The following is a 56299-nucleotide window of genomic DNA, read 5'->3' on the forward strand; positions in this document are numbered from 1 at the left end:
TGTCCCGCGCGCTGCGCGCTATCCCGGCTACGACGTGCTGCGCAAACGCCACACGCCGTCGTGGGACGAAACGACCCGTCGTGTGGTCGACGCGCGGCTGGCGGTCCGGCGCGAGCCGGCGTTTATCGACGAGGCCGCATGGCGCACGCTGGACGCGCTCTGCGGGCGCGTCGTCCCCCAGCCTGCAGACCGACCGCCCGTGCCGGTCGCGGCGCTGGTCGACGCGCGCCTGCAACGCGATCAGGGCGACGGCTATCGCGATGCGCGGCTGCCGCCGCCCCGCGTCGCGTGGCAGCGTGGTCTTGCGGCACTCGATGCTGAAGCGCAGGCGCGTTACAACGTGCTGTTTCATCAGCTCGACTGCGGCGAGCAGGACGCCCTCATTACGAAAATGCAGAAAGGCGAGCTGACCGATGCCGCCTGGCGCGATATGCCGCCGCAACTGTTCTTCGCGGATCGGGTTCTGCACGACATTTGCGGCGCGTACTACTCGCATCCGGCCTCGTGGAGTGAGATCGGTTTCGGCGGCCCTGCGAGTCCGCGCGGCTATGTGCGGCTGGTGCCGGGCAGACGCGACCCCTGGGAAGCGGTCGAAGCCACGCCGGGTGATGAAGAGAACGCCCGCAAGGAGAACGAACGTGTTCGATGACGCCTTGCATACGCCTCGCGGCAAGGATGGCCGGGCACCTGATGTGCACCGCGTCGGTGGGTGGCTGCCGATGCGCGAATATCCGCAGAACGAGGCCGTCGACTTTGTCATCGTCGGTACGGGTGCGGGCGGCGGCACGCTAGCGTGCCGGCTGGCTCAAAAGGGCTTTTCGGTTGTGGCCTTTGACGCCGGCGCCTGGTGGCGGCCGCTCGAAGAGTTTGCCTCGGACGAGACGCATCAGGAGAAAGTCTATTGGACCGATGAGCGCATCGTCGACGGTGAAACGCCGCTGCGCCTTGGCAACAATAACAGCGGCAAGGCGGTCGGCGGCAGCACCGTCCACTTTGCGATGGTGTCGCTGCGCTTTCGGCCCGAATGGTTCAAGGCGCGTACGACGCTCGGCTACGGCGCGGATTGGCCGTTGGACTGGCGCGAGATGTGGCACTACTACGCACAGGTCGAAGAGGCGTTAAAAATCTCGGGCCCTGTAAATTATCCATGGGGTCCAAAGCGTCCACGGTACCCCTATCGCGCCCACGAATTGAACGCCGCGGCGCTGGTGCTGGCGCGCGGGGCCGAGGCGTTGGGTATCGACTGGACACCGACGCCCCTCGCCACGGTGTCGGCGCCGCGTGGCGAATCACATCAGTGCGTTTATCGCGGGTTTTGCGTGACGGGCTGCTCAACGAATGCGAAGCAGAGCGCGCTGGTGACCTGGATTCCATGGGCGGTGCAGGCGGGTGCCGAGATCCGCGATCTGGCCATGGTCGGCCGTGTCGAAACGGACGACGCTGGACACGCGAGCGGCGTGCACTACGTGCGCGATGGCGTGTGGCAGTTCCAGCAGGCGCGTAACGTGGTGGTCGCGGGCTACGCGATCGAGACGCCGCGCCTGCTCCTGATGTCCGCCAACGCGGCGTTTCCGGACGGCCTTGCGAACAGCTCGGGACTGGTCGGCAAGAACCTGATGGTGCAGACCAACCAGGCGGCATGGGGCGTGATGGACGAAGAGATCCGCTGGTACAAGGGGCCGCCCTCGCTCGCCCTGACCGAGCACTGGAACTACACCGACACGGGCAAGGACTTCTTCGGCGGATATTGTTACATGAGCCAGGGGGCGCTTCCGGCTGCATGGGCGTCGACGCAGAACGGTCGCGGCCTGTGGGGCGATGCGCTGCTTCATGAGATGGAAAAATACAACCATCAGGTGGGGCTGAAAATTGTAGGCGAGACCCTGCCGCAGGAGCGAAACCGCGTCACCCTTGCTGACGAGAAAGACCAGTATGGCCTGCCGATCGCCCGCGTCACCTATTCGCTATGCGACAACGACACGCGCCTCGTGAGACATGCGCTCGACTTCATGGGGCGGCACCTGCAAGCCGCGGGCGCGCGCGAAATCTGGAATCAGGAGAACGATACCTGTCATCTGAACGGCACCGCGCGGATGGGCGATGATCCGCGCACGAGTGTGGTCAATGGGGACTGCCGCAGCTGGGACATCCCCAATCTGTGGATCTGCGATGGTTCGGTGTTTCCGACCGTAGGCGGCGTCAATCCTTCGCTGACGATTCAGGCGATTGCCTGCCGGACCGCAGATCGTATCGAAGCGCTCGCCGCGCGCGGGGAGCTGTCATGCGCCTCGCGCTGATCCCGAGGGGCTGCAGGCTCTCCCTCCTGGCGGTGCCTTTCGTGTCGCCGCTGGCGCACGCCGACGCGCCGCTCGGATATCTCCGGCATTCTGCCGGACCTGCGGCGACGCCGACGATGCATCTCGGCTGGGGCCTGACTGCAATGTGCGTCGCGGTTGTCGCCATCATTGCTGCCCTGCTGGCGTGCGCGCTTGTGCGGCGTCGTCCCGCGGCCGAGCCGCGCGCGCTGGGCAAGGAGGAGGGTGGAATGGGATGGATCTACATCGGCGTCGGCGTGTCGACGCTGGCATTGCTGGTGTCGCTCTTCTACACGCTTGTCACGTTGCAGGCAGTCGCACAGCCATTGACAGCACCGGGCATGACGATCACGGTCACCGCGTACGACTGGTGGTGGAAGATCGACTATGGAGACGACTCCGATCCGGCGCATCACGTCGTGACAGCCAACGAAATTCACATCCCGGTGGGTGTGCCGGTCAGGATCGGACTCAGGAGCGCGGACGTGATCCACGCGTTCTGGGTACCGCGTCTTGCCGGCAAGACCCAGGCCATTCCGGGGCAGGTCAACACGCAATGGATCCAGGCGGATGTGCCGGGCGTCTACCGTGGTCAGTGCACGCAGTTCTGCGGCGCACAGCATGCGCACATGGCGTTCGACGTCGTTGCGCAGCAGCAGGCGGATTTCGATGCATGGCGCGACGCGCAGGTCCGTCAGGCGCCGGCCCCGATCGACGGCCAGGTGCGAACCGGCCAGAAGATCTTCATGGATCGCTGCGCCGGTTGCCATACGATACGGGGTAGCGACGCCGCCGGTGTGCAGGCGCCGGACCTCACCCATGTGGGCTCGCGTGGGCAGCTCGCTGCGGGCACGTTGACGAATACCCCGGAGCACCTGCTCGACTGGGTCCTGCACGCACAACAGATCAAGCCGGATTCGCTGATGCCCAGCATTGCGCTGAGCGTCCAGGATGCCACTGCGCTATCGGCCTATCTCGCGACGCTGCACTAGCGCAACGCTACCCGACAAGGAAGAACATGGCCGACATCGCACCCAATCCGCCCGACCTCCGGCTCGCCCGCCGGCCGGAAATCGGCCGTCTTCCGCAAGGTTCGGAGCGCGAGCAGCGTCTGCGTGAACTATGGGAAAGCGAACCCGGCTGGCGCGGGTGGCTCTCGACCGTGGACCATAAGCGGATCGGCATGCGCTACATCGTGAGCGCGTTCATCTTTCTAATCGCAGGTGGAATTGAGGCGCTCGTGATGCGCGTCCAGCTTGCGCGGCCGAACTCACATCTGCTGTCGCCGGAGCAGTACAACCAGCTGTTCACGATGCACGGCATAACGATGATTTTCCTGTACGCGTTGCCGGTGCTGTCGGGATTTTCGAACTATCTGTGGCCACTCGTGCTCGGCGCGCGCGACATGGCATTTCCACGCCTTAACGCACTTTCATTCTGGGTCTTCCTCTTTGCGGGCCTCTTTCTGTATGCGAGTTTTCCGCTCGGTCAGGCACCTGATGCCGGCTGGTTCAACTATGTGCCGCTCTCAAGTCTCGAATACAACACCGGGCCGAACGTTGACGTCTACGCGCTCGGCATGGTGCTGCTCGGTGTCTCGACAACGGTTGGATCCGTCAACTTCGTCGTCACGCTGCTGCGCATGCGCGCTCCTGGAATGTCGATCGACCGGCTGCCAATTCTCGTGTGGGGCACGCTGACTGCGTCGGCGGCCAATCTGGTTGCAATCCCATCGGTCAGTCTTGCGTTCCTCATGTTGTGGCTCGACCGGCAGCTCGGCACGCACTTCTTCGATGTCGCTAACGGCGGCAGACCGATGTTGTGGCAGCACATGTTCTGGATTTTCGCCCATCCGTGGGTGTACGTCGTCGTGTTGCCGGCGATGGGCATCGTGTCCGATGCGCTGCCGACTTTTTGCCGCCGGCCGCTCGTGGGCTATACGCCCGTCGCGATCTCCACTGTCGCAACGATGATGATCGGCTTCGTCGTCTGGATCCATCACATGTTCGCGACAGGGATTGCGCCGCTCGCGCTGGCGTTCTTTGGCGCCGCCAGCACGCTCATCTCGATCCCGAGCGCGGTTGCCACCTTCGCGTGGATTGCAACGATCTGGCTTGGACGTCCGGTCTACCGCGTACCGTTCCTGTTTTTCGCGGGCTTCGTGCTGATGTTCGTGATTGGCGGGGTTTCCGGTGTGATGACAGCTGCGGTGCCATTTGACTGGCAACTCACCGACACCTATTTCGTCGTTGCGCACCTGCACTACGTGCTGCTCGGCATCAACGTATTTCCCGTGCTGGGTGGCATCTACTACTGGTTTCCGAAGTTCACCGGGCGGATGACCAGTGAGAGGCTGGGCAAGCTCTCGTTCTGGGTCACCTTTATCGGCTTTAATGTCGGCTTTTTCCCGATGCACATTTCGGGTCTGCTGGGCATGCCGCGCCGGATCTATACGTACCCGGCGAACATGGGATGGGATGCGACCAACATGATCACAACGATCGGCTCGTTCGTGTTCGCCCTTGGCATTCTGATCTTTCTGATCGACGTGGCAGTGAGCCTGCGGCGCGGCGAGCCAGCGGGCGACAATCCGTGGGACGGCGCGTCGCTCGAATGGTCGGTGCCGTCGCCGCCGCCGCCCTACAATTTCGCCGTGGTGCCCGTCGTGGCGAGCCGTAATCCGCTGTGGGAAGACCGGATCGGGGAGGGCGCTCACTCACAGCTCGATGAAGGGTTCGTGCTTGACCATGGACGTGAGGCGCTGGGCACGACATCGCTCGATGCGAGACCCGACATCATTCTCAAGATGCCGTCAGACTCCTACGCCCCGTTCCTGCTCGGGTTGTTCAGTGCGCTGCTGTTCGTGGCAATGTTGCTGCACGCCTGGATCTTCGCGGGATTCATGGTGACGGCATGCGGCGCGGCGATGCTGCTCTGGCTATGGCCCGAACGGCTGCTGATACAGCGGGAACCGCAGCCCGTGCAGGATGCGGGAGGCCGCCATGAGTGAGCTGATCGATAGTGACCTGATCCTGCCGGTGGGTAGCGCGGGCAAGTTGTCGAGCGGCTGGTGGGGCATGATGGCCACGGTCGCCACGGAGGCGTCGCTATTCGGCTATCTGATCTTCTCGTATCTGTACCTTGGCTCGCAGACCGAGCTGCACTGGCCGCCCGAAGGACTGCCGAAGATCGGCATCGGCGCACTCAACACTGGCGTTCTGCTCTCGAGTAGCGTGTTCGTGTGGCTGTGCGAGCGCCTCGTGCGCCGACGCAGGATCCGCTGGGCGGTTGCGTCGATGGCGTTTGCGATCGTGCTGGGGATCGTTTTCGTCGGCATCCAGATGAAGGAGTGGCACGACCACCCCTACGGCATCGCGACGCACCAGTACGGATCGCTGTACTTCACGATCACCGGCTTTCACGTAATTCACGTGCTTGTCGGGCTCGTCGTGTTAGCGGCTCTGCTGACCTGGACGGCCCTGGGCTACTTCGACGAAAAGCGTTGCGCCGCGCTGAGAATCGGCGGCCTGTACTGGCATTTTGTCGACGTCGTGTGGCTCTTTATCTTCACGACGCTATACGTCACGCCTTTTCTTTTCTAGGAGGGCGAAGATGTTCGCCGCAGTGAGTTATCAAAAAGCGCCCGGGGGGACAGCCCCGGCGGCAGCGCATCCAGTTTCCGGCGACAAGCCCGCACGCCAGGGTCCCCGGCGACGGCGCGGCGGGGCGCTGATGATGCTGTTCGGCATGTTGGGGGCGGCGGCAGCGTGGGTGTTGCAGACGGAAATCGGTGAAACGCTGGCTGCCCAGGCATGTTTCCCGCATCGGAGTGCGCTGGCGGCGCCCCAGTGGTCGTGGCTGATGCCGGTGCTGGACGTGACAAGTGTCGTCGCACTGCTGATCGGCGTCGCGGCCGTGTGGGTCGCGTGGCGAGGCTGGCGAATGACGCGCGCCGCACGTCCGGATCCCGCTCCGCCTGCATCCGACGCAGCGGTTGGACGAACACGTTTTCTCGCGATGGCCGGGCTTATTCTCAGCCTGCTCTTTCTCGTCGGGCTGGTCGCGACCGGTTTGGCGGTCCTTCTCGTCTCACCGTGCAGCGCGTGGCGGTGACCGACATGGACCTGATCTCGCCGCGCGCCGTTTGCGCCACCTTCGCCGTCTTGATCGGGGCGACCGTGTTGGGCATGTCTGGCCACACCTTTGCGCAGATGGGTGCGCCTGATGCCGGGAACGTGGTTGGGTCGACGGACCCGACGCTGATTTCACGCGGCGAATATCTGGCGAAGCTCGGTGACTGCGCCGGCTGCCATACCGTGCCGAAGCAGGGCGCGCCATTTGCCGGTGGCCTCGCGATGGGCTCGCCCTTCGGCACAATCTATTCGACCAACATCTCGCCGGACCCACAAACCGGGATAGGCCACTACAGCTATGCGGACTTTGAGCACGCGTTGCGTGACGGCGTGGCACCCGGCGGCAAGCGGCTCTACCCGGCCATGCCGTATGCGTCGTTCACGAAGATCAGCGACGCAGATATGCGTGCGCTGTACGCGTACTTCATGCATGGCGTGCAGCCGGTCAACCATCGCCCGCCCGAAACGAAACTGCCGTTCCCGTTCAGCCAGCGCTGGGGCCTGTTTTTCTGGGATCTGGCATTCGTGCGGCACGGGCGCTTCACCCCGGACGACAGGCACGACGTGCAGTGGAACCGGGGCGCCTATATCGTGCAGTCGCTCGGCCACTGCGGAGCGTGCCACACGCCAAGGGGCCCCGGCTTCGAGGAGCGCGGCTACGACGAGTCGTCAAGGCTGTACCTGACGGGCGGCACCAACGATCACTGGTTCGCGCCGAACCTGACGGGCGATCCGGGTTCGGGACTTGGGCGGCTGTCGCCGCGCGACATCGCTTCGTTCCTCAGGTCCGGTCACGGCGTCGATGTGCACGTGGTGACGTTTGGCAGCATGGTGCAGGTGGTCGAAGATAGCGCGCAATATTTCAACGACGATGATCTGGACTCAATCGCGCATTATCTGAAGAGCCTGCCTGCGCGCGAAGCGTCGGGCGCTTTCACCCCGAACTCCAAGAAAGCGCAGGAGACAGCAGTATCGTTGAAGACTGGCGATGTCGAACGTCCGGGCGCCGGGCTTTATATGTCGTTCTGCGCGAAGTGTCATCAGGCCAACGGGCACGGTGACTCACAAAAATTCCCGGCACTGGCGGGCAACCCCGTAGTCCTGGCGCCTGACACGTCGTCGCTGATCCGGCTTGTGCTCGAGGGCGGCAGTAGTCCGCAGACGCAGAATGGACCGACGCATCGAAAGATGCCGGCGTTCGAGAATCAGTTCACCGACACCGAAATCGCCAGCGTGTTGAGCTTTGTGCGCACGACCTGGGGTAACGAGGCAGCACCGGTTGCGACGCGCGAGGTCTCGGTGATGCGCGGCAAGCTCAAGAAGAAATGAATCTAGGATGATATTCGCGGCAGTCGAATAGCTACCCGCACAGACGAGGCAGAAAATGAAATCGAGCAGAACTGGCATGAACGTCCTCATAACCGGAGCGAGCGCCGGCGTGGGCCGCGCGAGCGCACACGAATTCGCGCGTCAGGGCGCAAAAATCGCCCTCATCGCTCGCGATGAGGCAGCGCTCGACGACGTGCGCCGCGAGGTGGAGGAACTCGGGGGGCAGGCGATAGCGATCGCGCTGGACGTCTCGGACCCGACCGCAGTCGAGGCTGCCGCAACGCGCGCGGAAGCCGAGCTGGGCGCGATAGACGTCTGGGTGAACAATGCGATGACGACGGTCTTCGCGCCGCTGCAGGACATTTCGCCGGACGAGTATCGGCGCGCGACGGAGGTCACCTATCTGGGCTACGTCTGGGGCACGATGTCCGCGTTGCGCCGGATGCGGCCGCGAAACCGGGGCACGATTGTGCAGGTCGGCTCGGCACTCGCCTACCGGTCGATTCCGTTGCAATCACCGTATTGCGGCGCCAAGCACGCGATCCGCGGCTTCACGGACTCGGTGCGCAGTGAACTGATGCATGACCGCAGCCGCGTCCATCTGACGATGGTGCAGATGCCCGCGCTGAACACGCCGCAGTTCGAATGGGCGGAGTGCCTGTTGCCGCACCCGCCACAACCCGTGCCACCGATCTATCAGCCAGAAGTTGCTGCGCGTGCGGTGGTATGGGCTGCGACCCATCGCCGCCGCGAACTCTATGTCGGTTCGTCAACGATCAAGGCGATCTGGGCCAACAAGTTCGTCGCGGGCCTGCTCGACCGTTATCTTGCGCATGCCGGTTACACCGCGCAAATGCAGGACCGCACCGTGGCGAGCGACCGGCCCTCGAATCTCTGGAAGCCGGTAGCCGGTTTGCACGCGACTCACGGTCCATTCAGCGATCGTGCGAGCGCATCGAGCGCCGCGTTGTGGCTCGACCAGAATCGCAACTGGTTACTGGCCGGCGCCGCGACCGGGCTGATCGCGACGCTGCTGGCGATTCGCCGCCGATAGCTGGCCGCCGACAGGCTGGCGCGTCCCTGCTATCGCCGACACCGCGGCCCGTCGTATCCGGCGTGACGGGTCTACCGTTCACACACCCACCATGCGGAGCATATCCATGGCATCGAACATCGAGGACTATGCGCTGCTTGGCGACGGTCAGACCGCAGCACTGGTGGCGCGCAACGGCTCCATCGACTGGCTGTGCTGGCCGGGGTTTGATTCCGATACCTGCTTTGCCGCGCTGCTAGGCCATGCCAGGAACGGTCGATGGCAGATCGCACCGGTGCAGGAGCCGATCGAAGTCACGCGTCGCTATCGCGGTCTCACGCTGATTCTCGAGACGCGTTTCAGGACGGCGACCGGCACCGCCGCACTGGTTGACTTTATGCCGATGCGCGGTGAATGCCCGCAACTGATTCGTATGGTCTTCGGCGAGACCGGAAGCGTCGAGTTCGATCTGCAGTTCGGGGCGCGCTTTGATTACGGGCGCGCGGTGCCAGCGATCCGCCGGCTTGAAGATGGGGCAGGCGTTTCGATCGCGTGCGGGTCGAACAGATTGACACTGCGCACCGGCGCCCCCTTGCGCGACGAAGGCGGCAACGTCATGGGCCGCTTTGCGGTGGCTGCGGGCCACAGCGTGTCGTTCGTTCTGAACTACAGCGACAGCCCCGACATGTCACCCGCATGCAACGACGCACAGCGTCAGCTGTCGATTACGACAGCGTTCTGGGAGGCATGGTCAGCCCAGGCTGACACCCGGGGTCCATACCAGGACGCGCTCAATCGCTCACTCATCACCCTCAAGGCGCTGATCCATGAGCCGGGCGGCGGGATCGTTGCGGCGCCCACCGCTGCGTTGCCAGAACATCTGGGCGGTTCGCGCAACTGGGACTACCGTTTTTGCTGGTTGCGCGACGCGAGCCTGACGTTGCTTGCGCTGCTGCGAGGCGGCTATCCCGATGAGGCGCGACGCTGGCGCGACTGGCTCGTGCGTGCGGTCGCCGGCGCGCCATCACAGTTGCAAATTCTTTACACCATCGACGGAGCAAGGCATGTGACCGAGTGGGAATGTCCTTGGCTTGATGGCTACCAGGCAGCAAAGCCGGTTCGGTTCGGTAACGGCGCTGTCGGCCAGCTGCAGCTCGATGTTTTCGGTGAAGTGATGAACGCGCTGTACCTCTCGCGGCGGGCAGGCCTTGGACCAGACGGCGCCGCGTGGACGCTCGAAGCGGAACTCGTGGAGCACCTTGCTCAGGTCTGGCAGCAACCCGATCAGGGTATCTGGGAGAGTCGCGGCAAGCCGCAAAACTATACGGTTTCGAAGGTAATGGCCTGGGTTGCGGTGGACCGCGCCATAAGGTCAGCAGCACAGTTCCGTCAGGATGCGCCGGTACGCGAGTGGGAACAGTTGCGGGAGAGGATTCATGCGGATGTCTGTGCAAACGCCTTCAGAACGGACCTCAACTCGTTCACGCAGAAGTATGGCGGCACGGAACTCGATGCGAGTCTGTTGCTGCTGCCCCTGGTGGGCTTTTTATCGCCGCAAGACCCTCGCATGCAGGGCACGGTGGCGGCGATCGAACAGCATCTGATGACCGACGGACTGGTCTTCCGCTATCGTCCCGAGCACGCTAACGACGGACTTGGCGAAGGCGAGGGTGCCTTTCTCGCCTGCAGTTTCTGGCTGGCCGACAATCTGTTCCTGCAGGGTAAGCGCGACCAGGCTGAGGCACTCTTTGAGAGGTTGCTCGGCCTGAGGAACGACGTCGGTCTGCTATCTGAAGAATATGATGTTCATTCTCGTCGACTCGTCGGCAATTTCCCTCAGGCGTTTTCCCATATAGCGCTGGTGAACACTGGTCTGACACTCACACGTGGACACGCCCGGGCTGGCGCGAGCGGCAACATCACGAACGCGAAAGGCGAAGACTAGGCCGCAATGAAACGATGCAGATATCGCACACTTCCCGGTCACTGCTCAGCCTGGTGCAGGCACATCCCGATCACCGGCTTGGGACACGCCAGGGCTGGCCGTCTCCTTTTCGACAAGCGCGCGGGCCATGTGTCAGTACTCATCTGCGCATCCTTCGAGGCTACCGTCCTGTTGCCACAGTTCGAAAGCGCGCGCGCGGATTTTTTCTTCCAGTGTGGTTTCGCTCATTTCAGACACTCCATAGAGTTGCCATGCGCGGAACCGGTCCGCACGATCGTCGCCAGACGCGGAGAATTAGCACAATACCGGCCGGCGACGCCTCGGAAAGATTGTGGCGACTCCTGTCCCGCGGCTACATCGGGCACAAACAACGGCGCACTGCTGATGACGGGTGCACGTGACTCCCATGGCGTGAGACGCAACGAGATGCGTGCAAATTACGCTTTCATGTATATCATTCCGTGATATATAGTAACATTAAACGGATAGAGGCGCGTGCCACGAACCGCACGAACTTATGCGCGCGCCAGAGCGGTCGGTGAAGCGGCTGTGAGGTGTCCTTTCAAAGGAGCCATCATGCTCATTACATTTCAATCGAGGGCATCGCCAGATCTGGTCATGGACATACGGAAAAACGAAGGTGGCAGAACCCGATTTTGCAATCGCCAGTTGACTCCCGCGGCCGCTGGAATCCAGCCGAATCAGAAACGCTACGTTACGTATCTCACATGCCAGGCTGAGTTAGCGCAATCTGGCATGTGCATCGGTCTGACTGCCCCGAAAGATCGCAATGCGCCGGGGTGGGCGGGAATTTTTCGCGGTCTTTCGTGGGCGCGTCGAACTTTATCTATATCATTCTGTGATATAGAACGAGTACGATGTGTGTTTGTTTGAGTGCTGCGCGACCGTTGTCGTCGGCGATGCGGTGATGCGTTCGCGACAGATTAATGCGGTGCTACGAATGCCGCGCGGAAGAAACCCATGTGCCGGCCTTCAGATGTGTTCTTCTTTGCTATGACGGAACACGCGGAGGGCAGCACGCGTTGAAGGACGGCGCTTCTCTGGCTCGAGATCTTAAGGCCGAGGTGCACGTGCTCTCGATCCTCAACACTGCGGCTTGGGCACAGGCGGCCGACATTACCTCAGCACTTCCTGTCGATATTGTCGCCGAGTCGGCCAGAAGTCTGCTCGAAGAGGGACTGAATAAGCTTTCGGCACGCGGAATCCGGGCGACCGGGCACTTCGCTTTGGGCGATCCGCTGAATCAAATTCCTTTCTTTGCAAACGACCTGAAGGCTGACTTTATCGTCATTGGGCATTGTCAAACCAGCCGGCTTGCGCGATGGTGGGCCGGCAGAAATGATGGCCTGTCGCTGGACTGAGTCGGTTGTAGCGTGCTCGTGGCGATGGGGCCGGAAAGGGTGCAGATACAGCGGCCGTCTGAACACTTGACGTTCACAATGCGGCACACCCGGTCGTGTAGCGCCACTGCCCAGACACCCCGGCCACTGCTGCGGTACGGACGCAACACCCCCGCTCGTACAAAGGCGGTGCGGTCGGAGGATGGCCCTCAGGTAACGCTGCGGGTCGGTTCGTGTCGTTCCTGCAGCGCTTGCGCCGCTGAAGCTGGCGGATACATGTACGCACGGTTGAACGGATAGCCACTTTGCCCGACGTCCGGATGATGAGCGTAATGGTCAAGCGTTTCGGCCGTGTCAGCGGAACGCGACGCCAGAATCTGGTACAGGGAAGTCCACCCTTGTTCAAATCCCATCGCGGATCCGGCCAGATAGAGTCGATACGCGCGAATGACCTTTTCCGCATCGTTGCCCAGTATCCGGTGTGCCTCGTCCAGATGGGCTTCGAGCGCGTCGGCCCAGTGCCACAGCGTGCGCGCGTAATGTGGACGAAGACACTCGGCATCCACCGGCTCCAGGCTGCTACGGGTCATGACGTCCATCATGACGCTTACATGCACCAGTTGTCCCCCAGGGAAGATATATCTGTCGATGAAGTCGCCCATGCCGCCGTCGAGCTGCGGATTGTCTGTGCCGCCCGCGGTAATGCTGTGGTTCATCATGAGGCCGCCGGGTCGTAGCAGACGACGCATCTTCGCGAAGTACCAGGGCAGGTTCGGGCGGCCGACGTGCTCGCACATGCCTACTGAAGCGATTTTGTCGAAACGCTGGGACTCGTCGAGGTCGCGATAGTCCTGAAGCAGCATTTTGACGCGGCCTTGCAGCCCCTTCTGTTCGACAAGACGGTTGACATAGGCATGCTGGTTCTTTGACAGCGTGATGCCGGTCGCTGCAACATCGTAGTGTTCGGCGGCCCAGAAGAGTAGCGCGCCCCAGCCAGCGCCGACATCGAGAAAGCGTTCTCCGGGACGCAGCATCAGCTTCCTGCAGATGTGATCGAGCTTGGCTTGCTGGGCCTGGGCCAGCGACATATCAGGCGCAGAAAAATACGCGCACGAATACACGCGCAACGGGTCAAGCCACAGGGCGTAGAAATCATCGGAAACGTCGTAGTGGTGCTGGATCTGTGCGGCGTCCCTGACTCGACTGTGGTGAGTTTGCTCCCAGATTGCGAGGCGGGCCCGATTGACGCGGCGCAGAAGCCATCCGCGCGCCTCACGGGTTGGGTCACGACGAAGGAGAGCGGGTGCGGCCGCCATCAGGTCGTGCAGATCGCCTTCGATCTCAAGCCGGCCTTCCACATAATCCTCCGCCAGTCGCCCAATCGCTCCCTGTGTCAGGTGCAGAAGAGCTCGAATGTCGCGGATAGCAAACGACAATCGCGGCTGCGCAGCGCCTATCCGGACGCCATCCGGAAGACAGACCGAACAGGGCATGGGCAGCTCCGCGATGCGTTGTTGGGCGGAGTGCCGCAAAAGGCTGGATAGCATCATGATTGCTGTCTCCTTCACCAAATCCCGCACTGCCGGCTGTGCTTGACGGGCATATCCTCATCCGATTACGTTTTTATCGGATTGCGGATCGTTCCTTTTGTATCCAGTGCGCATCTTATCCCGCATGGCGTTCACGATATCTGGAACTCCCAGCAACGGCGGCCTGACCAGATCAACCCACCTTAACCGTCGAGAAAGCGCCAGGCGCACTGTGGCGGAGATGGCCATCTCGACTTGGCTGATAGCGCGCGGGGGCTTGTCTGTTAGACCATGCCGGAAATCTTCGGCTTTGCCGACAACGCCTGTCAAACGGTGCGCGAGTTCACTGCGGGCCAACTTGTATTCGGAATCGGACTTTTCCTGATAAGGGCAATTGGTCAGGCTAGGCACGTTTGCATTGTATGTCACATTGTGATGTATGCAAACGGTTGCTTCATCGGGGTTGCCATGCATGGTGATAGCGACCTCACGCTGCGGCAAGCGTGTGCTTGATGCTTGCCTTCAAGGAAACAGTGTCCAGTGCACTCAAGCAAAGCACCATCGCGACCTGGCAAAACGGCAGGACATCAGCTGACTTCAGTCATTCGATGTTGAACAAACAGTTGGTTCATCAAACGAAACTCTGTTTCGTTTTGTGCGCTGATCGACTGACGGTGAATGGAGAAGGTCATTGACGATCCGGCGTCCCGCGCTATAACCGCCCATGAGCGCATCTGCTTCACTGAGGAATGGCTGACCTTGTGATTCGCCCACACGCAGCGGAGAGAAAACAGCTACTGCGGCACCAGCTGTGCAGATCCTCACCTCCGCTACATATCCAATTTCTCCCGTAGCGGTGCGCCGGCCCTCCAATTGAAGTCTGCCTCGTCGGTCGCTTCGATGTCGAATCTCTGGTATTGATATGTGCAGTTCATGGCGTCACATTTACGACCTCCTCCGGCATCCGCAGCAAGCCGCCGTGTTCGACAGCGCTCACTTGTCGGAAGAAAAGCGCAACGACTTCCCGGGTCGCTACACTCGTGGATAACGTCCCGACCTTGACCGGCGCAAACCATCTGCACTTGGCGATTTCGCTGCTCAGCTGCGCAATCGATTGAGACGCCACGTCGGCGAAGAAGACATAGTGCAGCGTGTTGAATCCGTCGGTACGTTCTGCATGCACGGGCAGCCTCCGGAGTTTTCCGGCGATGGCGACCCGGACAACGGCCACCGCCGCGAGCGCGATGTTCGTGATCCGCTGCAGTGCCACTCAAGGGTTCTGGCCTCGTCTAGGTGCTGGCGGATTCGCTAGCGCATAACGCTGGCAATGTTCGAGGTATTTGCCTTCGTGCAACACCAGCAGTTCCACGATGCTGCGCCATAGCCACGACGCCGCGCTGGGAGACTTCGGTCGGCTCCTTTGGAGTTCAGTGAGCCAGGCTTTGCGGGTTGCGGCGTCCATTTGCGCCGCGTGCGCCTTGCCGACGACAAGCGCAAGGAAATGGGCGGCCTTGATCGCATCTGCCTCGGCTAGCCGTTCCGCGTTGGACTTCAGATCCTGAGGCATCAGCTCACGGATGACGACGGCGCAGCCGTCGAGTCGCGCCGCAATCATGCGGTTGCCAAGCATCGGCGATACCTGTCGTGCACCTTCCACCACGCGTCTTCCATTGTCACGCGGCATATGATGATGTCCGGCATGTTTCGGCGCCGCGGATGCGACAGCTTCCTTGATATCGATGAGGCAGAGCGGGCCGCCAGCGGAACACTTCCCGTCGATGTCCAGTAATACCGCATATCGGCGCCGGCCCAGCGAGCTGCACCCCTTTACCCAATAGCGGCATCGAGGACACGTATGGCCGATTCGCAGCTCGCCCTGTTGCCCAGAATCGCGTGAATCGGCACGGGCGCGCCGGGCTCGAACAATGCGTCAATCGCGTCCTTTTCGACCCCTGACAGCGGCCAGAAGCGCTTGCCGAGCGGAATGTGAGCCTGATATGGTCGATGTTCTGGCGGGCGAGCTGGTCGCAGGAGCGGTGGAGCGCTTCCTTCATGGCGATCCTGACGACGTCCGGTCGTTGGGTCCTGCTGGTTTCGTCGCTGCGCGAGTCGTCGAATGCCTGTTCGTACCCGTCGAGCAGCGCGCCCGCCATAAGGCTGGTGATCAAACCTGGCAAACCCGAACTGCGTGCCGCAGTCGCCAGTATCAGCCCCAGACGGACCAGGTCGTGGACCGGATTGCCGATCACGCTCTGATCCACATCCCGGACGTGGACGGCGACGTCGCCCGCGGCGTCCGCGACTGGGCCTAGATTGCCGAGGTGACAGTCGCCGCAAATCCAGATGGATGGCCCCTCCGGGAGCGTCCCGACCGGCCGGCTTTCCAGCCATTCGTAAAAGTGCGCAGCCGTGCCCCGTTCGTACGCATGAGGCGAACGCGCCATTTTCTGCCGGCGCAACTCGGCAAGCACGGGTTGCCGGGCGTCAGGCGCCGCGTAAGGCGTGGATCTGACCGATTTTTTTGACACCATGCCTCCTTCGCGCAGCAAGCGGCCCGTTGTTTTTGTTCGTTAAGCTCGAAACATGCCACCCTATAGTGCCCTGACTGGCGGTCCTCGTGTCAGGCCAGTCCACCGGTTGCTGATAAAGCGTCAAGTTTTTTCGGCTTTCAGGAAACCCGACGATAACCGACCGGGAGCGAGGGATGCCCTCGCTTGGGCGACCGGACATGATACGAGGCGCGACCAGCGTGTTCTGATAACGCTCACCGACCCTACGTGCCGGCCTGACCGATGCGCCCGAAATCCAGATCGCGAGACGCCCACGCCTGGTTGCGTCTTCGTCCATCTGGCGAACACGAACTCCTGGTGCCATGCCTTTATGCGTGCCCGGCGCGCTGGCATATTTATCACATAAAGCCTCCCAATGCGAGGAGGGCAACATGAATACGATCGCAATACTGTTTGGCGAAGGGAAGAATCTGAATGCGTTGCAGATGGGCATGCGCGCGCTGGTCGTCTTCGTGATTGCGCTGACACTGATCCGGATAGCGGGGCGACGCTCGTTCGGTCAACGCGCGGCTTTCGACTATGTCGTGGCCATTCTGCTGGGCGCCACTCTGAGCCGGACAATTGTCGGCGCTTCGCCATTCCTGGCTACGGTTATGGCGTCGATCGTCATAGTGGTACTTCACAGACTGGTGGCGTGGCTTTGCATGCACAGCCGTGCTTTGGAAAGGCTGGTTGTCGGGGCCGCTGTATTTGCAGCACGCGTTCGACCTGTCGGACGAAGAGGTTGTCTGGCAATGGGTGGAGTACCCGTATTGGCAGGTGCGCGCAGGGACCGCAATCAGGCGTGGCGAGCTCGCGGGTCGACCTTTGCTGGACACGAAGCTCTCGCTCATCAGCATGCCCAGCCGCTCCCAGTGGATCAGGTCACTCAGGCGCACCTGGGGATGCTTCAGGTTGATCTGCTCGCGCAGCGGTTGCCGGAAGAAATCTCGCTCAGTTACAGGCGTCTTTGGATCCATCTGCACCTCACCAGGAATTGCAGGATTCACGCATCAATATGCCAGGTCCCTGCGATTCCCACAACACCATTTCGGACTCAAAGCGCCACTGTAGAAGGCTCCGCAGATTGTTCAGGTCCGACTTCTATGGGCAGTAAGTTGTCACGTACCGTTCAGCTTCGGTGGACAAGTTCAGATCATACAAAGACTCCTTGAACCCGGATCCATGCGAACCGGGTTCGTTATGCTGTGTCCGAGTCTATCGATGCGCACGTGAGACATTGACGTCTCACCAACTTCTATCCGCCGGTGTCGTGCCGGCCTCATCCTTTATGCGCGTTACGCCGGATCCTTCGATCCGGGGAAGGTGCCCCATCTAATTATCGGTTGCATTGGACAACCAGTCGGACCTCCGGGCACGTTCCACTCGAACTTCAGGAATGCAAAAGTGTGTAATCGTTGTCCTCAAGCGGGTTTGAACCGTGCGCCATCGGGAACGACCCCGTCCTTCAGGTAACGCCACAATGCGATTACCAGGCGCCTCGCAAGGGCAACGATTGCAATGCGCCGCGCCCGACGACTGGGCGCCGGCCCCTGGGTGCGTTCGTTGAACCACCGGGCCAGTGCACTGTCCGGCTGATATCGGAGCCAGCACCACGCCGTCTCGACGAGCTGCGTGCGTACGCGCCGGTTACCTTGTTTGCTGATGCCCTGGTCGACGTGGCTCTGACCGCTGTCATACGGCTGGGGTACCAACCCCACGCAGGCACCGGGCTGGCGACGGTTGCACGTTACGTTGCAAGCGGTCGCAGTGGAACGACGCTGCTCGCCATGCTCGCGGGGTGACCAGGCGATGTCCGGAAGCAGTTGCCAAACGGTACCGTGGATCCGCCCGGGTGCGGGCCGGTTGCGAGAAGTGGCGTAAAAAACGATCCATTTCCGCGCAATGCACAAATGATGCCGGACCTTACGTGCTGTCGCTCGAGCTTGAGATCGAGCCACGTGGCCGGATGCCGCTGGCCGTCCTCGCCAGAGTGCATCAGCCCGGGCGATGTCTTTCAAGCTTGAAACGCGCCTGTCGACAGGTACCGATCGCCCCGATCACAGATGACGAACACGATCGTTGCGTTCTCAACTTCCCGGGCGATGTGCATTGCCACCGCGCACGCGCCACCCGCCGAAATCCCACAGAAAATCCCCTCGATCGCGGCAAGACGACGCGCTGCGGCTTCGGCCGTCGCCTGACCCACCGACTCGGTCCGATCGATCCGCGCGGGCTCAAAGAATGCAGGCAGATATCCGTCGGCCCATTTGCGTATGCCTGGAATCCGCGAGCCCTCGTCAGGTTGCACCCCGACGATCTGAACGGCGGTATTCTGTTCCTTCAGAAACCGGCTTACACCCATGATCGTTCCGGTCGTCCCCATGGCCGAAACGAAATGCGTAATGCGTCCCTGTGTTTCACGCCAGATCTCAGGGCCGGTGCCCTCGTAGTGTGCAACCGGGTTGTCGGGATTGGAGAACTGATCGAGAACGATGCCGCGGCCTTCCTGTTCCATCTGCGCGGCGATGTCCCGCGCGCACTCCATACCGCCTTTGGCAGGCGTCAGAATTATTTCGGCGCCATACGCTGCCATGCTGCGACACCGTTCCTCGGAGACATCCTCCGGCATGAGCAGCACCATCCGGTAGCCGCGCAGCGCGGCCACCATGGCGAGTGCGATGCCGGTGTTGCCACTGGTCGCTTCGATCAGCACGTCGCCAGGCCGTATGCGTCCGCGATGCTCGGCCCCTCTGATCATCGAGAGCGCCGCGCGATCCTTGACCGAACCCGCTGGGTTGTTGCCCTCCAGCTTGCCGAGGATGACGTTGTTGCGCGCCCGGATCGTTTCGTCGGGAAGACGAACGAGTTCGACGAGCGAGGTGTTGCCAATGACGGCCTCAATGGTTCTGTAGGTCATGTCCTATAGTATTGGCGAGGTGTGAAAACCACGGCTGTCGGATCGTCCGGCTACGAGCTTTCCCTGATGCCCTTATACATGCGCGGAAAGTGTTTCTGACGGCTCGTGAGCATCTGCGACTTCCGGGTCCATCGCGACCAGTACTGCGCAGGAAACCCTGTCCAGCAGCAATCTGTCGTTCTTGCCACTCCACCATCGCCGCACGGGGCCGCTTCGGCGATGTCCCACGACAACCAGATCGGCCTTCAACTCACGGGCAAAAAACGGGATATGGTCCAGCGGATCGCCGATCGCGAAATGAGGCGTTGCGATGACTCCGCGCGCAGCGAGTGTCTCGATGCCGTCGCGGAGTATCTCCCTCGCGGACTGCTCCAACGCATCGAACGGCACGGCCGACGCGACGTCGGCCCCCTGCGTCCACGCCAGGCTATTCAGAATGGCAAGCAGGTGCGTTTCCGCGTTGAGCTGCTCCGCTAATGAGGCGCCATGACGTAACGCCCGCCGCCCTTCACGGGTTGCGTCATAACACAACAGGATGCGCCCGAATGCAGACATATTGTCACTCGCTCCGATTCAGGAAGCCCCGCTATCCCGCAGCCGGGCGGTGGATGCGCAACCGTTCGAGCGGCCGTCGTTCAGGAGCGCGGCAGCACAACGATCGAGATCACATCACGTCGAAATCATTATATATCATCATGTGATGTATTTGTGTTTTACTCCGACTACCTGACTGGTTCGAGCAGGAGTGGTATGGGTTAGCCTTTCGAAACAATCATGTCATGATATGAAGTGAAGGAAGCTGTTCCCGGATTGCACAGATGGCGGTGCCTGTCACCGGACTGGTGGGCGCCGGTGGGAGTCAACACGTCGATCTTCAGGGCACATCCATCCCCAATCGAAAAGGTATTCCGATGGCTATCGATATGACGTCGTTTGCTACGCCACTGACCCGGCTGCTTGGGTGCCGGTATCCCGTGATCTCAGCGGGAATGGGCGGTCCGGCGCGTGCCGAGCTTGCAGCCGCCGTGTCCCTTGCAGGCGGATTTGGCCTGCTGGGTATGGTGCGCGAATCGCCTGAGTTGATCTCCCGCGAGATTGCTGCGGTGCGGGCTGCCACGGATCAGCCGTTCGGCGTCAACCTGATCCCATCCGCCACGGACCCAGCTCTCCTCGCGGCAGAACTCGATGTCTGTCTGGCCGCCCGCGTTCCCGCGGTATGTTTCTTCTGGGACGTCGTACCCGACGCGGTCGCCCGAGCGAAAGATGCCGGTGTGCTGGTGCTCTATCAGGTCGGCTCACTCGAGGGCGCGCTCGCCGCTGAACAGGCGGGGGCCGATGTCGTGATTGCACAGGGTATCGAAGCAGGCGGCCATGTGCGGGGGCGTACGGGGATCCTGACATTACTTCCCGAGATTGTGAGGCATGTGCGTGTCCCGGTTGTTGCTTCGGGCGGGTTCGCGACAGGCGCAGGCCTCGTAGCGGCGCTCGCGCTCGGCGCGGCAGGAATTCATTGCGGTACGCTTTTTCTCGCAACGCATGAGTCTTTCGCGCATGACTATCACAAGCAGCGCATTCTCGCCGCCCAGGCGGGGGACACGGTCTATACCGATCTGTTCGCGATCAACTGGCCGCCTCACTCTCCCGTGCGCGTCCTGGCAAATAGCGTGACCGGGAAAGCTGGAAATAACCTGCTCGGACACCACCCGGACAGGCTGCCGTGCGATGTGATCGCCTGCGACGACGGGCGGCCGATTTACCGGTTCAGCACCGATTCGCCATTACGCAGCACGGCGGGAGATCTTGAGCAGATGGCGCTCTATGCCGGCGAATCGGCAGCGCTCGTCGATCAGGTCTCCAGGGCCGCCGAGGTCATCGAGCGGCTGTTAAATGAGGCAAAGGATGCCTCGTCGCGGATCGCGTCGTTGTGCCTGCACACCTGATGTCTTTCGTGAACCGTTCGCCAGATGATCAACCTGCCTGATCCTCACGCGTTCCCGTCGGACGTTGCCGGTTGCACGGCAGACGTCTATCTGCCGGGGCCGGTCGCTTCGACGCAACTCAGCACGAGTCGACTGCCAGGTCCTGCTTCGGCGCTGAGCGTGGCAGTGTGGAATTCGGTATCGGTGCACAGCCATTCGACACGAAAGTCCATGTGGTCCCCGTGGCAGCCTTTGGATGGCGCACCGGTGCGTGCCTTGTGCAGGATGTACGGGCAGGTCTGCAGTCCGTCGCACTGACGCGCGAGATCACGCATCGCGTCGTTTCGTGGCTTTCCGCAGTTCGTGCCATAGGTACCCGATATGATCCTGATCGCCCGCGCTTCAGCGCTCAAGCTTGCCGCCACGGCGAGAATGCCCGCTATCGCCCAGATACCGCGACAGGCACTGACGGGGAGAGGCGATTTATATCGCCGGTACGTTACTGTCCTGGTCATCTTCGCCGGCTACCCGGGAAAGGACATTGGCGACCACCCGGTCGCAGTGGGCGCCGCCGAATTCGAATACGTCACGCTCGGCGAGATCGATATCGTGCGCCAACGATTCGCGCGGCAGGCTCCTGGCGCGGAAATGCCGGCTGCGCACAGTCGCATCCGGGATGTCGAGACACTGTGCCGACTCCTCCACGCTCAATTCCTCGACAGAACGCAGCACAAACACAACGCGAAAGACTTCCGGCAGTTCATCCAGCTTGCGCTCGAGCAAGGCTCGCAACTCGGCGCGCGCTACCGCCTTGTCTGGGGAATCGGAATCTTGCGCGGTCATGGCATCGATATCGACATGAGTGTTCGCGTCAACCATGGGAATTACGTTCTGACGGCGTGCTTCGCGGCGCAGACGTCCATAGCATTCGTTGAGTACCAGTCGGGACAGCCACGTGAGGAGCGTGGCGTCGCCGCGAAACCGGGCAATTGATCTGTAGGCCGACAGATACGCCGCCTGCATCGCGTCTTCCGCTTCTGTTCCGTCACGCAACGTGGCGCGCGCCAGACGATACAACCGCCGGTTGTGCTGGCGCATCAGCCATTCGAACGCTGATCGATCTCCCGCGACGATGCGGCGGACCAGCTCGCGTTCGTTGCCTGCGGCAAATGTTGAATGTGCTTCAGCGATGTCTGTCATCACCGCCTCGCCAGGTCGCCCTCACTCATCTCTTATCCCTCATTGCACGATCAGTGTGCCACGCATCGTGGTGTGGAGGGTGCACAAGTACGGATAACGACCCGTCTGCCGTGGCACGTAACTCCACGATGCATTCGGCGAGATTTCGTGTGAATCGAACGTTTTCGACATTCCAGTCACCGTATGAGGAAACAGATCCTTGTTGACCCACAGCACACGATCTCCGCGGTGCACCGTGAGCACCGGCGGATTGAAGCGCATCTGTTCGATAACAACCTGGTACGTTGTGCCTGCGGCCTCGGAAATACCGGCCAGCGAAGTCGTCATGATCGCAGCGAAAGCGTAGGCAAGGATAAAAGCGCCGGTGCGTAGCTTGCCCCGGCGCTGTCCGGCTACGCAAAGTGCCGGATTACCCACCGCTCTTGCCCAGCTCCGCCTGCAGACGCTTCGCGTGCTCGAGATGCGCGACAAAGGCCGGACGCACCTTGACGAGAAGCGCCTTCAGATCGGCGTTCTGCGAATCCGGAATCAACGTCTTGTCCAGCGCGTCGAGAATGCTCTCGTGGTACGTCACCTCGTGGTCGATATACGCCCGGTCGAACCGTGGGCCCTTGAGCGTTTTCAGGTTGGCGAGGTTGGCGTCACCGTCTTGCTTGAGGCTCTGGCTCGTCGGATTATCTTCCGGCGTTACGCCGAGTTTATGCACAAGGTCGGTGGCGGCCTTGTTCACGCCGCTGTGATCGGTGACCATGCGTTGCGCGAACGCTTTGACATCCTTCGACTTCGTTTTCGACTCCGCGAGCTTGCCCGCGTCGATATCCACCTGATTGGCGGTCACGACGATAGCGGCGATCTGAGGATCAGTGGGAACGGTGCTCTGCGCCCAGCCCGGGAGGCTGGCAAACGTGAGTGCGCTGGTGAGTGCGCCGAGCAGTGCCGCGCTGATTATCTTCATGTCGTGTCTCCTGAATAATCATGGCAAGTCCGAGTCGGTCCGCAAGCGATCTGCAGCCGATTCGATCCTGAATACGGTATTGGATGTCACGTGTGCGAACCGCGTTCCCGTTTCCGTTCCCAGGCGCCCTGCGGTGCGCGTTTCTTTGACATGGTTGCGGAACAACCATGAGGAGCGCGACATAGGTGTGCAGCGTGAGGACGATATTGTCCAGGGAATGGGTCTTGAATCAGCGGGAAATGCAGGAGGGACAGGAAAGGCAGGAGAGGTGTGCCCCCGAAGGGGCACGGAAGAAGCGCGTATCTGTTCCTGCCGTCGATCGGCCGCTGACTTACGGAACAGGGGGGAAGTGCCGCTTGCCGGGCTGAATCCGCAAGCGCCGGAAGCGTTCTTTCTTGTGCTCCTCGTCGAAGTGCGCAAGAGACGGCTTGACCAGATCGCTGCGCGACACAACGCCGACCAGCTGCAACGTTTCGGAGTCTGCGACCACGGGCAACCGTTCGAGACCGTGCACCGCCAGCCGAGTTGCGACGAGCCGGCAGGTTTCACTCGGCAATGCAAATGTGGGGGAACGGTGGCGTAACACGTCAGCGAGGCGCGACCCGAGCGCACCCGCTGCCTCCTCATCGCGAATTTTTTCCAGTAGCGCACGATCGACAACACCCATCAGCGCGCCTTGGCGCACGACCGGATAGGCGCGGTGTGTCTGCGTCGCTCCGAAGAACGTTGCCAGCGCTTCGCCCACGGATATATCGCCATCGATTGTTTCGACCGTACGCGACATCACCTCGTCGACGTGGTGGCGCTCCAGTGGATCGACACCGTATTCCCGGTAAATGTGATAACCGCGCCGGGCAATTTTCTCGGTCATGATGGAACGCTTCATGACGACCGTTGCGAACCCATGCGCGATCAGCGTCGCGGCGAGCAGCGGCAGCAGTGCGTTGCTGTCGTGCGTGAGGCCGAATGCGAACACGATGGCGGTCAGCGGCGCGCCCAAGGTTGCGCCGAGCGTGGCCGCCATGCAGACAAGCGGCCACAGCGCGGGTTCGCCGCCCGGCAGCACGTGGCCGAGCACAACTCCGAGTCCCGCGCCCAGCATGAGCAGCGGGGCGAGGACGCCGCCCGAGGTACCCGAGCCCAACGCCACGACCCAGATGACAGCCTTCACGATGAGGATCGCCAGCGCGATCTGGATTGCAATGTGCTGATGCAACAGGTCGCCGATCACGTCGTAACCGACGCCCAGCGCACGCGGTTCGAGAAAGCCGCCGATGCCGACGACGAGGCCGCCAATCGCGGGCCACCACATCCAGTGGATGGGCAGCTTGCCAAACAGGTCTTCGGTCTTGTATAGCGCGGCTGACAGACCCGATGCGAGCGCGCCGGACATCAGCCCTGCGATGACGCAGGAGACCAGCGACAATGCGCCGGGAGGTGCGGTCTCAAGCGGAAAAAGCGGCCCCGTGCCGAAGAATGCCGCGCGCGCGAACCCCGCGACTGCGCACGCAAGCGCGACCGGCAGAAAACTGCGCGGGCGCCATTCGAACAGCAGCAGTTCAACCGCCAGCAGCACGGCCGCCACCGGCGTGCCGAAGACCGCCGTCATGCCCGCCGCTGCGCCGGCAACCAGCAGCGTCTTGCGTTCCGCGGACGTGACCTTCACGCACTGCGCAATCAGCGACCCCAGTGCGCCGCCTGTCATGATGATCGGGCCTTCCGCGCCGAACGGGCCGCCGCTGCCGATCACGATGCCGGAGGACAACGGCTTGAGAATCGCCACCTTCGGCGACATGCGGCTCTTGCCGAACAGGATGGCTTCGATCGCTTCGGGAATGCCGTGCCCACGAATCTTCTCCGAGCCGTAACGGGCCATCAAACCGACGATGAGACCACCGATCACCGGGATGATCACCACCCAGATACCCAATGTGTTGAGGGCCGGTGAGCGGTCCGCAAACGAGAATTGCTGGAAGAAAAACAGATTGGTGAACAGATGAATCAGGCTCAGCAGCACGAATGCCGCAAGCGTGCTGAGGGCGCCGATCCCCGCAGCGAGTGCGGAAATGCCGGGAAGCCGCGCGTTCGTGGAAAAATCACGCTTATGGGTGTCGAGACTCATGGTGGCTCAGAAAGGTGACTCAAAAATCAATCTGGGGAACGTTAAAGGCGCCTTCGAGCGACTTCAGTTCGGCACGGTGCATCTCGGCGAGACGGGCCAGCACCTGTTCGCCCGCTTTCAACAGATGAACCTCGACCTGGCGGCGGTCCGTCTCACTGACCTTTCTGCGGACCAGGTCGAGTGCCTCACAGCGCGACACGAGCGCGACCACACCGTGATGCTGCGCCTGAAGCCTTTCCGCAAGCTCGCCGACGGTTGCCCAGTTGCGCTCCGGATAACCCTTGATATGCAGGAGCAGCAGATACTGCAACGGTGTGATGCCTTCGCCCTGGGCGGCCTGCTCAGAAAAACGCTCAAAGCGCCGCATCTGGTAGCGAAACTCGGACAGTTGCTCGAAGTCCGTCTTGGTCAAGCCGCGGGCGAGTGTTTTCATCGGCGTTCCGTGGAGAAATAGGTAAAACTTGAATTATATCATATCGTGATATTTATGTACGTGAGCATGCGCAAATGTCCGTGGTCGTGCTAGGCCGCGTGTCGCTGCTTCGCGTAAGCCTGACGATATAGTCCCGCGATGAGGTCGGCCTGCGTGATCATCCCGGCAAGCCGCTGATTGGAGTCCAGAACCGGGATATGGTGGTGCCCGTAGTTCGCAAACACCGGCACCAGTTCGACGATCGGCGTCGCCGCGTCGACGGTACGAACATCGCCGTTCATCAGTGCACCGACAAGCGGCGACGGGGTGATGCTGGGCCGGAACCAGCGTTGCAGGGGAGACGACAAACCGGTCCCTTTGCTGAATGCCCGTTTGTCGACAAGGTCGGCGCAGGTCACGATACCGATCACGTGTTGCCTCTCGTCAGTGACCGGAAGTGCCTTGATATGGCGCTGTTTCAGCAGACTCCATGCGGCCGAAGCTCTCGTGTTTGCCGACACGGCGACCAGCGAACGCGACATGATGTCCGCGCAGGTCAGTTCATTGAACGTGCGGGCGTAGGCCTGCAACTGAACGTCGCGCAACAGGGATTCCAGATCGTCCGTGTCGATATCGAGCAATTCCCCGCGCCGGTTCAGCACCGCCTCGAGGTCCGCGCGCGTGAAACCCTCGTTCGACGCCGCGGCCGAGGTTGCCGCGCCTTTGACCGAACTCTGGGCGACGTGCGGGTACCGATGCCCGGTCGCTGCGTGGTAGGCGATGGCGGCGCACAGCAGCGCCACCGACTGGATCGCAATAGGCTCGGCCACGAAACGGTAGCCCAGCGCGTGCACGGCCGGGCCACCCAGAACCGCGGTCAGGGCGACCGCGCCTGACGGCGGGTGAACACAGCGCAACGCGAACATCGCGCAGATCGCCAGCGCGACGGCCAAAGCGGCGGCGCCCACCGGATCGGCGATCCAGCCTGCGCAGGCAACGCCGACCGTCGCGGAAACGAGATTGCCGCCGATGATCGACCACGGCTGCGCCAGCGGACTGGCCGGCACCGCGAACAGCAGCACGGCCGACGCACCCATGGGCGCCACGAGGAGAGGAATGTTGGCCGCCGGTCCGAGCAGGACGTGCATGCTGCCGCCAGTGAACGCAATCCCAAGCAATGCGCCGAGACACGATCTGAAGCGCTCCGGCCACCGGACGGCAATAGGGTGGGGGACAAAGCTGGAAAGCCAGCGGATGAGGGCGTAGCGGGACAAGATTCGACCAGGAAAGTAAGGGGGGCGGTACACATGGGCGAGGCCACACCTTACGGCGAAATCCTCACGGAACCAAAGAACGCGTCGTCATGATTATATTTCATTGTGATATAAAAGTGCCTTCCAGGTCGCCGACGCCCCGTGGTACCGGGCTGGCCAACGGTTAGGCCTGGTCCTGCGCATCGTCCAGATTGGTCCTGCTAACGGTATTCGCGACTTGAATAGATCACGCTGTGATATAAAATGAAGGCAGGCCTTCTCGTGACGGACTCTTGAACAGGAGCAGTCCGGATGAAACTACAAGGATGATTTGTCTGGATGGCATGCGCCCATGGGGATGCGGTGCTTCGCTCCGATGCATAAAGCCAGTCACCGTGAAGGCCCCCGGTCGCCATCACAGGATGGCGATCACCGGTTCCGCCCGGCGTCGCGTTGCATGAGCCTTCGGGGGCAAGCCCGAATGGCTTTCCGGCGCGATAGCGCAATACAGACCGAAACAAGGAGCCATCATGCTGATCACATTTCAATCGCCCGCCACGCCCGATGTCGTCATGCTCAGGGATCTCGCGCAATATCTTCTGGGTCTCGTGGGCAAGCGGCTCGATACGCGTGGTGTCATTCTCCACGATGAGTTGCCTCGCGCAATCAGCCGTCTCGAAACGGCGATTTCGGACGATGAAAAAGCGGAGATTGCCCTCGAATCACTGCAGTATTCCCGCGAACGCCGTCAGGAATCCGGCAGTGGACTTTCGCAGCGGGCGTGGCCATTCCTCGACATGATGCGTGAGGCCAGCAAACAGAACGCCGACATTATCTGGGGGCTGTAGACGCCGCATTGCAGCGTGAGCGTATTCCGGGTGCGTGCTGCACCGCCCGCTGAAGGAAGCCAGGATGAAACGATGGATTGCACCGCCCCTGTTCGCAGCGACTCTCGCCGCGTGCGGCATCTGTGCGCCAGCGCGGGCAGCCGCGCCTTCGTGCGGCCAACGACAAGATGCGGGCTCAAGATCGTGCGTCTACCGGAACGGCGGCGAACCGGTCAGGACGTTGGGGGCTGCGCCAGCCAATGAAGCGGCTGCTCCTTACTTCCCTGATATTCCGATGAGGGTTGTCGGCGCGTACGGCCGTACGACGCTCGATATGCTATCGAGCGGACCCTTCATGCTGGTGAAGTGGCCGAGTGGCTGCTGCCCGGACAGCAGACGATGGCACACGGGAGACACGCGTCACAAGCATACTGGAGACGATCAGCATGTGATCTTTCTCTGGCCCGCACTGTAGACGATCCGTCAGCGGGACGAACAATCCAGATGAAGCATCGCCCGACCGCCGACGATTGTCGCATCGGCGGCCAGGACCTGAGGAAGTGAAGGAGGCAACACTGGACCGATACCGCCAGCAGCGTTAAGGTCCGTGACGCGTGCGGTTCCACCAGTGCCTCCCGGTTGCACGCCGGAAAATCCGTTCACGAGGATCGTCTCCCGGAGCCTGCGCAATGACAAAAAGAATCACCAGCACCAGCACGGCGCCCGCAACAACAATCTGTACAAGAAGATCCACTATCATCTTCGTCTCCATCATGGTTGTGCGCTCAACAAGATATCCTGGCGACCACGATTCGAATTCGCGCAAGCCCCATCAGGCGGCCACCTTGAACAGGACGCCGCAAGATACGCGGTCGAGCGGTAATGCATGGTTTTCTCCTTGCCACCAGCGCGCAAAGAAACCGTGCGGATGATGTCCAATGACGATCAGGTCGACCTTCAGGGAATCCGCCAGGCGGGAAATCTGGTCAATCGCATTTCCGACCGAATAGTGTCCCGTTGCAGTCACCCCCCATGCCCGCAGCCAGTCAATTCCCTCGCGCAGCGTCTCTTGTGCGGCCTGCTCATCGACCTCGAATTTCATCGACGAAAGAACGTCGAACGCGCTTGACCAGTAGGTGTAGTCGAAGATCGAGAGCAGATGGGTTTCAGCTTGCAACTGCTGCGCGAGGGCCGCACCGAAGCGCAGCGCAAGGCGCCCTTCGGGTGTGGCGTCGTAGCAGAGAAGGATCCGGTTGAACGGGGCCATGGTGGATTCCTTTGCCAACTCTCGCGGTGCTATCCATTCGAACGATCGAATCGGTTCGCCGCGAAACCGTTCAGGTGAACATCGGCACGGCCTCGATCAGCACGAAGCCCAGTAACGCGCCCACAGCCGCACCCAGCAGCTTGGGATGCCAGCGTTGCAACCGCAGCATGCTGAGCAGCTCGCCAACCAGGATCGCGCCGAGCAGCGCAAATGCAATCAGCAGGTAGCTGATCTCAAAGTCGTTATTGATGACCATTGCGCCTCCTTTAAGTCGCGTGAGACTGCATCATCAAAGCTTGGAAGAAGTCTTTTGCCCGTAAACCGAGGACACTTTCGCGGGTTCAGGTTCCCTGGCGCCAGTTGCCGGGGTTTTGATGCGGACTGTTAATTCAATTATATATCATGACGTGACATATGTGATCACCCGCTCCGCCAACTGCGAGGTGATCGAGGTCGCTGTCGGAAAACGCATGATGAATGAGGATCAACGGGCTCGCTGAACCTCCTCCGTTTCTAGTGGGAGCACAGGAGAACGGCCCTCCTGACGAATCTGGCAGATCGGCAGAACATCAAAACATGAGATATTTCGGGGTCAAGGAATGCCCCCGATAGCGGCTCTGAAGTCGATGCCCGTGAAGCCGCAGTGGCGTGATTTTTGCCACATTGCAGTACAGGCCCCGTGATCGCCGCAGGACGATCAGCAAAGTCGAGGGAGGAAAGCCATGACTGACGTCGACGAAAAAATCAGGCATCCGCAACCGGTGAAGCACAGCGATAACGGGAAAAGCAGGATGCCGCAACGTGACGAAGCGGGAGACAAGCCCGTCAAGACGCGTGGCGAAGGCGAGCCGCCTGTGGAGTGATACGAGGGGCTGCGGCCTGTCCAGCGCACAAAGCGGTTCAGTCGCCTTGCGGGGGGCTGGCGAACGCGGTCTGTGGACCGCGTGGAACCTCGACAACAACGGTACCCGCGAAGCCGCCGTCTGCCTCGTTGCCGCCAGTCGGCTCCCGTATGAGCTCACCGTCGACCTGATCTACGCCGGGATCCGGCAAGGCAGCCGCACCATGATCAACGACGAACTCAAGTTGTGGATCCAGTCATCTGGCACTGGTCGCATGCCGCAGCGGTCACGGAAACGGACACCTCGTCAATGCGCTGATGCGCGTGGTGTATCTGGGCTGGTTTCTGCAGCGAGCCGGATACGGCAACTGTCCGGCTGAGCAATTCAGGATTGCCGAGTACGCCGTTGAGGCGACTTTGTCACAGGCTCGCGACTGTGGCGAATGGCGGCTACCGCCCGGGACAATCGTTGACTTCGAAGCATTGCTGGCGCTTTACGACTCGCAACTCGCCCGTGCGCCACTTCACGAAGTACTCGCGGCGGAGCAGAAGCTCAGGGCATTCCTGGTCGGGACGTCCCGTTCCCCCATTCCCGTGGATGCCTGATTCTGGCCGGGGCAGGTCGCGGCCGTGGGGCGTTATGCGGCAGTCGGCCTGCGGGTCAACGCGATCGCCAGGGGTTGGCCGTCCGGAGCTGGGTTCATGAGTCGTGCTTCGCAGAACCAGTTTCTGCAGCGGGCGGCCCCTCCCAGTTCATCCGGTGGCGTTTCACCGTTTCGCGATGGCGTTTCTCCTCTTCCTCATGCAGGTAGAGGCTCGTGGTGTTCAGCGACACGTGACCGAGATTGTCGCGCACGGTGCGCAGGTCGACACCGCCGTCGGCCTGGTGCGAGCCCGAGGTGTGTCGCAGCCAGTGCGCCGACGCCCGGTCCAGTTCATCGGCGCGATCCGTGAATTCTGGCCCGCGGGCGCGCAGCCACGTTGCGGCGTTGCCGAATACGCTTTTGATCGCGTCGTGCACGGCTGAGCGCGACATGCAGCGGCGCTTTCCCCTGAACGGGATAAGAAGCGGCGTGTCGTCGGCGCGGCCCGGGAGCGACGGCAGGCCGTTCGCCTTCCGGTAGCGGGCCAGTTCGGCGACCAGTTCGGGCGATGCGGGGACGATCCGTGGCCGGTCGCCCTTGCCGAGGATGTCGAGCCACCACCGCTCGCGTCCGTCGGCGCCGAGCCGGCGCGAGAAGTTGCCCATCGTTCCGGTGGCGACCTCGGAGAGGCGCATGCCCTGCAGGTAGAAGAGGGAAGTGAGCCACCGGCAGCGGGCGGCGTACGCCTGCTGCAGCCCGGTGTCCTGCGGCAGTTGCGCGACGAAGCCCTTGACCTCATCCCACAGTGAAATGGACAGGTAGCGCGTGACCCGCGGCGCCGTGCGCTTTCCACGCTGTCGCAGCAACGCCATCGGGTTGCCGCGCAGGTAACCGGCGTCCACCAGCCAGGTGAACATGCCGTTCAGGATGATCAGCGCCTGTCGCTGGCTCGCCGGTGACAGCGGTCCGTTGAACGGCCGCCAGCGTGCGTCGCCGCGTGGATACTTGCCGCCACTGGCCGACACCCAGCGGTCCGCGGGTTGCGGATTGCAGACAAACGCCCTGAACAGCAGCAGATCTTCATGGGTGAGCGACGACAGCGGCTTGCCGAGTTGCACGACGGCCCACAGCAGCAGGCGTTCGGCTTCCTTGCGGTAACTGTCGAAAGTCGTCTTCGTGTCCGCGTAATTGGACAGCCACGCGCGCACCGCATCAAGGTCATTGCGGGCCGACAGCTGCGAATGCCCGGGGTCACCCCGGTTGGTGCCGTCGCGACCGTCCAGGCGTCCCGGAATGACCAGCGACTCGACAGGCTGCACGGACGCTATCGGGGTATCTGACACGATTCGGGCGGCTCCGACGGGTGTGATGCGGTGACGACCGGCGGTCCCGTGAAATGGACGAACCTGCTGGCCCTGACCGGGCAGCTGTTCTGAAACACGACACGCCAGGCGTTCGCACGAGTCGGGTAATTGTCTCCGCGACGCGAAGAGTTTTGCCGGCCAGATCCTGCGTGGCCCGCGGCGACTGGTTTGCCGGGATGTGCTGCCTCCTGTAAGGTGTCAGGCTGACCCACCCAGGTGGGGCGCTTGGCGTGGGCTCTTCGGCAGAAAGGAAAATCATGAACAAACAGGAACTCGTTGATACGGTCGCGACAGCAACCGGCAACAGCAAGGTGGCCGTGGCGGCCGCCGTCGATGCGATCATCGGCGCAGTGACGGGCGCGGTCGCGAACGGCGAAGCCGTGCAGCTGATCGGGTTCGGTACGTTTGCTACCGGTGCGCGCGCGGCCCGGGTTGGCCGTAATCCCGCCACCGGAGCTGAAATGCAGATCGCTGCGACAAAGACGGTCAAATTCACGGCGGGCAAAGCGTTCAAGGACGCGGTCAATGGCGCGTGACCGGAACTGGCGCTGTTCCCTGAAGCGGAAGTTCCAGTCAGCATGAGTGCACTCACGTCGATACCGCTACTGAATGAAGTCAGGGAGCTGATTGATTCGGCTCGTGAGCGCGCGGCGGTGGCCGTCAATGCCGAACTGTCGCTGCTGTATTGGCGGATTGGACACCGCATCCGGGCAGAGGTGCTGGGCGGTGCACGTGCAGAGTACGGCCGGCAGGTGATAGCATCGCTTGCGGGAGCACTCACCGCTGAGTACGGCCGCGGCTGGAGTGAGCAGCAGTTGCGGCACTGCCTGCGGGCCGCAGAGATTTTCCGGGACGAGGCAATTCTCTCCGCAGTGCGGAGAGAATTGAGCTGGACGCACATCAAGACGCTCATTTATGTCGACGACCCGCTGAAGCGGGAGTTTTACCTTGAGCTCTGTCGGCTCGAACGCTGGTCATCCCGGCAATTGCAGGAGCGCATGGATTCGATGCTCTTCGAACGCAGTGCGATTTCGCGGAAATCCGCAGACGCGATCCGGCATGATCTGGCGCAAATGCGGCAGGAGCGGCGTGTACAGCCGGACGTGCTGTTGAAAGACCCGTATGTGCTGGACTTCCTCGGCCTGAATGATCACTACCTCGAAAAGGATCTCGAAGACGCCATCCTGCGCGAGATGCAGCAATTCCTGCTTGAACTCGGTGCTGGCTTCACATTTGTGGCCCGCCAGAAGCGGCTGCAGATTGATAACGATGATTTCTATATCGATCTGCTTTTCTACAACCGCAAGCTCAAGCGCCTCGTGGCAATCGAACTGAAGCTTGGCTCATTCAAGGCTGAATACAAGAGCCAGATGGAACTGTATCTACGCTGGCTGGCGAAACACGAACAGGAACCTGACGAGCTGCCGCCACTTGGCATCATCCTTTGCGCCGGCAAGAAACAGGAGCAGATCGAACTGCTCGAACTGGACAGGAGCGGCATCCACGTCGCTGAATACCTGACCGTGCTGCCGTCCCGCGAGACCTTGCAGGCCAAACTTCACCAGTCCATCGAGGCAGCGCGGCTGCGGTTGCGGGCCAAGCCGGAGAAATGAGGTTTTTGCGCGCTGCCGTCGGCGCTGATCGCGGGAATCGCTGAGACATAAGCCCGGAACGATGAACGGCTTGCAGCGGTGAGTCGCGCTCAAAGCAATGCATGAATACGGTCGCGGCCGCCGCCGCTGCTACTTTTACTTCGAAAACGCTCTTACTTTTACTTCATCGGACGATGGTCGTCGCCAAGCGAATCACTATACTGTTGGAATTTCACTTAGGTTCGTTTGTTCTATGCCTGATCTTTCAAACTATACGGGTGATCAGCCCAACGCGTTCGCAATGAGCGTCATGACCATGCTGGAAGCGGAAGGCTTTGTGGTCGCAACGACCGGGCAGGGCCCGAAAGCTGATCAGCGAAAAACGTTGCGTATCACCTGGCGTGGCGTCTTCATCGGGCTGATGAGCGCCGGCCTATGGGGGCGCAACGTTCCATATGCCTGTTTATACCGATTTGCGAAGGACAGGGCGCCTCTCTCCGTTGCAAAGGCCCCTCAAGGTTTCGACAAGGAGGCCTTCGCCCGGGATCATGGTTGCGACCCGGATGTCCTGCACGTCCACAGTGACTACAGCGGTTCCTATCTTTGGCTCAAAGATGAGGCGACGAGTCTGCTTCTGATGCGAGACTGGTCGAGAAGGATCGATGAAGTCTTCTTTCCGTCAACAATCGGCGGGGAAGCAGAACAAATTCAGAATGACCTTCGCGCCATCTTGGATGATAAGTCGAAATCTGAAACCGAACGCCTCGCAGAAATGGCTGTTCGGCTGGGGCAAGGAAAATTTCGAGCCGACTTGGAACAGGAGTTCGGAAACGCTTGTGCAGCCACGGGGCTGACCGTTCTGCCGGTTCTGCGAGCCTCGCATATCGTGCCTTGGAGGAAATCAGTTGGCGCGCAAAGGCTCGATCCGAAAAACGGGCTTTTACTATCGGCCAACCTAGACGCACTGTTCGACCGTTATATGATCACCTTCCGACCAAACGGCAATTTGGAGCACTCGAAGTTTGTGACGCAACACGACTTGGAAAGGCTCGGTCCCATCCTGGATCTTAAGATCAAGCCGTGCGACAAGCGCGCAGCTTACTTGAGACTCCACAATGCCGAGTTCGAGCGCTTGGAGCAGAAGCGGGAGGAATACGGGACGGCCTCCGTTCGATAGCAACGACGTCCGACGGAAATTCACGCCGCGACCGCATCCACGATCATGCCGCAGTGCACGCGCCGCATCGCGCGATGGCGGATATCGACCTTGCACAGTTTCAAGGGAATGGCGGCGCATAAAAAAATACGGCTACAGCGATTCTGCGTGATATCTGGTTCGTCTATTACAAACTGTCAAGTCATCGCACAATGCATTCGCTGCCACAGTTTGTAGCAACGGGGAAGAAAATGAGTTCTATAAAAAGAAGCAAACTAGGCTTCGAACTGCATTCGGGTGACGTTCTGGTCAAGGAACCGCTCTTGTACATCATCGAGGTTGTCGACAAGACGACGGGTGAAATCGAGGTCATATACGTCGGCAAAAGTAACCGCGGATCAAGCAGGCCCTTCACCGCTTACGACAACAACATCCGGCGAATGATTGCGGGCGATCCGCCTCGCAATGGCAAGGAGTTTAGGCCAATCCACCAACGACTTTTCGACGCCTACCAGGCCGGTCATAACGTCTGCATTCGCTTGGTCAAGAATGTGCCTACCGACACAATCCTGATCGAAGAGCGCCTCTTGCAGGGCCACTACGGGCTATTCTGCGACTAGTCGATCTGATGCCGATGCCGGGCCTAGCGGCCCGTCGACGTGTTAACCTAAGCGCCGAGCGCCTTACTGGCCGTCGCGCGTTGGCGAATGGCTGACGTTCACAACGGAAGAGACATCTCAGTAGAACCTGGTCGAACGACTCAGATGGGTCGGGAGTACGCATTGCCGACTGACCGCTTCGGGGCCGCGGAGTCTCAGTGACCGCTTTAGAGCGGTGAGTTCGGGAAGCGGACCGACGCAGCCCGACCCAACCCGGTCAGACAGCTTCCGTCGATGGCCGAGTTCGGGCGCAGGATTGGCAGCGCGGCTCCATTCGTAGGCACTCGCATGTCCATTGCGTTGTAGCGCCTATGTAGGTAACGGCCCGCGTTCCAGATATGTGCCGAGAGCAATGAACGTCCTCACCCCCTTGAATCCATCAAGACGATGAAATTTGCCTAGCAATTCTTCAAGGGCGGGGGGGTTCTCCGTACGCACCTTCAAGATCATGGCCGTGTCGCCAGCTACGGTATGGATCTCCTCAATCTCGGGAAATGCGGACATATCGAGCACGCGCCGAGTCGTTTCCCAGTTGCTGGTCTCAAGATGGACGAATGCCAAGAGACTTTTCCCGATCTTCGGGCCATCAAGCACAGCAACCGTTGTCCGAATAACCCCTCTGATCTTGAGACGCTTGACCCGTTCATGCACGGCAGGAGCCGAGAGATGAACCTTATTGCCAAGCTCGCTATAGCTAAGTTCAGCATTCTGGGCCAGAAGGATTAATAACTTTCTGTCTATCGTGTCCAATTGCCCCTCATCTCCGCGCGTCCGCCGAACGAGATTCGTATCTTTCTTCATGGTCTTTTATCCACTGTTCTGCCGAATAAAATTATACGGCAACGATGTTATGCAGAACACGGTTCTGCGACGTTGTTCAATTTTATTGTCTTAGGAGTTTCATCATGCAGATCACTACCCACCCCGATTTCGACAATCACGAAATGGTCGTGCATTGCACGGATAGAGCTACAGGACTTCGTGCATTCATTGCGATCCACGACACTGCGCTAGGCCCGGGCATGGGCGGGTGCAGAATGAAGCCATACTCGAGCGAGGAAGACGCATTGCGTGATGTACTGCGATTGTCGCGTGGCATGACCTATAAGTACGCGGCTAGCGGGCTGTCGTACGGGGGAGCGAAGGCGGTCATCATCGACGATGCCATTGCATTCACTCGTTCCGAACGCCTGCTCGCGTTCGGGCGGATTGTCGAAAAGCTCGGCGGCCTCTACACAACCGCTGAAGATGTCGGCATTTCGACCGAGGACGTGCGCTTGCTGAGTACAGTGACACAGCACGTGCGCAATCTACCAATGGAGGACACCGGCGACGGCGCGCTTTGTACTGCTTGGGGCGTCTTCCACGGCATTCAGGCCGGCCTCGAACACCGTGGTTTTTCAGGATTCGCTGGCCGAAAGATTGCCGTCGAAGGGCTGGGCAAAGTGGGTATGGCGCTCTGCGGGTTGCTCCACGATGCGGGCGCGAAGTTGATCGTGTCCGACATTGATGAAGAGAAAGTGGAAACCGCCCGGCTGCAGTACGCGGCAACGGCCGTTGCCGCTGGCGATATCCATCGCGCCGATGCCGATGTGTACGCGCCATGCGCGCTTGGAGCCGTCCTCAATCCGGCGACAATACCAGAAATCCGGGCCCGGATAGTGGCAGGGGCCGCCAACAACCAGCTGAGCAACCCATCCCAGGATCGGGTCCTTAGGGCACGTGGCGTAACCTACTGTCCCGACTATGTTGTGAACGCTGGAGGTGTGCTATCGGTCGCCGACAAAGACGGAGTTTTTACTCGCGCCGCTGCTTTGAAGCGCGTGGCGACGATTCTAGCTACAACTCGGAGGGTGCTAGCGCTGGCAGAGACCGAAAACATCCCGACGGGCGAGGCCGCCGATCGCATGGTCCACCGTCGCCTTCGGACGTAGTGCGCTTCCAGCTGCATTCAGCGCGTCTTGGAGGCGCGGTGATTGAGCAGAAACAGTGGCTGCAGTAGCTACATCTGACGAAATTGAAGAGGCCCATTTGTGTTTGAAACATTCGGAACGGCGCCAGAGCGAAGTGTCATTATTGTTGATAACGAACTTCCAATTAGAGAGGTGACCAATGCGGCGGCCGTCTTGCCTTCACATTGGGGCAGCCGCATTTGTCACTATTGAGCGATCAATTTCACAACACGACGATAACGGTCATTGTGACTGTGGCCTAGCTCACGGGCAGATCAGTTGGGCCGTCGGCATCAGCGTCGGCGCGGCGTAAAAGTTTGCCGCTCACGCCAGGCAGCCGGGCTCGACCGATCCTCCGTAGAGGCGTTTCGGACGACATGTTAAACGTACGCGTCAGGTCTGCGTCGACCGATGCGCTACCGACACCATACCGACGCCCGAAGCCCGATTACGCGCACCCACCGCAAACTGCGCCGGAACTGTTGGTGGAACGATATGTCCCCCGATTGGACCACAGCGCTAAGCGTTCGATGTGTCAGCAGCACTGTGCCAGGGAGAAGTTGTTCGCCGACTTCGCTGGGCCGACGCTGCCGATCCTCGCCCGCGACATTAGCATGGCGTATCGAGGCCATTTTTTGTCGCCGCGCCCGGCGCATCCGACTCTCCACGTTCGCGTGCGCGACTTGTTGAACGCAATGAGCGGCCATTCCGCCAGCACTGCCGCCCGTCGTCGATTCAGCATTCCGTCACGCTAAAATGTCCGAGAATCGGGGGCGAGTAACTGGCCAGATGTTTGATCACGAGGTCTACGAACGCCCGTAGACGATGCAGCCGCCGTAATCGCGGTGATAGCCCACCCAGATTTCTCGCGTTGGCGGCTCTTCATTCAAGCGGAGCCTGCGAATGCCACTCACCTGATCTCCGATGACTCGTGGCAGTACAGCGATGCCCGCGCTCATTCCACACATCTGCGTGGACATCGCGGTTGTTCGACCGCAATACGACGGCAGCACGCCAGCTTCTTCCATAACGACCATGTCCGGGATTCGTAATGGTGAAAACAACACCGGGTATCGGCGATGTACTCGCGGCCACGATCCTTCAGACGAACGTCGCTCCGATTATCGACGCCACAAACCAGGATCTTTCATCGCTGATCGGCGCGAAGTCAAGGCGTCGTATCAAGTCGTTTCTGATCTCTGAAATCCGAATGACGCGGGAATCACCGGCTACCTATCCTTCATATCGTCGGGCTACTGTAAGTTCAGGACTGACATGCACCGCGCATCACGGGATGGTCTTGATTTCGGCGCAATTTTCCGGTTAGAACGATCCGGGCTGCCAGGGCATTGCGAGTCGCCCAATAAGTTCTGGCCTTAACTCAAAGAGATACTGTCTGGGATTGGAGCTCATGCTTTCGCCGCGAGAGGACGCAGCCTGGAGCGCGTCGTCGCAAGCAGGTGTCTGTGTTTCGATGGAAATCCGTTCGGGAAGCAGGAGCGGAATTTTCGCACGTCATGAAGACGTCGCCGAACGTATCGCAATCGTTGGGGCTCGACCCGTGGTCCGGATGAAACTCGCCGCGACAATGCCCGCCACCACACAGAACGCGATGAAAAACCAGCCGTTAGTGTAGATCTTGTGGCCCGATGCGTCGACGACCACGAGCGCTGCAAAGATCTTCGCGGAGAAAGCCGCGACGAAGTAGCCCGCTCCATTGACAAAGCCCATCGCCTTGCCATAGACCTCGGGGGAGAAGATTTCGGCAGGTAGCGCGAGGAACGGGCCCCATGCCATGTTCCCGAAGAAACCCATGCCGCAGAGCGCGACCGCGAGCAGAACCTGATTCGCCTGTTGCAACGTGCCGAGCAGAACCACGAACGGAGCGAGCCCGATGAAGCACACGAGGATCATGATCTTGCGGTTACCCTTGAAGACTTTGTCCGACATGTACGATGAGATGAAGCTGCCGATTGCGCCTGCCGCGAAGTAGAGGCCGCTCCACCAGCCCATCGTTTGCATTTTGAAGCCGAAGGTGTCGGACAGGTATAGCGGAATCCACGTAAGCGCGCCGTAGAGCGTGATCTGCATGACGATATCGACGAAAACGACCGCGACATACGTGCGATTCTTGAACAGATCGAGAAAGCGCACGCCCGCGCCCTTGAGAATGGTCTCTTGCGCCGATGCGTATTGCCCGCGTGTGATCGTGCCTGCTTCGAGCTCGTCGCGGTACGCGTATTCCAGATCGGCTTCCGTCGCATGGCGATAGTGCTCCGGCCGGTCGAACACGAACACCGCGATGAGGGCGAGCGGCACGACACCGAGCGCGCCGGTGGCAAAAAACACGATGCGCCAGCTGTCCGCGTGCGCCGCGAATTGCGTAGCAAGGACGCTCGCCCATGCGGGCGTGAGAATCCACGCCCACGCCAGAACGGTTTGCGCACGCGCGCGGCCTTCCTTGTTGAACCAGCGCATGAGCACGCGCGCCGAAGGAACGTATTCGGTGCCCACCAGCATACCGAAGATCGCCATCCGCCAGAGATATTCTTCGCGCGTCTGGATGAGCCCCATATAAATCGTCATTGCGGACCAGACGATGACCGAGAAGATCAGCATTTTCTTGGCGCCGAAGCGGTCGGTTAGCAAGCCCGATACGTATTGCGCGGGCCCGTAGAAGAGCAGCATCAGGAAGGCGCCGGTGCCGATATCCGCGGTCGTCAATCCGATGTCGTGAGCGATCGCTGGATTGAGCACGCTGCTCTTCACGCGATCGAGATACTGGATGCTGTACGCGATGAACAGCACGAACGCGATGATCCAACGGTAAGCTACGCGAGGCCGCATTTTTTGTCTCCTTTGCCAGTCGTATGTGTTTATCGCGTCGACGCCGCGATTCCGGGTGTGAGGTTCTGGTCGGCCGGTGAGCGTGGCGCGCGTACAAAGACCGCGACTGCCAGTGCGCCGAGCAAGGCGATGGCGCCACTCAGCATGAATGCGCTTGCGAACACCGAGGTCGCCTGCACAAGAAAGCCTGTCGCTGCGGGCGCGAGAATGCCGGCCGTGTTCGCAATCAGATGCATGAAGCCACCGACGCTGCCCATGCGCGTGTGCGGGACGGTGTCGAGGATGATGCCCCAGTACGCGCCGAGCGTGAGGTTCATGAAGAACACCGTGACGGCCATCAGCGCGACGGCGAGCGGAAGGGTCGCGACGCGGCCCGCCAGTGCGACGCACACGGCGGACACGACCAGGCTCGTCACGATGACGATCTTGCGCGAGAGCACAGCTCTCCCCGTAAAGCGATAGATGAGGTCCGATGTCACACCGCCGAGCGCAATACCGACGGCCCCGCACGCCCATGGAATGACGTTCACGAAGCTCATCGACTGCAGGCTGAGATGGCGTTCCATCGTCAGATAGCTCGGGAACCACGAAAGAAAGAAGTACAGGATGTAGGCGTAGCCGAAGAAGGCAAAGGCCGTCGCAAGAATGGATGGACTGCGCAGCCACGCACCGAGCGGGCGGCCGTCGTCTTCGGTGACAGATGCGGATTCAACGGCCGTGTCGTCGCGATGATGCGCGGGCTTTGCGTCAAGCCAGCGGTTATCATGCGGACGGTCGGTAACCAATAGTGCCCACAGCGCGACCCAGACGAGCCCGAGCGCCGCGATCACGACAAACGACACCCGCCAGCCGACGGAAAGCGCCAGTATCCCGACGATCGGCCCGGCGATCGCGCCGCCGAATTGCTGTCCCGCGTTCGCATAGCCGACCGCGCTCGCCTGTTTGCTGCGCTCGAACCAGCCGCTAATCATCTTGTTGGTGCATGTCGCATACGGTCCTTCACCTGCACCGAAGATCACACGCACGACGATGAGCGAACCCATGCCTACCACGCCCGCCGTCAGTCCGCAGAACACGGACCACAGTGACATGCTCGCAACGAGCACGCGCTTCGCGCCGAACCTGTCGGCCGCATAGCCGCCGACGAAGCAGAACAGCGAATAGCCGACGAAGAACACGCTGAACACGATGCCCAGTTCGGCGGGCGTAAGTTGGAGATCTTTCGCGATGAGCGGCGCAGCAACCGACAGCGCAGCGCGGTCGAGGTAGCTGATCGCGCCGGCGAGAAACAGCATGAATACAATGAACCAGCGTAGTGAGCGGAGCTGCATGAGTGTCTCCTGCATGCGATAGGGATTGGGTCGCCGCCGCGCTGCCAATGGACGCGCGTCGCCGGGAGAAGTGCCTTGCAGGCGCTTCTCCTGACGCGTATCTATCGGATTCGAGCGCCCGGGTGGCGCCTACGAAACTTCGTGTTCGCCGAGCGCGGTTTCGTCGAGATCGGCGCCTGCCTGCACGCCGGGTTGGAGGAGCGCCGCGTCCATGAGCGGCAGCGGATCGAGGATGAGCGCGGGTGCGAACGACATGTGGTCGAGCACATCGCGCCGCACGTCGATACCCGGTGCGATCTCGCGCAGCACGAGCCCGTCGTTCGTGGCTTCGAAGACTGCGCGCTCTGTGACGATCAGCGCGCTCTGGCCGCGTGCGACGCCGTTGCGAACGGAATACGTGATGCTCTGCGCGTCGCGCACGAATTTGCTGACCTTCCCCTCGCGGCGAATGTTCATGCGGCCGTTTGCATAGTCGACGTCGAGCCCGCCGGTTGTGAACGTGCCGGTGAACACGAGCCGTTTCGCGTTGGCCGCGATATCGGTGAAGCCGCCCGCGCCGGGATTCGCGCGTCCGAACTTGCTGACGTTCACGCTTCCATGCGAGTCGTATTCGGCGAATGCGAGCGCGGCGAATTCGCACAAGCCGCCGTCGATGACGTCGAACTGCTGAAGACCGTCGAGCAGCGCGCTCGGATGCAGGTTCGCAGAGAACTGCCAGCCGTTCATCACGATGCCGCCGTAAGAACCGTGCTCGGTGGTGAACCAGTAATCCTCAGAACCGGTCTGCGGATCAATCAGACCTTGCTCTGCAAGAATGAGCGGAATGTCGGCCGCTGCGCCGAAGCCGAAGATGCCGAGTTCACGCTTCCTGACCTCGAGCGCCGCGCGCCGCGCGATGACCTTGTCCGGCCCGAACGGAATGGAAGGAAACACGTGGCGATCGCCCGCCGAGACAAGGTAGTTGCGATCGTAGGGCGTGTCGGTCGTCATCATCATCTGCGCATCGACGACAATCGAGTCGACGAAGATGCCCGGAAGCCGCACTTGTGTCGCGGGCCGCTCGCCTCGTCCGACGATGCGTCGCACCTGCGCGATGACGCGCCCGCCGCTGGCCTTCGCCGCGAGCGCGAGTGCGAGCCCCGACGAGACAAGCGGCTCGTCCTCGAAAGAGAGGTTGCCGAATTCGTCGGCGCTGCTTGCGCGGATGATTGCAACATCGATCGGCCACGTGGGATAGAAGAGGCATTCCTCACCGTTCAGCGTGATCTTCTGGATTAGATCGTCCGTGCAACGCGCCGTGAACTTGCCGCCGCCCTGAGCGGGGTCCGCATACGTGCCCACGCCGATGCGTGTCACATAGCCTGGGCTCCTCCGCGCAACTTCGCGCAGCCAGTGCATCGACGCACCGATCGGCCACGAATACGCCTCGATGCGGTTCTCCTGGATGAGTTGCATCAGCGCGGGCCGCTTGCCCGTGCGCGGATCAATGGGATTGATATACGAACCTGCGACGATGCGCTTCATCAGGCCCTCACGCGCGACATGGTCCATACCCTTGATGCCGACCGCGTCGCCCGTTCCGCACGGGAAATAGAACGTCAGGTTGCGCGGCGCGCCGGTGTCCTCGAAGCGCTTGCCGAGTGCCGCGAGCGTGGCGTCCGGCACAACCCAGCCGATCACGCCGACGGATGCGACGGTCTCGCCGTCCCTGATTGATTCCACGGCATGCCTGGCCGTCATGACCTTGGTCATATTCATGATTTCACCGCGAATTTTGCAAAGGTTTGTTGGGCCGCATCGGACTTGCAGTCGTCGGCAAAAATGCGGGCTGCTTCTCGGTCCAGACGCTCGCCATCGAGCGCGATGAACGGCTCGAAAAAGCGCTTGGTCGACGCGACCGCACCGCGTGGAAGTCTGGCCAGTCGTTGCGCGAGCGCGATTGCGCGAGCGTCGGCGTGACCCGCTTCGGCCAAATGGTCAGCGACGCCTAACCGGTGTGCTTCCACGCCGTCGATGGGTTCGTCGCCCCACACGAGCATGCGCGCCCGGACCGCGCCGACCCGCGCGATGAGCGCCTGCAGGCCCCACGGGGGTAGCCAGCCGTTCGGCACCTCGGGAAGATGCCAGCGTGCGTTGACAGCGCTCACGACAAGATCGCACGACACCGCGAGAATGAAGCCGCCGCCGAGCGCGAAGCCCTCCACGGCGGCAATCACCGGCTTCGAGAATCCCGCTATGCCGCGCGCGATCCGCGCCGTTTCGAGTTCGTGTTCGCACATGTGATCGATCGAGAGGCCGCCAAGCTCCTTCAGGTCACTGCCGGCGCAAAAGGCCGGCGGGGCGCCCGACAGCACGATCGCGCCGACCGAAGCGTCGCTTTCCGCCCGCCACAATTCCTCTTCGAGTTGCTCCATGAGCGCCTGACCAAGCGCGTTGCGCCGCTGCGGCCGGTCGAGCACGAGTTGCCGCACGCCGCCGATGTCTTCGATTTGCATTTGTATTCTCCTTAGCTCAGTTGGGCGCCGTCGCGATCGAGCGCATGGCGGATCGCCGACGGCTCCACCTGACGCGGCTCCATTTTTTCGTTGATGGCGATGGCCGCCGCATGTCCAATCGCGTGCCCATACGAGAAGCACTGCGCGGTGACGCGCGCCGAAGCGACCGCCTCGTGTTCCGCCGACAGGCAGCGGCCGGCCACGAGCAGGCCATCTCCCGATTGCGGCACGAAGCAGCCGTACGGCACCGTGTAAAAGTCGTCGAGAATCCACTCGACCTTCGGCTTCGCACCCGCATGCAACTCGATTGGCCACGGCGATACAGCGATGCCGTCGTGGAACTTGCGGGCCGCGAGCACGTCGTCGTTCAACAGGCGCGTGACTCCGCTGACCTGCCGGCTCTGGCGTATGCCCGCCTGCACGCCCGTGTCGTTGACGAAGGCGTTTTCGCACCCGGCGAGGTTCTTCCGGAGGAACTGTGCGTACGCGTGCACCTGCTTGCGCCCTTCGATTTCCGCTTCGGTGAAGTCATCGCGCAGCAGCGGGTTCAACTCGCGGCCGTCCGCACCGGTCACGCGCGTGCAGTTGCAGAGCAATTCCCCGGGCCGCGTCGTCGTGAAGAGCCAGATCTTGGCGCGCGGCAGATTCGCGCCCGCGTCTGCGGCAGCGCGCAGTTTCAGCGAGACTTCTTCGCCCATGATGGTGTCGTCACCGTAGGCCGCGAGAAAACGTCCGATATCCACGCCCAGCAAGCGGAAGATCATCGTCGGGTTCTGCACGCGTCCGTCATGACCGATGAAGCTCGACAGGCCCGCCATCGCGACGATGTCCGCGTCACCGCTTGCGTCGATGGTCAGCTTCGCGCGGATATCGAGCGGACCTTGCTTGGTCCATGCCCGTACACCTTCCACGCGCGTCCCTTCCATCAACACGCCGGTCGCAATCGAGTGATAGATCACCTTTACGCCGGTATCGGTGAGCAGCGCGTCGGCGGTATCGCGCCAGATCAGCGGATCGTGTACGCGCGTCCAGGTGCGCCCGTACCGGACGGGGTCCGCCAGTCCTCCGCGCGTTTCCAGCGCACGCACGAATTCGTCCGCGAAACCGAAGACGACCTGCTCGGGTTTGGCGCATGCGCGCTCCGTCGCGAGATACAGACCGCAGACGGTGCCAGAGAGGCCCGCGACCGCGCCGCCTCCGCAAAAGCCATAGCGTTCGAGCACGGTGACGCGCAGACCCTGCCTTCGCGCCGTGACGGCAGCCGCCACGCCCGCCGCACCGCCGCCAACGACCAGAACCTCGGTGGAAAGCGCGTCGATCGGACGATGCTCCATCATTGATAACCCCATGATATCCTCCTGACATGTCAGATGAACATCAGAATAACGATTAAAGTGAGACTGCGTCAACCGCTGTCGATTGCACGTTAACCCCGAGGGCGCATCGCGAAGCGCACGGTGCGGCAGGATGGGGACCGGCGCGAGCCGCCTCACGCGCCTGATATGTAATACTCACCGTGGTCCAATCGAACTCTCTAACCGGCTTCATGACAAAAACCAGCACGCGTGCCACGCCCGCCGACCCCGATGCAAACGAGCCCAAGGTGGATTACGCCTATCGACGACTAGAAGAGATGATCGTGACGCGAGAACTGCCACCAGGCGCGCTCGTCTCCGAGGTCCAACTCGCAAACGAGATCAACGTGGGCCGCACGCCGGTTCGCGAGGCACTGGCGCGCTTGAAGCAGTTCGGGTTTGTTGAAACGCATCCGCGGCGCGGCACATTCGTGTCGACCGTCGATGTTCGCAAGCAGCTGGAACTGCTGGAAGTGCGTCGCGCCTTGGAACCTCTTGTCGTGGCAGCAGCATGCGCGCGCGCGACAAGTGTGCAGCGCACGCAGATGAAATCGCTCGCGGACCACATCATCCGGGCGGCCAAGCAGCGCAATGTGAATGAATATTTCCGGGTGAATCGCGCGATCCACGAACTGGAAGTCACCGCGACGCACAATTCGATGCTCACGACGACCATGCAGGTCATCCATGCTCAATCACGGCGCTTCTGGTTCGTGCACGTACAGCAGAGCGAGGCCTTTGCGGAGGGTGCCGCTCTCCACGCGGCCGTGCTGCGTGCCATCGCGAAGGGTGCGGCCGACGAAGCCACGGCCGCGGGCGATGAACTGATGGTCTTTCTCGATCGGCTGACTCGCTCTGCGTTCGACACGTTCGGCTGAACAGGCGTCGCAGCTCAGATGTCAGGACACTTCGAGAGATGAGCGGCCGGACGTTCGTTCATGGATCGATCAAGCCATATTTAGCGGCGCGCCGATTGAAGTCTTCGTAACCGGTAATCGCGTCGAGCGCGGCGCGGGACGCGAGCGATCCATCCAGTGCGCGGATATCGCGTTGTTCTGCGAAGGTCCGCAGGGTTTGTTCAATGGCATGTTGTGCCGCTTGCAGGCACAGGCCGTGATAGATCGCGAGGTCAACTCCGGCCGCCTGCTCGTCGGCGACGCTCGCGCCGGCCGTGTTGACCAGCACGACCTTGCCCGGAATCCGCGCGCGGATTGTCGCGAGTTGAGCGACATCAAGCGCGCTTGGCATGACCGCGTCGGCCCCGGCGTCGAGATACGCGATCATTCGTTCTAGCGCATCCAGTGGATTGCCGCTCACCTCGGCGATGTCAGTACGCGCGATGATCTGGAAGTTCGGATCTGCGCGCGCATCGAGTGCCGCGCGGATCTTCTGCACCATTTCTCTCGTCGAGAGCACTGCTTTTGGCATATTGGTATGTTTGCCGCTGACGTGATCCTCGATATGAATCGCACTGACGCCGCTTCGCTCAAGAGCGCGGACCGCCTTACCGATTCCTGCCGCGTTGAAGAAGCCGCCTTCGGCATCAGCGATCAGTGGAATGCTTAGTACGTTGCAGAACTCGGCGAGCCTCACACACAGCGTCGTCAAATCGAGCCAGCCGACGTCTGGTTGCCCGACGCTGGTGGATAGCGCATAGCTACCGACGTAGGCGACCTCGAAGCCTGCGCGTTCAACCTGCAACGCCGATAGCGGATCGAAGGTGCCGGGAGCAGCCAGCGTGCGCGGTCTGCTCATCCGCTGTCTCAGTCGGGCACGGAGCATAACTGCTGCATTCATGACGACTCAAACTCCGCAGCGGCCGGACCCTGTGTGCCTGCCGGCGACGGCAGGCGGTTGAACAACAGCAGCAGACTACCGATCACGAGAATTCCGACCATGCCGAGCAGGCCGGCCTGCATCGTACCCGTCAGTGTCTTGAGATAGCCGATTAAGGTCGGACTCACGAAACCTCCGAACAGTCCAATCGTGTTGACAAGCGCGACGCCGCCGGCTGCCGTGTCGCCCTTCATATAGTCCGACGGCATCGCCCAGAATACTGTGTACGCGGCCCACAGCCCGGCGGTCGCCACCGTGAGGCTGATGAGGGTGATCAGCAGGCTGGTATCGTTCAGCGCCGCGATCAGCAACGAGACGGCGGCTAGCGTGAGCATCGACACCGTGTGCCAGCGACGCTCGCCAAGACGGTCCGAGCGGCGTCCCCACCAGACCATCGCAAAGATCGCCGCGATGTAGGGAATCGCCGCGAGGATGCCGATCGTCATTGTGCTGGTGACGCCAGCGCTCTTGAGGATGGTCGGCAGCCAGAAGCTCACGGTGTAATGCCCGCAGATGATGCAGAAGTACGAGACGCCGAGAAGCAGCACGCGTGGATCAGAGATCACGTGGCGGAACGAATGGTGACGAGGCCCATCGCCTGCTGTGTCGCGCTTCAGTTCGGCGGCGAGCAGACGCTTGTCGGTGTCACTGAGCCATTTCGCTTCGGCCGGGCGATCGGTGATCCAGAACAGGCCGAACACGCCGAGCAAGACGCTCGGCAGTCCCTCGGCAATGAACATCCATTGCCAGCCGTGCAGGCCGCCGACCGTGTCGAGCAGCATCATCGTGCCGGTCGACAGCGGCGCGCCGAAGATCCCACCAATCGGCCCGCACAGCATGATCACGGTGATCGCGCGTGCCATCCGGCTTTGGGGGTACCAGTAGGTCAGGTAGAAAATCAGCCCGGGCGCGAAGCCAGCTTCGAACACGCCGAGCAGGAAGCGGATCACGTAGAACGCGTTGGCGCTGGTGACGAACATCATGCTCGCCGACGTCAGGCCCCAGAGGATCATGATGCGGCTCAGCGTGCGGCGCGCGCCGATTTTCGGGAGCAGGATGTTGCTCGGAATCTCGAAAAGCATGTAGCTGAGAAAGAAGACCCCGGCACCGAGACCGTACGCGGCGTCGCTCAGGCCGACGTCAGCCTGCATCTGCAACTTTGCGAAACCGATGTTAATCCGGTCGAGATACGCAAACACATAGCACAGCGTCAAGAAAGGCAGGAGCCGCCAGTTGATCCGCGCAAAGAGGTTATTCGTGGAGGTCGTCGACGACCATGTGGCGTCGTTTTGCATGTTGTCATACACCGTGGGGGATCGAAGGTGTGGAAATGTTTCCCGGTCAAAATGTCGGGCACAACAGCAATCGCATCGCCGTTGCGCTGCCTTTTCGGCATCGCTCCGTCAGCATCGCACAAGCGCACTGCTCACATGCACTTCTGAGCCGAATAGCGGCATTTGCTCGACGATCAGCTCGAGCACGCGTTGCGCGGCATTCGGCAGTCGACGGCCCTCGCGGAGCAGCACGCACGACTGTGCCGCACCGAACAGGGGATGCGCGAGCGGCGCGACGCGGAAGGCCGGATCTGCGCTGTGAGTGAGCGTCGCCGCGTACGTCAGGAAGGTGACGCCGTTGCCGCTGCGCACGAATCGCTTAAGCATCGCGACCGAGTTCGACACGAGCGCCGGCGTGAGCCGCACGCGCTCAAGGTCGGCCACTGCGCGCACGATCTGGCCCAGCCCGAAAGCCGACGACATCAGTGCGAGTGGAAAGGGCGCGAGTTCGGCGATTGTCAGGGGTGTGTTCCGCGACGCTAGCGGGTGCGCGCCCGACATTAGCACGCAGACGGGGTTCGCGGCGATCGCATGCTGCGTCACGCGCGCCGCGGGCTGCGGGTTGTACGCAAGGCCGATGTCCACCTCATCGTTCGCAACTTCGCTGATGACGTCGTTGACCGCAAGCGTTTTCGCAATAATGTTCAATTGCGGATGCGCGTTGATAAACGGTGTCAGCACATGATCCATGAGCGGGTCGACGAAGCCTTCGCTGATGGCCAGGCGCACGCTGCCGATCTGAAGGCCGTTCAAATTTTGCAGCGTATTTTCAAACACCGCGCGTTCGGACTGGCAGCCGCGCCAGTACGCGAGCAGCGCGTGCGCTGCCTCGGTCGGCGCGACGCCGCGATTGCCGCGTTCGAACAACGGCGTGCCGATTTCGTCCTCGAGCAGCTTCATCTGCCGTGTCAGCACTGAGGACGCGGTGTTGAGCGCATCCGCCGCCGCGCGGATCGAGCCGCGCGCCAGAATTTCGTGGAAGTAGCGCAGACGGCGCTGGTTGATTTCACCAATGGCCATTCGGTTCTCCTGATCTGTCGGAATGATCTCGTCTGAGGCGAGTCGCGATGAACCCGACAGCCGTGCGACCTTCCGGGCTGTTGAAATGTTGGCAGTATGTCAGATCGCGCATCTGGGGGGCGAGGGACCGGTCTGTGTCAGCGTGCTGCCCGTCAGGCAGCGTCGAAGGCCGCATTTTGCTGTTGCCGCGCGCGCGGGTCTGGATCGAGCATTGAAGCCTGCGCTATTGCATCGGTCTATGCCTCGCGGCATGGCAATTACCCGTCAAACCTACCAGACAAAGCGGAATGAAAATAGTGATCGCGGGTTTCCAGCACGAAACCAATACATTCGTCGGGCGAAAGGCGCTCTACCAGAACTTCGTGAATGGTGAAACGTTCCCCGCGTTGAGGCGCGGCCAGCAAGTGCTTGGTTTCCGAAACGTCAACCTTCCGATCGGGGGCTTCATTAGCGAGATTGAACCGGACGGTCATACGCTTGTCCCGGTACTTTGGGCAGGCGCAGGTCCCTCGGCACACGTTACGCATGACACGTATGAGAAGATTGCCGGCGAAATCGTCGAGGCGGCTGAAATGCATGTGCCGGATGCTGTTTACCTCGATCTGCACGGCGCCATGGTGGCCGAACAGACCAACGATGGCGAAGGCGAACTGCTGGCCCGCTTGCGAAGCGTGCTCGGACCTCGCATTCCTATCGTCGCGTCGCTCGATTTGCACGCGAATGTCACCGAGCGCATGCTTGCTTGCGCCGACGCGCTTGTCGCGTACCGAACCTATCCCCACGTCGACATGGCTGCAACGGGCGCGCGAGCTGCTCGCCTTTTGCGGGCGCTTCTGGGCGGAGAGCGTTGGCACTGCGCCTGGCGCCGGTTGCCCTTTCTTATTCCCCTGAACGCAATGTGCACCCTCGTCGAGCCGGCAAAATCGGCCTTTGAGAAGGTCGAGCAACGAGAGAAGGGCGGTCTTGCCTCAATGTCGTTCGCACTCGGCTTTCCTGCCGCCGACTTCCCCGAATGCGGGCCGATGGTGTGGGCGTACGGGACACATAGGAATCCTGTGGAAGCCGCCGTCGGCCAAATTTTCGATGAGATAGCGCTTTCGGAGGCGGACTGGGCCGTCGATTTCCTCACGCCGGAGGACGCCGTGACGCAAGCCATGCAGCTGTCTGACGGCAGGAACAGACCGGTCGTGATTGCTGATACGCAGGATAATCCGGGCGCCGGGGGCGAATCCAACACCACCGGAATGCTTCGGGCACTCATCGCCCAGGGCGCCAGTAGTGCTGCATTCGGCGTTGTTCATGATGCCGAGGCCGTTATCGCAGCACAGCAGACCGGCATCGGCCGCTCGCTGGAAATTGAAATGGGTGGTGAATCCGGCTTGCCCAATGGTGCGCGCTTTCGTGGTGTTTTCGAAGTCGTCGAACTGTCGGACGGGAAGTGTGTGTTCGATGGTCCAATGCTCAATGGCATGCAGGTTCAGTTGGGGCTGACTGCATTGCTGAAAATCCACGAGATTTTCGTCATTGTCAGCAGCGAACGTCCACCTCAGATGATGGATCGCAATCTCTATCGGGTGGCGGGTATCGAACCCGAGAACATGCGCATTCTTGTCAACAAAAGTTCGGTGCACTTTCGTGCTGACTTCGACGCCATTGCTTGCGCGACACTCGTGGCAAAGGCGCCGGGAGGCATGCGCGCCGATCCGCGTGATCTTCCCTGGAAGGACTTGCGACCCGGTTTGCGCATCGCTCCGCTCGGCGCCCCCTTCAGGGCGCGCATTGACGAGCCCGTATGAACAACGGGCCGGACCGCGCCGGAGGACCCCCTGGTTTAAGTAATCTTGTCTGTGGCGGCATCGAACGACGGGCTGGCTTCCTCGATCTGCGCCAGGATTGGTTCAACCTGCTGCCGTAGCCACTCGGAAGCCGGGTCTCGATCTGAATAGGCAGCCCAGACCATCGAAATTGGTGTGATCCTGAAGTCGAACGGGACGGGGCTTGCCACCAGCCCCAACAGCGCGGCGTACCGTTTGATGATCCTCGACGGCAACGTAGCGATGACAGGCGTTTGCATGACGGCGCCGAGAATGGTCAGGAATTCGGGCGCAGCCATGGCCACGTCAAGTTCAACGCCTGCGGCGCGCAGGGCGTCGTCCAGACATCCGCGAATACTCGCGTTTTGCGAGACAAGGGCGTGTTTCTGAGCCAGGTACGCACTTCGGCTGACGGGCATCGACAGATTGAGCAGGCGGGGGTTGAAGCAGCACATCAAGGACTGTTCGAACAGTAGTTTCCTTCGATGCCGTTCAGCGCCGTCGCCAAAACATCCGATCGCCAGATTGATCACGCCGTCATCCAGCATTCTGTGCACGTCGCCCGGTTGCGCCGGGCGACCAAGTAGCCGGATTCCCGGAGCACACCTTTGTACGTGGGCGGTCAAGCACGGCATCAGGAGCACCTCAAGCTCGCTCGAAAAGCCGATCGAAAAAGTCCGCTCCTCGCTTTCGGGACGAAACCTTTCGCGGGCAGTGATCGCATGCTGAGCCTGCTCGAGAACCGTGCCGATTGCCGCCGCGAGCGCTTCAGATCGGGGCGTCGGCTTCATTGTGTGCCCCACACGAACGAAGAGTTCGTCATCGAACAGCATACGCAGCGTACCAAGGTTGTGGCTCATGGCCGACTGCTGGATCTTCAACCGCGTGGCTGCCTTCGTGACGCTGCGCTCGCGCATCAGCGCATCGAAGGCGACCAGCAGATTCAGGTCGAAAGACCATAAATTGAAGTGATCGATGGAGCTCATGATTTGAATCGATTTGTTCGTTCGTTGTTGGAATCATAGACTACGGACGTCCTTTCAGCCAAGCGAGACGCAGCATGATTCATCCGAACAAAACCTACCGGATCGGTGACGTGACCGTCACCAAGATCGAAGAAATGCGCCTGAACGTCGCGCCGCCGACCTTTCTTTACCCGGCGTGGGAACCTGAAGAACTCGAGCCCAATCTTCATTGGCTTACGCCCAGCAACATGGACGCGACGACCGGAAACCTGATCCAGAGCATTCACACGTGGCTGGTGCGCGCGCCGCATCGCACCATCCTGATCGATACCGGCTCCGGCAACGACAAGGAACGGCCGCAGAATCAGATCTTCCATCATCTGAACACGCCGTATCTGCAGCGGCTCGCCGCGGTTGGCGTGCGCCCTGAGGAAGTCGACTATGTGTTGCATACGCACCTTCACGTCGACCATGTCGGCTGGAATACACGGCTCGTCGATGGCCGTTGGGTGCCGACCTTCCCGAATGCGCGGCACGTGTTCGCCAGGGCGGAGGAGGACTATTACGGCGGCCCCGACAGCCACAACGAAGTGAACGTGCCCAGTCTTGGCGTATTCGAGGACAGCGTCGCGCCGATCATTGCCTCCGAGCAGGCCGAACGCATCAGCAACGACGGGGGCGAGTACCTCGATAACTTCGTGTTCCGCCCGACCAAGGGACACAGTATTGGCCACATGTCGATTGAACTGCATTCGAAGGGGCAGGCGGCGCTCTTTACCGGAGACGTCATGCATCACCCGTTGCAGGTGGTGCGCCCCGACTGGAATTCGGTGTTCTGCGAATGGCAGGACGAGGCCCGCGCGTCGCGCCGCTGGGTGCTGGAGCAGGGTGCCGAACGCAATCTGCTGCTGTTCACCCCGCACTTCGCCGAGACATCGGCCGGTTACGTCACCAGCCAGGGCGACCGTTTCTCCTGGCGCTATGAATAATGAGCCAGACCCAGGAGCTACCCATCATGAGCCAGAACATTGTGGTTAAAGGACAGCAACTTGTCTTCGAGGAATTGCGCGTAGCGACCGGTACCCCCGGCATTGACCTCTACGTTCGCAACAAGCGCCCCGCCGCGCTCGAGACCTTCACGGCGGAACGCACCATCGTCATGGTTCACGGTGCCACCTTTTCGTCGGGAAGCCTGTATGACGTTCCGTTCAACGGAATGTCGTTCATCGACTTTCTTGCCGCGGCGGGATATGACGTCTATGCGCTCGACGTGCGTGGCTACGGCCATTCAACACGCCCGGCGGAGATGGAGCAGGCAGCGGAACTGAGCCCTCCGGTCGTCGGCACCGACATCGGTGTGGCCGATCTCGGCACCGTGGTCGATTACGTCCTCAAGCGTCGACAGCTGGACAAAGTATCGGTATTTGGCATGTCATGGGGCGGCACAGTGGCGGGTGCCTATACCAGCCGCAATAACGACAAGGTCCATAAACTGGTCCTATTGGCGCCGCAGTGGCTGAGCGATCAGCCGATTCCTATCGACACTGGCGGCAGGCTCGATGCGTGGCGCCTGGTTCCGGTGCGCGAAAGCAAGGCGCGCTGGCTCAGCACCGCGCCGGAACACGGACGCGCGAGCCTGGTCCCGGAAGGTTGGTTCGAGCAGTGGGCCGATTTCGCGCTAGCCGAGGATCCCTGGAGCCGGGAGCGCGCGCCGCATCAGTTGCGGGCCAGTAACGGCCCGATCCAGGATATCCGTGACTACTGGCGTGCGGGACGAAAATACTACGAGCCGGCCGAGATTCGTGTGCCCGTGTTGCTTGTCCATGGCGAGTGGGATATCGATGTGCCTATTGACCTCGCGCAGTCGCTTTTCCTCGAACTCAGGAACGCGCCCTACCGTCAGTGGGCTGAAATAGGCGAAGCCACGCACCTCGTTTTGCTCGAGAAAAATCGCTTGCTCGCGTATCAGGCGATCCGGGACTTCTACGACCGCACTTTCCAGGAAGAAACGGGGAAGCGCTAGCACAACCGCAGGCCCCCGCCCCGAAGCTCCACACTCATTGCGATTCTCGTCGACAGGCTTGTCGGCCTAAACAGTCGTGTGCCCCGATGACTGGCTATAAATGCGATGAGTGGGGCAAGGGCGAGATCGAATCAAAGGGCTGTCCCTCCGGTGCGCGGCATGCTCCGGGCACGCCCCGCATCCAGTTTTTCCCGGAACAACACCTCGTGGCCGTGCATCGCATTAGCCACCGCCCCAGCCTCAACCGGCTCCTAGGTGACCACACGTATGCATTGACCGTCGCTCCGGAAAGTCGTTCGCCGCGAAGCGCGTGACCTCAAAGCTACGCGTTGATTCGCTCACCACGGGAAAACCCAAAACCTTCGATCCTCGAAAAGATTGCTAGTCGAGCCTTTTCTATAGATAATAGATAAAAATCACTCGAGGCCATCATGGCAAAAAACGAAATCGCACTCACAGGTTCTGACCTGACGATTGACCAGATCATCGCGATCGCGCGTCACGGCGCTCGCGTTCGTCTGTCTGACGCGGCTCGGGCGAATCTGTTGTCGACTCGAGGATTCATCGAGGAAAACTGGCTGGTCGACGACGCCCCCCTGATGTATGCGTTCAACACCGGGGTAGGAGCCTTGAAGAATCAACGTATCAGCGCTTCGGACATCGCGCGGTTTCAGCGCAATCTTATTCACTCGCACTCCGCGAGCACCGGCGAGAACATGCCGCTCGAGGTTGTGCGCGCGATGATGGCGATCCGGGTGAACACCTTTGCTCGCAATCACTCCGGCATACGCGTCGCAGTGGTCGAGCGGCTTGTCGCGATGCTCAACGAGGGCATTACGCCCGTCATCCCGGCAAAAGGAAGCGTCGGTGCCAGCGGGGACCTTGCACCGTTGGCGATCATGAGCGCTGCATTGCTTGGGCTGGAACAATCGAAAGTGACGTTCCAGGGTGCCGTAACAAGCGCGCGCTCAGCATTTGAACGATCGGGCCTTCCAGCTACCTTCGATGTTGAAGCAAAGGATGCGACAGCATTAATCAATGGCTCGACGGCGTCGTTGGCGTACGCGGTCATCGCCGCTTTCGACGCGCGTCGCCTGCTGACTAGCGCAACGGTCTCACTGGTGTTGTCGCTGGAGGCAATGCGGGCAGAGCGGGCCTGCTTTGAAGACCGTGTCATGCTAGCGCGTCCACATCCGGGGCAGCGCCGCGTCGCTGCGGCCATTCGCACGCTGCTCAGTGGCTCCATGCGATGCACCACCGAGGCACGCGCCGTTCCGATCGATGCTCTTGCCGCGCCGGGCGACATGGTCCAACCGCGGATCCAGGACGTCTATTCGTTCCGCTGCGCGCCACAGGTCTATGGGCCCGTTCTTGACGCACTCGATTACATTGACAGCATACTCGTCACCGAAATGAATAGCGCAACGGACAATCCGTTGATATTCGCTTCCGGTGCAGGCTACGACATCGTCTCGTGCGGGCATTTTCACGGACAATACGTTGCGCAAGCGATGGACCTTCTTGCGTTGGTGATGACCGACCTTAGCGCCATCTGTGATCGCCGTAATAATCAGCTGATCGATCCGGCCTGCAACTACGGATTGCCGAGAAACATGATAGCTACCGAGCCGGGCATCAACACGGGTTTTGCCGTTATCCAGAGTATGGGTACCGGACTCGTGCTTGAGAACATCGGGCTATGTAGTCCAGCCAGTGTGACGAGTCTGCCTGCCAAAGGTAACCAGGAAGACCACATCAGTAATTCCTGTTTCGCTGCGCGGCGCACGCGGACGATTGTCGAAAATGCCCAGGCGGTTGTCTGCACCGAAGTTCTGATTGCTTCTCAGGCGCTCGATATTAGTCGTCAAGCGCTCTCACACCTGCCGCTCGGCCTTGGCGCATCCACCGCGCTGGAGAAAGTCAGGTCGGTCGTTCCTGCGATGATGGGTAACGATCGGTGGGTGCACGACGATGTCGAAGCGGTAAAATGCCTGGTACAAAACGGCACGCTGAATGAAGCGGTTTCGGTTGTCTGCGGCGATATCTGGGCACCTTCGGCATA

49 protein-coding genes and 6 pseudogenes (2 of these 55 cut by a window edge) are annotated in these 56299 nt (G+C 61.1%); 25 read left to right on the forward strand and 30 right to left on the reverse strand.

Going from position 1 to position 56299, the window contains the following annotated elements; all coding sequences use genetic code 11:
• The 9 genes from ACTJLB_RS27730 to ACTJLB_RS27770 form a co-directional block, all read left to right on the forward strand.
• Nucleotides 1–649: the 3' portion of a gluconate 2-dehydrogenase subunit 3 family protein gene (locus ACTJLB_RS27730; protein ID WP_408422439.1), read on the forward strand. The gene continues 17 nt to the left of window position 1, outside the view; only the last 649 of its 666 coding nucleotides appear in the window; the start codon falls outside the window, past its left edge; it ends in the stop codon at nucleotides 647–649.
• A complete protein-coding gene (locus ACTJLB_RS27735) occupies nucleotides 639–2297 on the forward strand; it encodes a GMC family oxidoreductase (RefSeq protein WP_408422437.1) in 1659 nt (552 codons plus the stop codon). Before ACTJLB_RS27730 ends, ACTJLB_RS27735 begins: the two co-directional genes overlap by 11 nt.
• Entirely contained in the window at nucleotides 2282–3307 is a 1026-nt protein-coding gene (gene coxB / locus ACTJLB_RS27740) for a cytochrome c oxidase subunit II (protein WP_408422434.1), read from the forward strand. The genes ACTJLB_RS27735 and coxB overlap by 16 nt, the downstream gene beginning before the upstream one ends.
• 26 nt (nucleotides 3308–3333) lie before the next feature.
• Nucleotides 3334–5325: a cytochrome c oxidase subunit I gene (ctaD, locus tag ACTJLB_RS27745; RefSeq protein WP_408422431.1), complete on the forward strand. Its 1992-nt coding sequence runs from the start codon at nucleotides 3334–3336 to the stop codon at nucleotides 5323–5325.
• Nucleotides 5318–5917 (forward strand): cytochrome c oxidase subunit 3, encoded by a 600-nt coding sequence (locus ACTJLB_RS27750; protein WP_408422429.1) that lies wholly within the window; start codon nucleotides 5318–5320, stop codon nucleotides 5915–5917. Before ctaD ends, ACTJLB_RS27750 begins: the two co-directional genes overlap by 8 nt.
• 10 nt (nucleotides 5918–5927) lie before the next feature.
• Complete coding sequence (locus ACTJLB_RS27755; RefSeq protein ID WP_408422426.1) at nucleotides 5928–6428, forward strand: hypothetical protein; 501 nt, start codon at nucleotides 5928–5930, stop codon at nucleotides 6426–6428.
• A 5-nt stretch (nucleotides 6429–6433) separates the two neighbouring features.
• Nucleotides 6434–7777 (forward strand): c-type cytochrome, encoded by a 1344-nt coding sequence (locus ACTJLB_RS27760; protein ID WP_408422423.1) that lies wholly within the window; start codon nucleotides 6434–6436, stop codon nucleotides 7775–7777.
• A 76-nt stretch (nucleotides 7778–7853) separates the two neighbouring features.
• The gene (locus ACTJLB_RS27765) at nucleotides 7854–8831 is read left to right on the forward strand and encodes an SDR family oxidoreductase (RefSeq protein ID WP_408422420.1); all 978 of its coding nucleotides are present in this window, start codon (nucleotides 7854–7856) and stop codon (nucleotides 8829–8831) included.
• A gap of 106 nt (nucleotides 8832–8937) precedes the next feature.
• On the forward strand, nucleotides 8938–10755 hold the full coding sequence (locus ACTJLB_RS27770; RefSeq protein ID WP_440785208.1) for a glycoside hydrolase family 15 protein: 1818 nt from the start codon (nucleotides 8938–8940) through the stop codon (nucleotides 10753–10755).
• A 132-nt stretch (nucleotides 10756–10887) separates the two neighbouring features.
• Here ACTJLB_RS27770 and ACTJLB_RS27775 read toward each other — a convergent pair whose 3' ends face one another.
• The gene (locus tag ACTJLB_RS27775) at nucleotides 10888–10983 is read right to left on the reverse strand and encodes a DUF2934 domain-containing protein (RefSeq protein ID WP_408422414.1); all 96 of its coding nucleotides are present in this window, start codon (nucleotides 10981–10983) and stop codon (nucleotides 10888–10890) included.
• A gap of 755 nt (nucleotides 10984–11738) precedes the next feature.
• Between ACTJLB_RS27775 and ACTJLB_RS27780 the strand changes: the two are divergent.
• A pseudogene (locus ACTJLB_RS27780) lies at nucleotides 11739–12134 on the forward strand (universal stress protein); the annotation flags it as partial.
• A gap of 191 nt (nucleotides 12135–12325) precedes the next feature.
• Here ACTJLB_RS27780 and ACTJLB_RS27785 read toward each other — a convergent pair.
• From ACTJLB_RS27785 to ACTJLB_RS27800, 4 genes and pseudogenes are all read right to left on the reverse strand, one after another.
• On the reverse strand, nucleotides 12326–13666 hold the full coding sequence (locus ACTJLB_RS27785; RefSeq protein ID WP_408422411.1) for a class I SAM-dependent methyltransferase: 1341 nt from the start codon (nucleotides 13664–13666) through the stop codon (nucleotides 12326–12328).
• Nucleotides 13667–13723: 57 nt separating this feature from the next.
• Nucleotides 13724–14119 (reverse strand): hypothetical protein, encoded by a 396-nt coding sequence (locus tag ACTJLB_RS27790; RefSeq protein WP_408422409.1) that lies wholly within the window; start codon nucleotides 14117–14119, stop codon nucleotides 13724–13726.
• A gap of 457 nt (nucleotides 14120–14576) precedes the next feature.
• Complete coding sequence (locus ACTJLB_RS27795; protein ID WP_408422406.1) at nucleotides 14577–14915, reverse strand: hypothetical protein; 339 nt, start codon at nucleotides 14913–14915, stop codon at nucleotides 14577–14579.
• Nucleotides 14916–16176: pseudogene (locus ACTJLB_RS27800) on the reverse strand (DUF2252 family protein).
• 410 nt (nucleotides 16177–16586) lie between these two features.
• Between ACTJLB_RS27800 and ACTJLB_RS27805 the strand changes: the two are divergent.
• Nucleotides 16587–16895 (forward strand): annotated as a pseudogene (locus ACTJLB_RS27805) (hypothetical protein); the annotation flags it as partial.
• A 93-nt stretch (nucleotides 16896–16988) separates the two neighbouring features.
• Here ACTJLB_RS27805 and ACTJLB_RS27810 read toward each other — a convergent pair.
• The 4 genes and pseudogenes from ACTJLB_RS27810 to ACTJLB_RS27825 all read right to left on the reverse strand — a co-directional run.
• Nucleotides 16989–17174 (reverse strand): annotated as a pseudogene (locus ACTJLB_RS27810) (IS5/IS1182 family transposase); the annotation flags it as partial.
• A 444-nt stretch (nucleotides 17175–17618) separates the two neighbouring features.
• Nucleotides 17619–17939, reverse strand: a pseudogene (locus tag ACTJLB_RS27815) (transposase); the annotation flags it as partial.
• A 272-nt stretch (nucleotides 17940–18211) separates the two neighbouring features.
• The gene (cysM, locus tag ACTJLB_RS27820) at nucleotides 18212–19114 is read right to left on the reverse strand and encodes a cysteine synthase CysM (protein WP_408422403.1); all 903 of its coding nucleotides are present in this window, start codon (nucleotides 19112–19114) and stop codon (nucleotides 18212–18214) included.
• A 72-nt stretch (nucleotides 19115–19186) separates the two neighbouring features.
• Nucleotides 19187–19669 carry a universal stress protein gene (locus ACTJLB_RS27825; RefSeq protein WP_408422401.1) on the reverse strand — a complete coding sequence of 161 codons (483 nt, stop codon included), beginning with the start codon at nucleotides 19667–19669 and terminating at the stop codon, nucleotides 19187–19189.
• A 263-nt stretch (nucleotides 19670–19932) separates the two neighbouring features.
• On the opposite strand from ACTJLB_RS27825, the gene ACTJLB_RS27830 reads away from it, so the two are divergent.
• Nucleotides 19933–21054: an NAD(P)H-dependent flavin oxidoreductase gene (locus ACTJLB_RS27830; protein WP_440785209.1), complete on the forward strand. Its 1122-nt coding sequence runs from the start codon at nucleotides 19933–19935 to the stop codon at nucleotides 21052–21054.
• An 86-nt stretch (nucleotides 21055–21140) separates the two neighbouring features.
• Here ACTJLB_RS27830 and ACTJLB_RS27835 read toward each other — a convergent pair whose 3' ends face one another.
• The 7 genes from ACTJLB_RS27835 to ACTJLB_RS27865 all read right to left on the reverse strand — a co-directional run bounded on the left by ACTJLB_RS27835 (nucleotide 21141) and on the right by ACTJLB_RS27865 (nucleotide 26996).
• A complete protein-coding gene (locus ACTJLB_RS27835; RefSeq protein ID WP_408422395.1) occupies nucleotides 21141–21368 on the reverse strand; it encodes a hypothetical protein in 228 nt (75 codons plus the stop codon).
• A gap of 148 nt (nucleotides 21369–21516) precedes the next feature.
• Nucleotides 21517–22233, reverse strand: coding sequence for an RNA polymerase sigma factor (locus ACTJLB_RS27840; protein WP_408422392.1), 717 nt, complete (start codon nucleotides 22231–22233; stop codon nucleotides 21517–21519).
• Between the two features lie 39 nt (nucleotides 22234–22272).
• Nucleotides 22273–22650: a cupredoxin domain-containing protein gene (locus tag ACTJLB_RS27845; protein WP_408422389.1), complete on the reverse strand. Its 378-nt coding sequence runs from the start codon at nucleotides 22648–22650 to the stop codon at nucleotides 22273–22275.
• A complete protein-coding gene (locus tag ACTJLB_RS27850; RefSeq protein WP_408422386.1) occupies nucleotides 22643–23188 on the reverse strand; it encodes a DUF4142 domain-containing protein in 546 nt (181 codons plus the stop codon). Before ACTJLB_RS27850 ends, ACTJLB_RS27845 begins: the two co-directional genes overlap by 8 nt.
• Before the next feature lie 331 nt (nucleotides 23189–23519).
• The gene (locus ACTJLB_RS27855; protein WP_408422383.1) at nucleotides 23520–25310 is read right to left on the reverse strand and encodes a chloride channel protein; all 1791 of its coding nucleotides are present in this window, start codon (nucleotides 25308–25310) and stop codon (nucleotides 23520–23522) included.
• Between the two features lie 19 nt (nucleotides 25311–25329).
• Nucleotides 25330–25743, reverse strand: a complete 414-nt coding sequence (locus ACTJLB_RS27860) for a MarR family winged helix-turn-helix transcriptional regulator (protein WP_408422380.1) — start codon at nucleotides 25741–25743, stop codon at nucleotides 25330–25332.
• Between the two features lie 89 nt (nucleotides 25744–25832).
• Entirely contained in the window at nucleotides 25833–26996 is a 1164-nt protein-coding gene (locus ACTJLB_RS27865) for an HPP family protein (protein ID WP_408422377.1), read from the reverse strand.
• A gap of 509 nt (nucleotides 26997–27505) precedes the next feature.
• Here ACTJLB_RS27865 and ACTJLB_RS27870 point away from each other — a divergent pair.
• Nucleotides 27506–27823: a DUF1840 domain-containing protein gene (locus tag ACTJLB_RS27870; RefSeq protein WP_054043636.1), complete on the forward strand. Its 318-nt coding sequence runs from the start codon at nucleotides 27506–27508 to the stop codon at nucleotides 27821–27823.
• A gap of 577 nt (nucleotides 27824–28400) precedes the next feature.
• Here ACTJLB_RS27870 and ACTJLB_RS27875 read toward each other — a convergent pair.
• The 3 genes from ACTJLB_RS27875 to ACTJLB_RS27885 form a co-directional block, all read right to left on the reverse strand.
• Entirely contained in the window at nucleotides 28401–28577 is a 177-nt protein-coding gene (locus tag ACTJLB_RS27875) for a hypothetical protein (RefSeq protein WP_408422374.1), read from the reverse strand.
• 57 nt (nucleotides 28578–28634) lie between these two features.
• On the reverse strand, nucleotides 28635–29069 hold the full coding sequence (locus ACTJLB_RS27880) for a universal stress protein (RefSeq protein WP_440785210.1): 435 nt from the start codon (nucleotides 29067–29069) through the stop codon (nucleotides 28635–28637).
• A 70-nt stretch (nucleotides 29070–29139) separates the two neighbouring features.
• Nucleotides 29140–29325 carry a hypothetical protein gene (locus ACTJLB_RS27885; RefSeq protein WP_408422370.1) on the reverse strand — a complete coding sequence of 62 codons (186 nt, stop codon included), beginning with the start codon at nucleotides 29323–29325 and terminating at the stop codon, nucleotides 29140–29142.
• 466 nt (nucleotides 29326–29791) lie between these two features.
• Between ACTJLB_RS27885 and ACTJLB_RS27890 the strand changes: the two genes are divergently transcribed.
• Nucleotides 29792–29932, forward strand: a complete 141-nt coding sequence (locus ACTJLB_RS27890; protein WP_408422367.1) for a hypothetical protein — start codon at nucleotides 29792–29794, stop codon at nucleotides 29930–29932.
• 678 nt (nucleotides 29933–30610) lie between these two features.
• Here the strand turns inward: ACTJLB_RS27890 and ACTJLB_RS27895 are convergent.
• On the reverse strand, nucleotides 30611–31822 hold the full coding sequence (locus ACTJLB_RS27895) for a tyrosine-type recombinase/integrase (protein ID WP_408422767.1): 1212 nt from the start codon (nucleotides 31820–31822) through the stop codon (nucleotides 30611–30613).
• A gap of 293 nt (nucleotides 31823–32115) precedes the next feature.
• Between ACTJLB_RS27895 and ACTJLB_RS27900 the strand changes: the two genes are divergently transcribed.
• From ACTJLB_RS27900 to ACTJLB_RS27915, 4 genes are all read left to right on the forward strand, one after another.
• On the forward strand, nucleotides 32116–32394 hold the full coding sequence (locus ACTJLB_RS27900) for an HU family DNA-binding protein (RefSeq protein WP_408422365.1): 279 nt from the start codon (nucleotides 32116–32118) through the stop codon (nucleotides 32392–32394).
• A gap of 42 nt (nucleotides 32395–32436) precedes the next feature.
• Nucleotides 32437–33471: a PDDEXK nuclease domain-containing protein gene (locus ACTJLB_RS27905; RefSeq protein ID WP_408422362.1), complete on the forward strand. Its 1035-nt coding sequence runs from the start codon at nucleotides 32437–32439 to the stop codon at nucleotides 33469–33471.
• Nucleotides 33472–33703: 232 nt separating this feature from the next.
• On the forward strand, nucleotides 33704–34627 hold the full coding sequence (locus ACTJLB_RS27910) for an HNH endonuclease (protein WP_408422359.1): 924 nt from the start codon (nucleotides 33704–33706) through the stop codon (nucleotides 34625–34627).
• Between the two features lie 230 nt (nucleotides 34628–34857).
• Nucleotides 34858–35226, forward strand: coding sequence for a hypothetical protein (locus ACTJLB_RS27915; protein ID WP_408422356.1), 369 nt, complete (start codon nucleotides 34858–34860; stop codon nucleotides 35224–35226).
• 348 nt (nucleotides 35227–35574) lie between these two features.
• On the opposite strand, the gene ACTJLB_RS27920 is transcribed toward ACTJLB_RS27915, so the two are convergent.
• Nucleotides 35575–36066, reverse strand: coding sequence for an Lrp/AsnC family transcriptional regulator (locus ACTJLB_RS27920; protein ID WP_408422353.1), 492 nt, complete (start codon nucleotides 36064–36066; stop codon nucleotides 35575–35577).
• Nucleotides 36067–36170: 104 nt separating this feature from the next.
• Between ACTJLB_RS27920 and ACTJLB_RS27925 the strand changes: the two genes are divergently transcribed.
• Nucleotides 36171–37199 carry a Leu/Phe/Val dehydrogenase gene (locus ACTJLB_RS27925; protein ID WP_408422351.1) on the forward strand — a complete coding sequence of 343 codons (1029 nt, stop codon included), beginning with the start codon at nucleotides 36171–36173 and terminating at the stop codon, nucleotides 37197–37199.
• A gap of 522 nt (nucleotides 37200–37721) precedes the next feature.
• Nucleotides 37722–37901 (forward strand): annotated as a pseudogene (locus tag ACTJLB_RS27930) (IS21 family transposase); the annotation flags it as partial.
• Nucleotides 37902–38732: 831 nt separating this feature from the next.
• Here the strand turns inward: ACTJLB_RS27930 and ACTJLB_RS27935 are convergent.
• From ACTJLB_RS27935 to ACTJLB_RS27955, 5 genes are all read right to left on the reverse strand, one after another.
• On the reverse strand, nucleotides 38733–40064 hold the full coding sequence (locus ACTJLB_RS27935; RefSeq protein ID WP_408422348.1) for an MFS transporter: 1332 nt from the start codon (nucleotides 40062–40064) through the stop codon (nucleotides 38733–38735).
• A 29-nt stretch (nucleotides 40065–40093) separates the two neighbouring features.
• Nucleotides 40094–41395 carry an MFS transporter gene (locus ACTJLB_RS27940; protein ID WP_408422345.1) on the reverse strand — a complete coding sequence of 434 codons (1302 nt, stop codon included), beginning with the start codon at nucleotides 41393–41395 and terminating at the stop codon, nucleotides 40094–40096.
• A 129-nt stretch (nucleotides 41396–41524) separates the two neighbouring features.
• Nucleotides 41525–43153 (reverse strand): CoA-transferase, encoded by a 1629-nt coding sequence (locus tag ACTJLB_RS27945; RefSeq protein ID WP_408422343.1) that lies wholly within the window; start codon nucleotides 43151–43153, stop codon nucleotides 41525–41527.
• Nucleotides 43150–43890, reverse strand: a complete 741-nt coding sequence (locus tag ACTJLB_RS27950; RefSeq protein ID WP_408422340.1) for an enoyl-CoA hydratase/isomerase family protein — start codon at nucleotides 43888–43890, stop codon at nucleotides 43150–43152. Before ACTJLB_RS27950 ends, ACTJLB_RS27945 begins: the two co-directional genes overlap by 4 nt.
• An 11-nt stretch (nucleotides 43891–43901) precedes the next feature.
• Entirely contained in the window at nucleotides 43902–45239 is a 1338-nt protein-coding gene (locus tag ACTJLB_RS27955; RefSeq protein WP_408422337.1) for an FAD-dependent oxidoreductase, read from the reverse strand.
• Nucleotides 45240–45436: 197 nt separating this feature from the next.
• Here ACTJLB_RS27955 and ACTJLB_RS27960 point away from each other — a divergent pair, with 197 nt between their 5' ends.
• Nucleotides 45437–46123 (forward strand): GntR family transcriptional regulator, encoded by a 687-nt coding sequence (locus ACTJLB_RS27960; protein ID WP_408422335.1) that lies wholly within the window; start codon nucleotides 45437–45439, stop codon nucleotides 46121–46123.
• Between the two features lie 58 nt (nucleotides 46124–46181).
• On the opposite strand, the gene ACTJLB_RS27965 is transcribed toward ACTJLB_RS27960, so the two are convergent.
• The 3 genes from ACTJLB_RS27965 to ACTJLB_RS27975 form a co-directional block, all read right to left on the reverse strand.
• Entirely contained in the window at nucleotides 46182–47000 is an 819-nt protein-coding gene (locus ACTJLB_RS27965; protein WP_408422332.1) for an isocitrate lyase/PEP mutase family protein, read from the reverse strand.
• A gap of 38 nt (nucleotides 47001–47038) precedes the next feature.
• Entirely contained in the window at nucleotides 47039–48376 is a 1338-nt protein-coding gene (locus tag ACTJLB_RS27970; protein ID WP_408422330.1) for an MFS transporter, read from the reverse strand.
• Nucleotides 48377–48484: 108 nt separating this feature from the next.
• Nucleotides 48485–49435, reverse strand: coding sequence for a LysR family transcriptional regulator (locus tag ACTJLB_RS27975; protein WP_408422327.1), 951 nt, complete (start codon nucleotides 49433–49435; stop codon nucleotides 48485–48487).
• Nucleotides 49436–49722: 287 nt separating this feature from the next.
• Here ACTJLB_RS27975 and ACTJLB_RS27980 point away from each other — a divergent pair, with 287 nt between their 5' ends.
• A complete protein-coding gene (locus ACTJLB_RS27980; RefSeq protein WP_408422324.1) occupies nucleotides 49723–51231 on the forward strand; it encodes a M81 family metallopeptidase in 1509 nt (502 codons plus the stop codon).
• A 35-nt stretch (nucleotides 51232–51266) separates the two neighbouring features.
• On the opposite strand, the gene ACTJLB_RS27985 is transcribed toward ACTJLB_RS27980, so the two are convergent.
• Complete coding sequence (locus ACTJLB_RS27985) at nucleotides 51267–52235, reverse strand: LysR family transcriptional regulator (RefSeq protein ID WP_408422322.1); 969 nt, start codon at nucleotides 52233–52235, stop codon at nucleotides 51267–51269.
• A 74-nt stretch (nucleotides 52236–52309) separates the two neighbouring features.
• On the opposite strand from ACTJLB_RS27985, the gene ACTJLB_RS27990 reads away from it, so the two are divergent.
• The 3 genes from ACTJLB_RS27990 to ACTJLB_RS28000 form a co-directional block, all read left to right on the forward strand.
• Entirely contained in the window at nucleotides 52310–53203 is an 894-nt protein-coding gene (locus tag ACTJLB_RS27990; RefSeq protein WP_440785211.1) for an MBL fold metallo-hydrolase, read from the forward strand.
• A 26-nt stretch (nucleotides 53204–53229) separates the two neighbouring features.
• Nucleotides 53230–54237 carry an alpha/beta hydrolase gene (locus ACTJLB_RS27995; protein WP_408422316.1) on the forward strand — a complete coding sequence of 336 codons (1008 nt, stop codon included), beginning with the start codon at nucleotides 53230–53232 and terminating at the stop codon, nucleotides 54235–54237.
• 431 nt (nucleotides 54238–54668) lie between these two features.
• On the forward strand, nucleotides 54669–56299 hold the 5' portion of the coding sequence (locus ACTJLB_RS28000; protein ID WP_408422313.1) for an HAL/PAL/TAL family ammonia-lyase. 1 nt of this gene lie beyond the right edge of the window; the window shows 1631 of its 1632 coding nt (coding positions 1–1631); its start codon is at nucleotides 54669–54671; its stop codon straddles the right edge of the window (only 2 of its three bases are visible, at nucleotides 56298–56299).

Origin of the sequence: Paraburkholderia sp. 22098, assembly GCF_052045935.1 — a bacterium.
GTDB lineage: Bacteria > Pseudomonadota > Gammaproteobacteria > Burkholderiales > Burkholderiaceae > Paraburkholderia > Paraburkholderia caledonica.

What these genes read in the sequence shown, in the direction of transcription:
- coxB (WP_408422434.1), top strand. Translation starts at nt 2,282, where the DNA reads ATGCGCCTCGCGCTGATCCCGAGGGGCTGCAGGCTCTCCCTCCTGGCG.
- ctaD (WP_408422431.1), top strand. Translation starts at nt 3,334, where the DNA reads ATGGCCGACATCGCACCCAATCCGCCCGACCTCCGGCTCGCCCGCCGG.
- ACTJLB_RS27750 (WP_408422429.1), top strand. Translation starts at nt 5,318, where the DNA reads ATGAGTGAGCTGATCGATAGTGACCTGATCCTGCCGGTGGGTAGCGCG.
- ACTJLB_RS27755 (WP_408422426.1), top strand. Translation starts at nt 5,928, where the DNA reads ATGTTCGCCGCAGTGAGTTATCAAAAAGCGCCCGGGGGGACAGCCCCG.
- ACTJLB_RS27760 (WP_408422423.1), top strand. Translation starts at nt 6,434, where the DNA reads ATGGACCTGATCTCGCCGCGCGCCGTTTGCGCCACCTTCGCCGTCTTG.
- ACTJLB_RS27765 (WP_408422420.1), top strand. Translation starts at nt 7,854, where the DNA reads ATGAACGTCCTCATAACCGGAGCGAGCGCCGGCGTGGGCCGCGCGAGC.
- ACTJLB_RS27770 (WP_440785208.1), top strand. Translation starts at nt 8,938, where the DNA reads ATGGCATCGAACATCGAGGACTATGCGCTGCTTGGCGACGGTCAGACC.
- ACTJLB_RS27775 (WP_408422414.1), bottom strand. Translation starts at nt 10,983, where the DNA reads ATGAGCGAAACCACACTGGAAGAAAAAATCCGCGCGCGCGCTTTCGAA.
- ACTJLB_RS27785 (WP_408422411.1), bottom strand. Translation starts at nt 13,666, where the DNA reads ATGATGCTATCCAGCCTTTTGCGGCACTCCGCCCAACAACGCATCGCG.
- ACTJLB_RS27790 (WP_408422409.1), bottom strand. Translation starts at nt 14,119, where the DNA reads ATGCATGGCAACCCCGATGAAGCAACCGTTTGCATACATCACAATGTG.
- cysM (WP_408422403.1), bottom strand. Translation starts at nt 19,114, where the DNA reads ATGACCTACAGAACCATTGAGGCCGTCATTGGCAACACCTCGCTCGTC.
- ACTJLB_RS27825 (WP_408422401.1), bottom strand. Translation starts at nt 19,669, where the DNA reads ATGTCTGCATTCGGGCGCATCCTGTTGTGTTATGACGCAACCCGTGAA.
- ACTJLB_RS27830 (WP_440785209.1), top strand. Translation starts at nt 19,933, where the DNA reads ATGGCGGTGCCTGTCACCGGACTGGTGGGCGCCGGTGGGAGTCAACAC.
- ACTJLB_RS27835 (WP_408422395.1), bottom strand. Translation starts at nt 21,368, where the DNA reads ATGCGTGATCTCGCGCGTCAGTGCGACGGACTGCAGACCTGCCCGTAC.
- ACTJLB_RS27840 (WP_408422392.1), bottom strand. Translation starts at nt 22,233, where the DNA reads ATGACAGACATCGCTGAAGCACATTCAACATTTGCCGCAGGCAACGAA.
- ACTJLB_RS27850 (WP_408422386.1), bottom strand. Translation starts at nt 23,188, where the DNA reads ATGAAGATAATCAGCGCGGCACTGCTCGGCGCACTCACCAGCGCACTC.
- ACTJLB_RS27855 (WP_408422383.1), bottom strand. Translation starts at nt 25,310, where the DNA reads ATGAGTCTCGACACCCATAAGCGTGATTTTTCCACGAACGCGCGGCTT.
- ACTJLB_RS27860 (WP_408422380.1), bottom strand. Translation starts at nt 25,743, where the DNA reads ATGAAAACACTCGCCCGCGGCTTGACCAAGACGGACTTCGAGCAACTG.
- ACTJLB_RS27870 (WP_054043636.1), top strand. Translation starts at nt 27,506, where the DNA reads ATGCTGATCACATTTCAATCGCCCGCCACGCCCGATGTCGTCATGCTC.
- ACTJLB_RS27875 (WP_408422374.1), bottom strand. Translation starts at nt 28,577, where the DNA reads ATGATGGAGACGAAGATGATAGTGGATCTTCTTGTACAGATTGTTGTT.
- ACTJLB_RS27880 (WP_440785210.1), bottom strand. Translation starts at nt 29,069, where the DNA reads ATGGCCCCGTTCAACCGGATCCTTCTCTGCTACGACGCCACACCCGAA.
- ACTJLB_RS27885 (WP_408422370.1), bottom strand. Translation starts at nt 29,325, where the DNA reads ATGGTCATCAATAACGACTTTGAGATCAGCTACCTGCTGATTGCATTT.
- ACTJLB_RS27890 (WP_408422367.1), top strand. Translation starts at nt 29,792, where the DNA reads ATGACTGACGTCGACGAAAAAATCAGGCATCCGCAACCGGTGAAGCAC.
- ACTJLB_RS27900 (WP_408422365.1), top strand. Translation starts at nt 32,116, where the DNA reads ATGAACAAACAGGAACTCGTTGATACGGTCGCGACAGCAACCGGCAAC.
- ACTJLB_RS27905 (WP_408422362.1), top strand. Translation starts at nt 32,437, where the DNA reads ATGAGTGCACTCACGTCGATACCGCTACTGAATGAAGTCAGGGAGCTG.
- ACTJLB_RS27910 (WP_408422359.1), top strand. Translation starts at nt 33,704, where the DNA reads ATGCCTGATCTTTCAAACTATACGGGTGATCAGCCCAACGCGTTCGCA.
- ACTJLB_RS27915 (WP_408422356.1), top strand. Translation starts at nt 34,858, where the DNA reads ATGAGTTCTATAAAAAGAAGCAAACTAGGCTTCGAACTGCATTCGGGT.
- ACTJLB_RS27920 (WP_408422353.1), bottom strand. Translation starts at nt 36,066, where the DNA reads ATGAAGAAAGATACGAATCTCGTTCGGCGGACGCGCGGAGATGAGGGG.
- ACTJLB_RS27925 (WP_408422351.1), top strand. Translation starts at nt 36,171, where the DNA reads ATGCAGATCACTACCCACCCCGATTTCGACAATCACGAAATGGTCGTG.
- ACTJLB_RS27935 (WP_408422348.1), bottom strand. Translation starts at nt 40,064, where the DNA reads ATGCGGCCTCGCGTAGCTTACCGTTGGATCATCGCGTTCGTGCTGTTC.
- ACTJLB_RS27940 (WP_408422345.1), bottom strand. Translation starts at nt 41,395, where the DNA reads ATGCAGCTCCGCTCACTACGCTGGTTCATTGTATTCATGCTGTTTCTC.
- ACTJLB_RS27945 (WP_408422343.1), bottom strand. Translation starts at nt 43,153, where the DNA reads ATGAATATGACCAAGGTCATGACGGCCAGGCATGCCGTGGAATCAATC.
- ACTJLB_RS27950 (WP_408422340.1), bottom strand. Translation starts at nt 43,890, where the DNA reads ATGCAAATCGAAGACATCGGCGGCGTGCGGCAACTCGTGCTCGACCGG.
- ACTJLB_RS27955 (WP_408422337.1), bottom strand. Translation starts at nt 45,239, where the DNA reads ATGGGGTTATCAATGATGGAGCATCGTCCGATCGACGCGCTTTCCACC.
- ACTJLB_RS27960 (WP_408422335.1), top strand. Translation starts at nt 45,437, where the DNA reads ATGACAAAAACCAGCACGCGTGCCACGCCCGCCGACCCCGATGCAAAC.
- ACTJLB_RS27965 (WP_408422332.1), bottom strand. Translation starts at nt 47,000, where the DNA reads ATGAGCAGACCGCGCACGCTGGCTGCTCCCGGCACCTTCGATCCGCTA.
- ACTJLB_RS27970 (WP_408422330.1), bottom strand. Translation starts at nt 48,376, where the DNA reads ATGCAAAACGACGCCACATGGTCGTCGACGACCTCCACGAATAACCTC.
- ACTJLB_RS27975 (WP_408422327.1), bottom strand. Translation starts at nt 49,435, where the DNA reads ATGGCCATTGGTGAAATCAACCAGCGCCGTCTGCGCTACTTCCACGAA.
- ACTJLB_RS27980 (WP_408422324.1), top strand. Translation starts at nt 49,723, where the DNA reads ATGAAAATAGTGATCGCGGGTTTCCAGCACGAAACCAATACATTCGTC.
- ACTJLB_RS27985 (WP_408422322.1), bottom strand. Translation starts at nt 52,235, where the DNA reads ATGAGCTCCATCGATCACTTCAATTTATGGTCTTTCGACCTGAATCTG.
- ACTJLB_RS27990 (WP_440785211.1), top strand. Translation starts at nt 52,310, where the DNA reads ATGATTCATCCGAACAAAACCTACCGGATCGGTGACGTGACCGTCACC.
- ACTJLB_RS27995 (WP_408422316.1), top strand. Translation starts at nt 53,230, where the DNA reads ATGAGCCAGAACATTGTGGTTAAAGGACAGCAACTTGTCTTCGAGGAA.